The organism is Bradyrhizobium sp. 31Argb (genome assembly GCF_043638955.1).
Taxonomy (GTDB): domain Bacteria; phylum Pseudomonadota; class Alphaproteobacteria; order Rhizobiales; family Xanthobacteraceae; genus Bradyrhizobium.
Genome location: NZ_JBEGDB010000046.1, coordinates 1 through 42,327, shown reverse-complemented (window position 1 = coordinate 42,327; position 42,327 = coordinate 1). Strand labels below are relative to the sequence as shown.

Annotated in this window: 27 protein-coding genes and 1 pseudogene; 4 read left to right on the top strand and 24 right to left on the bottom strand. The window is 61.2% G+C overall.

All coding sequences use genetic code 11. The features are described from left to right. Positions 1–269: 269 nt before the first annotated feature. The 9 genes from AAFX91_RS12145 to AAFX91_RS12105 form a co-directional block, all read right to left on the bottom strand. Entirely contained in the window at positions 270–587 is a 318-nt protein-coding gene (locus AAFX91_RS12145) for an STN domain-containing protein (RefSeq protein ID WP_394566601.1), read from the bottom strand. Then, entirely contained in the window at positions 584–1,825 is a 1,242-nt protein-coding gene (locus tag AAFX91_RS12140) for a cytochrome P450 (protein WP_394566599.1), read from the bottom strand. The genes AAFX91_RS12145 and AAFX91_RS12140 overlap by 4 nt, the downstream gene beginning before the upstream one ends. Positions 1,826–1,888: 63 nt before the next feature. Continuing rightward, positions 1,889–2,422, bottom strand: coding sequence for a BBE domain-containing protein (locus AAFX91_RS12135; protein WP_394566598.1), 534 nt, complete (start codon positions 2,420–2,422; stop codon positions 1,889–1,891). Between the two features lie 116 nt (positions 2,423–2,538). Then, a complete protein-coding gene (locus tag AAFX91_RS12130) occupies positions 2,539–3,276 on the bottom strand; it encodes an FAD-binding oxidoreductase (protein WP_394566597.1) in 738 nt (245 codons plus the stop codon). An 86-nt stretch (positions 3,277–3,362) separates the two neighbouring features. After that, positions 3,363–4,334, bottom strand: coding sequence for a helix-turn-helix transcriptional regulator (locus tag AAFX91_RS12125; protein WP_394566596.1), 972 nt, complete (start codon positions 4,332–4,334; stop codon positions 3,363–3,365). A gap of 208 nt (positions 4,335–4,542) precedes the next feature. Then, entirely contained in the window at positions 4,543–4,947 is a 405-nt protein-coding gene (locus AAFX91_RS12120) for a DUF302 domain-containing protein (protein ID WP_207234535.1), read from the bottom strand. Between the two features lie 68 nt (positions 4,948–5,015). Further along, positions 5,016–5,561, bottom strand: a complete 546-nt coding sequence (locus tag AAFX91_RS12115) for a c-type cytochrome (RefSeq protein ID WP_394566595.1) — start codon at positions 5,559–5,561, stop codon at positions 5,016–5,018. Continuing rightward, on the bottom strand, positions 5,548–6,831 hold the full coding sequence (gene soxC / locus AAFX91_RS12110) for a sulfite dehydrogenase (protein ID WP_394566594.1): 1,284 nt from the start codon (positions 6,829–6,831) through the stop codon (positions 5,548–5,550). The genes AAFX91_RS12115 and soxC overlap by 14 nt, the downstream gene beginning before the upstream one ends. Beyond that, positions 6,828–7,022: a hypothetical protein gene (locus tag AAFX91_RS12105; RefSeq protein ID WP_207234536.1), complete on the bottom strand. Its 195-nt coding sequence runs from the start codon at positions 7,020–7,022 to the stop codon at positions 6,828–6,830. The genes soxC and AAFX91_RS12105 overlap by 4 nt, the downstream gene beginning before the upstream one ends. Positions 7,023–7,530: 508 nt before the next feature. On the opposite strand from AAFX91_RS12105, the gene AAFX91_RS12100 reads away from it, so the two are divergent. Both AAFX91_RS12100 and map read left to right on the top strand, forming a co-directional pair. Continuing rightward, entirely contained in the window at positions 7,531–7,743 is a 213-nt protein-coding gene (locus tag AAFX91_RS12100; protein WP_130580856.1) for a ParD-like family protein, read from the top strand. After that, positions 7,740–8,507 carry a type I methionyl aminopeptidase gene (map, locus tag AAFX91_RS12095; protein WP_394566592.1) on the top strand — a complete coding sequence of 256 codons (768 nt, stop codon included), beginning with the start codon at positions 7,740–7,742 and terminating at the stop codon, positions 8,505–8,507. Before AAFX91_RS12100 ends, map begins: the two co-directional genes overlap by 4 nt. Positions 8,508–8,701: 194 nt before the next feature. Here the strand turns inward: map and AAFX91_RS12090 are convergent, their stop codons facing one another. The 4 genes from AAFX91_RS12090 to AAFX91_RS12075 form a co-directional block, all read right to left on the bottom strand. Further along, on the bottom strand, positions 8,702–21,709 hold the full coding sequence (locus AAFX91_RS12090; RefSeq protein ID WP_394566590.1) for a filamentous haemagglutinin family protein: 13,008 nt from the start codon (positions 21,707–21,709) through the stop codon (positions 8,702–8,704). A gap of 271 nt (positions 21,710–21,980) precedes the next feature. Next, positions 21,981–22,970: a FecR family protein gene (locus AAFX91_RS12085; protein ID WP_394566589.1), complete on the bottom strand. Its 990-nt coding sequence runs from the start codon at positions 22,968–22,970 to the stop codon at positions 21,981–21,983. Positions 22,971–22,979: 9 nt separating this feature from the next. Further along, positions 22,980–23,501 carry an RNA polymerase sigma factor gene (locus tag AAFX91_RS12080; protein WP_282528276.1) on the bottom strand — a complete coding sequence of 174 codons (522 nt, stop codon included), beginning with the start codon at positions 23,499–23,501 and terminating at the stop codon, positions 22,980–22,982. A 20-nt stretch (positions 23,502–23,521) separates the two neighbouring features. After that, the gene (locus AAFX91_RS12075; protein ID WP_130583974.1) at positions 23,522–24,214 is read right to left on the bottom strand and encodes an STN domain-containing protein; all 693 of its coding nucleotides are present in this window, start codon (positions 24,212–24,214) and stop codon (positions 23,522–23,524) included. A gap of 303 nt (positions 24,215–24,517) precedes the next feature. Between AAFX91_RS12075 and AAFX91_RS12070 the strand changes: the two genes are divergently transcribed. Continuing rightward, a complete protein-coding gene (locus AAFX91_RS12070) occupies positions 24,518–24,877 on the top strand; it encodes a hypothetical protein (RefSeq protein WP_394566588.1) in 360 nt (119 codons plus the stop codon). Between the two features lie 741 nt (positions 24,878–25,618). Here AAFX91_RS12070 and AAFX91_RS12065 read toward each other — a convergent pair. The 8 genes and pseudogenes from AAFX91_RS12065 to AAFX91_RS12030 form a co-directional block, all read right to left on the bottom strand. Next, entirely contained in the window at positions 25,619–27,661 is a 2,043-nt protein-coding gene (locus AAFX91_RS12065) for a hydantoinase/oxoprolinase family protein (protein ID WP_394566587.1), read from the bottom strand. 14 nt (positions 27,662–27,675) lie between these two features. After that, positions 27,676–29,334: a hydantoinase B/oxoprolinase family protein gene (locus tag AAFX91_RS12060; protein WP_394566586.1), complete on the bottom strand. Its 1,659-nt coding sequence runs from the start codon at positions 29,332–29,334 to the stop codon at positions 27,676–27,678. A gap of 84 nt (positions 29,335–29,418) precedes the next feature. Beyond that, positions 29,419–30,735: an aspartate aminotransferase family protein gene (locus AAFX91_RS12055; protein WP_130580665.1), complete on the bottom strand. Its 1,317-nt coding sequence runs from the start codon at positions 30,733–30,735 to the stop codon at positions 29,419–29,421. A 21-nt stretch (positions 30,736–30,756) separates the two neighbouring features. Beyond that, positions 30,757–31,464, bottom strand: coding sequence for an ABC transporter ATP-binding protein (locus AAFX91_RS12050; protein WP_394566585.1), 708 nt, complete (start codon positions 31,462–31,464; stop codon positions 30,757–30,759). Next, positions 31,451–32,188, bottom strand: a complete 738-nt coding sequence (locus AAFX91_RS12045) for an ABC transporter ATP-binding protein (protein WP_394566584.1) — start codon at positions 32,186–32,188, stop codon at positions 31,451–31,453. The genes AAFX91_RS12050 and AAFX91_RS12045 overlap by 14 nt, the downstream gene beginning before the upstream one ends. Continuing rightward, entirely contained in the window at positions 32,185–33,165 is a 981-nt protein-coding gene (locus tag AAFX91_RS12040; RefSeq protein WP_394566582.1) for a branched-chain amino acid ABC transporter permease, read from the bottom strand. Before AAFX91_RS12040 ends, AAFX91_RS12045 begins: the two co-directional genes overlap by 4 nt. A gap of 4 nt (positions 33,166–33,169) precedes the next feature. After that, positions 33,170–34,045: a branched-chain amino acid ABC transporter permease gene (locus tag AAFX91_RS12035; protein WP_282528269.1), complete on the bottom strand. Its 876-nt coding sequence runs from the start codon at positions 34,043–34,045 to the stop codon at positions 33,170–33,172. A gap of 66 nt (positions 34,046–34,111) precedes the next feature. After that, a pseudogene (locus tag AAFX91_RS12030) lies at positions 34,112–35,050 on the bottom strand (ABC transporter substrate-binding protein); the annotation flags it as partial. A gap of 169 nt (positions 35,051–35,219) precedes the next feature. Between AAFX91_RS12030 and AAFX91_RS12025 the strand changes: the two are divergent. Then, positions 35,220–35,636, top strand: coding sequence for an IclR family transcriptional regulator C-terminal domain-containing protein (locus AAFX91_RS12025; protein ID WP_283813544.1), 417 nt, complete (start codon positions 35,220–35,222; stop codon positions 35,634–35,636). Between the two features lie 650 nt (positions 35,637–36,286). Here the strand turns inward: AAFX91_RS12025 and AAFX91_RS12020 are convergent. The 3 genes from AAFX91_RS12020 to AAFX91_RS12010 all read right to left on the bottom strand — a co-directional run bounded on the left by AAFX91_RS12020 (position 36,287) and on the right by AAFX91_RS12010 (position 42,231). Continuing rightward, complete coding sequence (locus AAFX91_RS12020; RefSeq protein ID WP_394566580.1) at positions 36,287–39,391, bottom strand: DEAD/DEAH box helicase; 3,105 nt, start codon at positions 39,389–39,391, stop codon at positions 36,287–36,289. Between the two features lie 106 nt (positions 39,392–39,497). Continuing rightward, positions 39,498–40,004 (bottom strand): hypothetical protein, encoded by a 507-nt coding sequence (locus AAFX91_RS12015; RefSeq protein ID WP_245476422.1) that lies wholly within the window; start codon positions 40,002–40,004, stop codon positions 39,498–39,500. 673 nt (positions 40,005–40,677) lie between these two features. Continuing rightward, entirely contained in the window at positions 40,678–42,231 is a 1,554-nt protein-coding gene (locus AAFX91_RS12010; RefSeq protein WP_130580662.1) for a tripartite tricarboxylate transporter permease, read from the bottom strand. Positions 42,232–42,327: the final 96 nt, after the last annotated feature.

Below are 42,327 nucleotides of genomic sequence, written 5' to 3'. Positions count from 1 at the left end.
AGGCTTCCTCCTAAAAGAAAGCCTTGAATCACGTTCAATCTGATTTGAGAATCCCAAGAGTCCACACGGCCTAGCGGGCATTTATTACAATGCGTTGACGGCACGCGCATCGCCACAAGATAGCGCATGACCAATTTGATTCGGCCGCGACTGTGCAAGATATGACGTTACGACAACCTTATTTCGGGGACTAAGATTGGGGAGGCTCTTGACTTTGCGGAAGTAGCGGATCGACGGTCGGCTCATTCGCGACGCGGTTGTCAGGCTAATCAGACAATCAGGTTCGATCTTGCCGCTGTCCGGATCGGCGTCAAGGTGAAGGCGCGTTCACCGGTATAAGTGAGTTCGAGGCCCGTTCCCGAAAGCAGTTGCTGCAAGGCCGCACCCCGCGTGAACATGCCACACCGTGGGCGCGGATATAATCGAAGCAGTGTTTTCGTACCCTCTCTCTGTGCCGCATCCAGTTGCTCGATCGTGCCGCGATAGCCCGTTCCCAGAACCATCGGCCACCAATCCTCAGGCGAGCGCAGGCGATGCCGCTTGGCTTCCGGGACAATGTCGAGGAGCCCTGCGCCGCGCGATGTCATGGCTTCCAGAAGACTCGCATGGCAGCATCGATGCGACGAACTCCCATATGGCCCTTGATCTCCAGTGGCGTATCCAGGTGAAGCTGCGGTATTCGGGCGGCAATCGCGCCCAGGCCTTCCTCCAGTTCGGCGCGTGCGAGCGCCTCGCCGATGCACCGGTGTGCGCCAAATCCAAAGATCGGATGCACGCGCGGCTGGTCGGCGCGACGAATGTCAAATATGTCCGGACGGTGGTAGGTGGATTCGTCGCGCATCGCCGACATCATAGAAAGCGTGACAAGCTGGTCGGCGGGTATAACGGTCCCGTCGACGTCAACATTCTCGCGTGTGACTCTCACCGTCGACGCGCCGGTAGGCTCGAAGCGCATCGCTTCCGTGACCGCGGCCGGAACCAATGAAGGCTCATCACAGACCGCCGCCCACTGCTCGCGATGCTGGAGCAGAAGCGCAAGTTGCGTTGCGAGCGCGACCCTGGTCGTGTCGGTGCCGCCGATGATTAGCGGCATTATCTGGTAGAGTATCTCTTGCGGCGACAATTCGTCTGCTTCGGCGGCCGCAGTCAGGAACGACGACAGGAAATCTTCGCGTGGTCTGCGGCGATGTTGATCAAGAGCCGTTTCCACGTAATCATGCAGCCGCTGCGCGGCTTTCTCGATCTTTCCGATCTCGTCCAGGTACAGTCCGAAACTGAAGATCTTCGTCACCTCATAGACCAGCAGCGTAAATTCCGGAATGTCCTCGCGCGGAAGCCCCAAGAGATCGGCAATGATGCGGGCAGGCAGTTTGGCCGCAAACTCGCCGATGAAGTCCACCTCGCCATCTCTGTACCAGCCGTTGATGAGGTCGTCGGCTGCGCGGCGGATGCTTTGCCGCATCTCGTTGATCGTACGGACGGCGAATGGCCGCGACAATGGTGAGCGCCGCCGCCGATGGACTTCGCCATCGGCTGTGATCATGCTGTATTCGAAGAGATCGAATATCGCACCGCTGCTGATGCCCAACGACTTGGGAAAGCTCGTTCCGCTTGAGCCGACTCGCGGATCCCTGCCCAGGCGCTCGACATCGGAAAAACGCAGGACGAAATATCCGCCGGTCTCGTGCAGCACGACAGGGTGATCCTTGCGGTACTGGCGAAAGACTCCATGTGGATCTGCGTCAAGTTGCTTGAGGGTGAGAACCGGAAGTGTCGCGCCATGAGGGCTCGCCGCGCCTGTCTCCGCAAAGTTCTGCACCGTCATCGCATAGTCTCCGTTGTTCGAGTGCTCGATCGCGAACACCCAGTGTGAGCCCGACAACTCGCTTCAGCGGGGGAGAGGCGTGGCTGAGAAGCAGCCATCCGGGTCGAAACGACGCTTCACGGCCTGAAGTCTCGTGATGTTGTTCCCGTAAGCCTGAGCGATTTGGTCCTGAGCATGCGGTCCCAGGAGGTTGGGATAGCCGCCCGGCAACGACATGGGAGCCAATGTCTGAGAAAAATCGCGTGCCCAGCGTTTGTGGACGGAGCCGTTGTCGCCAGCAGTGGGATCCCAACAGGATATGATCTCAACCATGACATGTTCACGTCGCAGTCCAAAGGCGGTGCTGTCCGGGGGAAATTGCGTGGGCAGGCCACGGAAATGCTGAAGGATGATGGTCGAGAATGGCGACGTTCGACTGGCGCCACCTTCAATCAAGGCAGACATCGCCTCTGGATTGAGTGCCGGTATCCAACGGGTCTCGAGCGCATAGTGCTTGTCATTCGCCACACGCGCATCAAAGCCCTGAATCAAGTCCTGATAGCCCATTGACGCGATCTGCACGTGCATGGGCTTACCGCAGCGCTTCAGGACCTCCATCGCGATTTCGCCGTCGGATATCTCGCCGGTCCACGCTGGCGCCAGGAATAGAGCCGGGCTGCCGTCCGGTAGGGAAATGATTCCGATAACGACGGAGAGATTGTTGCTGGCAGATCCTATTGCCTTGCCATACCGGCCAGCACTGTCTCTGCTTCTCCCCATGGAAACAAAATCATGCCGCCCAGAACCTGGCGAGCGGGGTGCAAGCGAACTTTCATCCACGTGACCACGCCGAAATTGCCTCCGCCGCCTTTAAGAGCCAAAAGCAGATCCGGGTTTTTGTCCCGATCGACGGTGAGGCGCTGCCCGTCGGCAAGAACAAGTTCGGCGCCAGTCAGGCTATCCAACGCCAGACCGTGGCTTGCAATCAGAGGGCCATAACCGCCGACGGTTGTCAGTCCAGTTATTCCCGGCACACCATTCCAGCCCGTCACGGCCATGAGGTTGCGCGCGGCAGCGGCGGCGATAACTTTGGCGGCGGTGGCGCCGCCGGCAACGGTCGCGACTTGATCGTCGATCTGGACGTGGTCCATCAGAGAGAGGTCGATGACGAGCGCGTCCGACCGGACCGAACGCCCGGCAGCGTCGTGTCCACGGCTACGAACCGATACTGGCAAGTTATGGGCACGCGCTGTTCGCACGGCTGCCTGGACGTCTTCCGCGCTTTCGCAGAAGGCAATCGCGACCGGATAGTGATCCACCGCGCCGTTCCACACCTTTCGGGCGTTCTCGTAATATTCGTCCCCGCGCGCGGTGACCCGGCCCTGCATTTGACCCTCGAGATCATGCACCGCCTGCTCGGATTGCCCGATAACGTTCTGCACCATATTTTCGAACTCTCGGTTGTGATACATGCAACATCCGAAAGAATACCGGAGGCGATATCGAAGATCGCAGGATGGATCGTTAGCGCCGCAGCCTTTCGCTCTCGACACAGTATTCAATCTCGCAGGACGATTCCTGGGCGAACTCCGTATTGCCGCTTATAAGCGATGATGAAACTGGACGTCGTAGCGTAGCCCGCGTGGCGGGCCGCGTGCTTAACGCTGGCTCCTGCTTGTTTGAGAGCCCGATCGGCTCGTTGCAGCATGAGTACTGTGCGATAGCCCGATAGTGTTGTGCCATAGACCTGCTTGAAGGCGGATCGGAGCTTGGTTCTGTTCATGGCGGCGACGCGCGCGAGAGCATCTACGTCCAAAATGCGATGCGGCGCCCGGTCGATGATTTGCTTCACCAAGCCCAGCCGGTCAAGAATGCCCGAATCGAAGACACCGCCGCCGGCGCGGAAAGCGTCGCGTCGGGAGAGCCCGCTCAACAGAGCGAAAACCAATTCAAACGTCTTGCCCTCATAATAGAGCGTAGCGAGAGACGGAAACATGGCCCGTCGGGCAGCAACGTCCCTTGCGATCTCGCCAAAATAGCCGGGGACAAGCGTCTCCATCGCGATCTCCCGCCCCCGGATCGTGCGCAGGAGCGATTTCGGCAATGCCGCAGCAGGAAGGCCACGAGCTTTCATCATGGACATCATGTCGACGACGACAGTAACCGCCTTGAGACCTCGCGAAACACTCGTTACAAACTTGAAGCGCTCGTGTTGCGGCACGAAGACCATCGTCATATCTGCGCCTTTCGCGTCGAAACGACTGTCGCCGACGGCGAAGTCCGTCCAGGCTCCGTCCTGATTGAGCACAGCACTACAGACGATAACGTCCTTCCTTGCCAACGTCTCCAGTTCGACGATTTTCGAGTCTGCGCAGTCGACCACGAAGATTGCCATATCCCGTCCGGCCCACGCTACGTTGCCAACGGACTCTCCGTCTGCAACGTTTGACCATGGGACCTCGATCAGATTTCCTCCGCGGACCTCCATGCCCACGCGACGTAAAGCTTCCTCGAAACCGACTTGCGACATCACATTCATCCCGATATCAGCGTCGCCTAACCATGACGCGTGCGGATGATGGCGGAGGCCAAGACCCGACAAAAGTCAAATCCCTGTACGTTTCTTCCTAACTGGTTACGCGTGTAATGATTCTTATTGAGCCGCGCTTGTCCGTGCCGACGCCGCCTGCGCAGACATCCGCAGAATGGCGGCGCCTCACCGTTGGCTCCCGCTGATCTCAAGGAGCCGTTGTCGACTTTGCTGCCATCTCCTTCAGCGCGCCCGACATCGCTTCGATGACAGGCCTGGCGGCTTCGCCGATACCATGCCGACGCGTGATATAGGCGGGATCATTGTAGGAAAGGAAAGTCTTGCCATCCTCGTCCTGCCAGACCAGCGCCTTCAACGGCAGGTCGATGCCGATCGTCTGCACCGATTGCATCAGCGGAGTGCCGGCCTTCGCCGCGCCGAAGATCAGAAGATTTGTCGGCCGCAGCGGCAAGCCGACCGTGGCAGCGCCAGCGGCATGGTCGATATGGCTGAATACCGTCATGCCCCTGGCTCGGACCTCAGTCTCAAACCGGTGCATCGTTTCTTCCGGGCCAAAGCTGCTGTGCAGCGTGATCAATCCATCAGCGGACATTGCATGCTCTCCTGATAACCAAGTCGTTGCGATCAGCACGAAGACGACAGTCCTTAAGAAGCCCATTCTCACTTCTTCCTGAACAGCTTGGCCGGATCGAACTCCGGCTCCGGAACGAAACCATCGCGGTTCGGCATCTTGATCTTTGGTAGGGTGTCGCGATCGAGCTTGCCGTCGGCAGGCAGAATGCCGTTCAAGTGAAGGATATAGGCCGCGACGGCACAGGTATCATCGCTATCAAGCGAACCCGGCGCCTGATAAGGCATCGCTCTGTGAATGTAATCGAAGAGCGTGGTGGCGTAGGGCCAAAAGCTGCCCACGGTCTTCACCGGTGCGTCCGAAGCCAACGTGCCCTGCCCTCCGACGAGGCGGTCCTTGATGCCGCCAACGCCGTTGTCGCCATGGCAAGCCGCGCAGTTGTCGGCGAAGACCTGCTTTCCTCGCGCTGCCGTACCGCTGCCCGGTGGCAGTCCCTTGCCATCCGGCCTGACGTCGATATCCCATTGCGCTATCTCGTCGGGTGTCGCGGGACGGCCGAAATCATATGCAAGTACGGGAGAACCAAGCGCGAGCGCGATCGCGCCAGTGAGGAATGCCTTGCTAGTCGAGGACATTTCGAACCCTCCCGGTCTCGTCGATGCTCCAGGGCTGCTGCGCGCTGTAGTGAAAAAGTGCGTTGGTCCCGATCGCGGCGATGAAGGATTTGCGGTCGGGCTGGACATTGCCCTTATCGTCGGTCGAACGGCTGACAATCTTGGTCGGCTTACCGTCCCAGGTCCAATCCATCTGAAAGCGCGTTTGCGCCTTCGGCAATGCCGGCAGATTTAGCTGCGCTTCCTTCCAGCTCTTGGCGCCATCGGTCGAAATCTCGACCTTGGCGATCTTGCCGTGACCACTCCAGGCGAGCCCGGTGATCCGCTGGTAGCCGGGCTTGATCACCATCGTTCCGGAGGGCGATGTGATCACCGAGTTGGTTTCCATGCGGAGCTGAAATTGGGTGGCTTTGCCGTCGGCCCGAAGCTGCGTGTAGCGCGCCGTTTCCCAACGCGTCATCCAGGGCCGGTCGCCGAATTTCAACCGGCGCAGCCATTTGATGTTCAGGTTGCCCTCGAAGCCCGGCATTATCAGCCGCATCGGAAAGCCGTGCGCGGGCCGCAGCGGCTCGCCGTTCTGCCCATAAGCCACGAACGCCTCGTTCAGGATTTCGTCGGTGAGCGGGATGCTGCGTGCGACTCCCGCGGCGTCGCCGCCCTCGGCGAGCATCCAGTTGGAGCCGCGGTCCTTTTCAACAAGTTCGACCAGGAATTTCAGCGGGACGCCGGTCCATTCGTTGGTGCTGACGAGACCGTGCGTGTTCTGCACGGTGAGGTTCTCGTCAGCCTTCTTCCAGTTCTCCCAGCCATTGCCGGTGCATTCAATGAAAACCACGCGCGACACCTGCGGCATCGCCTTGAGGTCATCGACGTTGAACACCAACGGCTTCCGCACCATGCCATGCACCAGCAGCCGGTGTTTGACCGGATCGAGATCAGGCACACCGGAATGGCTTCGCTCGTAGTGCAGATCCGATGGCGTGATGCTGCCGAAGAGCTTGTCGATCGGCGTCTTCGAATTGATCGCATCGCTCGGATCGACGTTGCGCTTGCCTGGACCGGCTTCGGGAATGCGGGAGATATTGACGTATTTCGATCGCTCGCTGTGCCCGCCGAGGTCGGCGCCAACCTCGCGGGGCGGCACGTCGGCAAGGGAGTCGGCCGCCGCACCGTCCGCAACGATGCTTCCCGCAAGGCCCGTGGAAGCTGCGATGAAATTCCTGCGTGACAGGCCGCTTCGTCCACGGTCGGCGTCCCTCTCTTCGACGGGGATATCGCTCCGATTGGTCATTGTCGATGTCCTCGGTTGTTCGGGATTGATCGATCGCTCACTTGCGCATGGCGCCGGCGATCTGGCCGACGAGCGTGGCCCAGCTCCCCGGTCGAGATATCCCGGACCCCGGTCATCAGCCCGATCTGATGGTCGACCAGAACGAGGGCGGCGTTCTCAGCGGTCAGTGGTTCGTAGGCGCGATTGGTCATTGCGTTCTCCTGGTTTGTCCAATGCGGCTTCCAGAGCGGGGCGAAGCCCGATATGCGGCCTTCGTGCGGTCTGGGAGAATCTGAACAGAGGCCGGTGGACTATTGGATGCCCGCGCGGCGCATTCGCATGGCCGCCCGGATCAACGTGTCGAGTGGGAGCTACGCACTCGACGATCGGCCCAAAAGTCATCGAAATCCGAACCCAGCGTCCCAATGGTTGGACGACGGTGACCTATGCTGGATCTGAACGATTTCTTTCTGTTCGTGCAGGTCTCGCACGTTCGAACCGTGTCGGGTGCTCCTACGCTTTTCTCCGAAATTGTATCCTGGAGCGCGCCAGCGCCGCCGACTGTGCGCCGGCTCGATCGGCATTGGCGCCGGCGCCAACGTCCGGCTGCGACGCTCGGGCATCGCATCCGGCGCGCAACTCGGCCGCCTGCGGACCACTTGCCGCGCCCCAAGCCCGCGTATATAAAACATATACGAATCGTATATTTTGGAGCGCTCAGTGGGTATCGTCAATATCGAGGATGAGCTGCACGAGCAGCTGCGGCGGGCCAGCAAGGCGTCCTATCGGTCGATCAACGCCCAGGCGGCGTTCTGGATCAAGATCGGCATGCTCTGCGAACTGAACCCTGGCCTCACCTTCCAAGAGCTTGTGGCGCGTGAGCTGAAGGAGGCGGGCGTCGACGCCCTTGATCTCGCGGCTGCGACCGCATGACGAAGACGCCTGCCGAGGTTGAGCTACTGGCGGAGTCGGGGCGTCTGCTTGCGTCGGTGTTCGCGCATCTGGATAGGCAGCCCCTCGCCGGATTGAGCACCCTGCAGGTCAACGACCTCGTCGAGGCACTCATCGTCGATCAGTTCGGCGCGCGGCCCGCCAGCAAGGGCCAGTATGGCTACGGCTTCGTGCTGAACAGTTCGAGGAACGAGGTCGTCTGCCACGGCGTGCCGTCGAGGAACGAGGTCTTGCAGGACGGCGATATCGTCAATTTTGACATCACGCTCGAGAAGCAGGGCTATATCGCCGATTCCAGCAAGACCCTCATCGGGAATGTGGCGCCCACGGCAAGGCGGCTCGTTCGCACCACCTATGAGGCCATGTGGAAGGGCATCCGCGCCGTTCGCCCGGGCGCAAAGCTTGGCGACATCGGCTACGCCATCGAGCGGCACGCAAAGCGGAACGGCTATTCGGTCGTGCAAGAATACTGCGGTCATGGCATCGGGCGCGAGATGCACGAAGCACCGCAAGTGCTGCATTTCGGAAAGCCGGGGACCGGCCTGACGCTGCGAGAGGGCATGGTCTTCACGATCGAGCCCATGCTGAACCAAGGGCGCAGGACGGTTCGAACCGAACAGGACGGATGGACCGTTGTCACAGTGGACGGGAAGCTCTCCGCACAGTTCGAGCACACGGTTGCTGTCACTCATGACGGCGTCCGCGTGTTGACGTTGCGTCCGGACGAAGCACGGCCCGCCGCATGATACAAAGCCTCGGTATGTGCTGACGAATACCGAGGTTTGGAGCGAGAGCCCTGGCTCTAAAGCATTTTCGGTTCTGATGGAATCAGAACCGAAGCTTTGGACTCTTGTTATGACGCGTTTTCTTCACGCGAACCGATGTCCACTTCTCGAAAACGCTCTATTTCTATCTCGTGAACTGGGTGATAGCCAGTTGCCTACTGAACCAGTCGCTTCCTCTCGTCTGGGGTGAGTTGGCTGATGGCGTTTTGCTCAAGAGTTCCTGCACCGATCACTTGTACTGGACTCGTAGGATTTTGAGAGTGCCGGTCATCCCGTCGTCGGCTGCGTTCATCTTCCTCGATAGTATCCGGACTAGCCGCCCCACCGCCAAAGCCGAGAAACTCGACGATAATCACCGATGGCTGGCTGTTGCCGCTGACTGGCGCCGGCAATGCGGTCTGCTGCGTGGCTGCCGTCGCATTCGACGCCGAAAGCGCAGCAGAGATGTTCGGCGCCTGCACGGTCGGGATGCCCGATGACGTGCCCTGCACCTGGATATTCGCCGCGTTGAGGATCTGCAGCGCCGCGAGGTTGACGTTGCCGGACACGCGGATGCCTGCCTCGCCGGCGTCGATGGTGCCGATCGGTGCGATCAGGTCGATGTTCCCTGGCGGGATGCCGGCAAGCGGATTGAGTGTGGCGATGCCGGCGCCAGATGAGGGCGCCTGCGGCGACACCGTGACGTTGCCGTAGTCGTCGTAGACGCGCTTGGGCGGCGTATAGAGCACCGTCGTCTTGGAGCCGCGGCCAGCGTTGATGTCGCCCTCCTCCGACCACGCCAGAATGCCGCCGCCGTACGTGGTCATGATGCGCGACAGGCCGAGCAGGATCGAGCCCTTCGAATAGAGCTGGATGTCGCCCTTTCCTTGCGTGATCAGCCCTGACGATGCCGGCGGCACCTGCCCTTCGACGCCAATGATCGTGCGTCCGCCGGGCGTCAACATCTGGATGTCGCCGCCAAAATTGGTGCGCACGCCCGATCCGCCGAACATGGTGATATCGCCGGAACGAAGGATCGGGTTGTTATCCGCGTCCCTCTCCGGGAACAGCGTCGCGATCATCTGTCGGCCGCGGAGGTATGAGCCGTAACGCAGGCTGTCGGGATTGTTGTACTCGCGCCCGCTGGCCGTCAATTCCGCGAAATAGACAATGCGGCTGAATACCGACTGCTCAACCATGGGCAGAGCATTGAAGAAGGTCAGCGCTCCCGCTTGATTACCGGAGTAGCCGTACTGTGTTTGCAGCCAGGCGTAGAGCATGGCGTTGTAGGTGAATTGGTTACGCTGATCCGCACTCTGGCCGAGGAAGTAAGCAAGCGCATCCCCCTGCGTGCCTTTGTAGCCTCGGTCTTTGAGCCAGGTGAAGAGAAGCGGATTGGTTGGATAAGCCGCCCTCTTGTCTGCGGGTAGAGAATTGAAAAATGCCAGCGCCCCCGCCTCGTCTCCTGTGTAACCAGCTTGAGTTTTCACCCAGGCATAAAGATCGCGAGGCGAAGCAATGGTGTCGGCTGTCTGCATCACCTTGCCCGGCTGTTGACCGAGCGGCTCGGCTGGATCGGCCATTCTGGCCGGATCCAGATAGAGTTTGACCAGCGCCGCATAGTCCGGCCCGTCCGGCCCAACGCCAGCTTGCAGGAGGATGCTGGCGCCGGGACGCGTGTCGCCAGGAACGATCGGCCCGATGCTCGTAATCGCGCCCTTGTCGGCCTGATACAAATTGCGCGCCGCCGAGACCTCGAGCGTGCCAGGACCGGCAATATCGAAGTTGGCATAGACGATGTCGCGGCCCGCGGAGACGATCGACACGTCGTTCGGATCGCTGTGCACGATCAGATTGCCGCGCGACGTCGCCCCCTGTAGGGCGCTCGTCAACGCGACGCCGGGCGCAAGGCCGGCACCGACGATATCGCGACCCGCACGCACCATGATCGGAGCCGCCGCGCTGTACCAGGTCGAGCCATCGGCGCTGAATGACAACGTTTCACCCGTGCGCAGCCCGACAACATCGCCCTCGCGTGCGTAGAACCGGATCGGATCGGCGCTCGATGCTCGGCCGATGTCAAACGCAGCAGTGTTCGGACCGAAGAAGAACAGCGACAACGCCACGGGGTTACCGCCTAGGTCGATAACGCCGCCGGACCCATTGGTCACCTTGACGTGTCCCAAGGGGTCCACACCGTCTCCCATGAAGGCCGGATTGAACGGCGTCGGTAACGCCACGCCGGAGCTGGACAGGCTGAACGAATACTGCCCGCCATAGATCGAGTCGCGGGCCAGCATCTCCAACGAACCATGCGGAGACGGAGCAAGAGTGATGAAGGGATATATCTCAGAAGCATCGCCTCGCATGTAGGACAAGGCGTTGACCCCGTAATACATGCTGCCACCCAGGGCCGCCGCCCGGAAGATCGATGGGTAGATGAACGACCCATCTGCTGCGATCTGATCGCTGGTCTGTGCACGGTTTTCTGACGCCGAGGTGCTGGGCGTGAGATTGCCGCCGGCAGAGATCAGGTTGATCGCCGTGTGACCGGTCCAGAGCGAGAACCAGCTCTGTCCGGTATCGTTCGAGCCGCCGGCAGAGAAGGCAGATCGGTTCGGCGACTTGGAGCGCCCCGGATCACCGGCGCCACCAAGGACGAGGTCGCCCAAGGTTTCGAGATAAACCGCCGAATCGCCGGGCACCAGCGTAATGCCGGAGCGTGCATCCGAGGACGTTGCTGTGAACGGGTCGATACCGCGCGGATCGAAGGCGTCATTAAATCCGGACGCACCCGACCGGTAAATGAGCTTGATCCCGCCGATCGATTCCGCCGCTACATGCAAGGCACCGCGCAAATTCACCAGCGCGCCGGGCAGCACTTGAATTTCCTGTCTGTTGGTGAGAGCCAAGTTCGGGTTGAGCGCACCCGCGATCCGCATGTCGACGTCGCCACCGCCGGTCAGCGTCAGTGATCCGTCAGCGCCAACGCGGCCGGTGCTGCCAACAGCAACGACCAGGCCCTGACTTCGATGCCCGCCATCCGTCGCTTGCTCGCCGCGAAGAGCGATCGTGCCGGCACTGCCACCGACACGGATCGCGACATCGCCGCCGCCCAGCGCGCCGATGCCGGTGAAGCCCAGCAGATCGGGATTACCGGGCGCACCTGAGGCGGTGTTGGCCGTATAGGTTCCGAAGTTGATCCACCAGGACGTCGGGATCGTTGCATCGACCGCCGTACTGCCCGTGCCCTGTCGCCACAGCCAGTTGCCGGTAATGACACTCGCCGGACCCGTGCCTTGCGTGATGTCGCCAACGAGATCGCCACCGGCCGCGATCAAGACGTTGCCACCCTGGTCGGGATACCAAGCCTGATAGGTCGAAAGGGGGGCGGCATAGTCGGCGGTTCTGGGGCCGAGAAGCGTACCGTCGGCCAGAAGGCCACGTGCACGGTTATACGTTGGATCGACCGACGTCGCCGTGCCGGCCGTGTAGATGCCGTAGAGCGAGTTCATCCGGATGTCGCCGGCGGCGACAAGATCGAGATCGCCGGTGCCTGTGCGGACGACGCTGAAGGATGGTGCGACAGGTGCTGGAGCCCCTGGTGCCCCATCGTAGCACTGGCCAGGATCCAAGCACGCCCATAGACAATCGTCCGGAACCGGATCGTTCGGCGGCATGCCCCACCAATTGTTGGGATCCCAGAGTTTCTGGGCAGGGCCAGGCCCTGATATGTAGTGGGTATCGCCTAGCGTGATTGCTCCGGTGGAGGCGGGATTGAGTGCACGGCGGTCTGCCGATCCGAGATCCGCGCCCGCGACAAGACTCATCGACCACGCTGTTGCGCCAGCACCTAGCATCGGCGCCACCGCCCAGTTGCGGCCCTGCACGCCGTTCACAACTGGCCGCAACTCGATCGGTTGATCGCCTGCCAATTTGACGTTGGTCATGGATGGAATCAGCGACCCGGTGGCAAGCGACAACGGTCCGCTCGATGTCATGTTTCCCGGCAACGGAATGCCCTTTGGCCAGATCAGCGCTGCAATCTTGGCGTCGCTGCGCAGCACCGTTCCGGCGCCGAGTTGCATGCCGGCGGTGAGCGTCACTGCGTTCGGCAGAACCGTGCCGGCGGCATAAGCCACCGTACCATCGGCGTTGTAGATGGTCGCGCCGACCACACTGCCCGCGGATAAATTGAGAGGACCTGCCAGAGTCGCCCTCACCGGTAGCACCGTGCCGGCCAGGACGTTGTTACCTTGTGGATTCCTCACGAGCGTATCGAACGTGGCCGGCAGATCATAGTTAAGCGTCACACCCTTTCGGAAAGTGGTCCCGGCTTCGAGCGTCACCGCAATGGGAAGCACAAGATCACCACCATACGGCACCACGCCTGGCCCGAGCTGCCAGCCCTTGTCGTCAAACGTGGCCGACGGCGGTGCAAAACCATCATTGATGCTGCCTCGGATATTGAGATCGCCAGCGGCACGGATCGTCAATACGCCGGGCTCGCCGAATCCGCGCAACGCCGGATCGAGCCGGTTCGATTGCGGCCCATAACGATAGCCCGACAGGTCGAGGTCGCCCGCGACCGCGAGATCGCCGTTCGGATTCTCGGTGCTGATCTTGCTGACAACCTCGACACCGGGCCGCAGGTGATAGCTGCCGAGCCCAGAGAGCTTGCTGGCGAGCGCGGTATTGGCGAGCGCCGCATTGATGAAGGCGCTGCTGTCTTGATCGATGTCGTCGAGATAGCCCTGCGTGATCTCCTGCGGCTTGTGGCCGGTCACATCCGGCGCGCTGGCGAGCGGCGCGTCGTCATAAATGCGGAAGGCATTGACCGCGACGGTCTTTGCGCCATGGATTTGGGGCGTGCCGAGCACGTTCACGGCGACATCGTTGGCGCCGTTCACCCCCCTCTCGCCGGACGGAATACCTGAACCACCGAGCCGCGGCGCATTGAGGTTGAGCGTGCCGCGTGCCGCGCCATCGTTCTGGCCGGGACCGTTGCCATGTGTGACTCCGGTGCCCGCGCGGAGGTCAATCGCTGCATTGCTGCTCAATGTCAGCGTGCCCAGGCGCGTCGTCAGATCGACGATGGCGCGGTTCGGACTGTCGATGATCTTGCCGTAACTGTCGACACGCAGGCCGGTGCCGTGCGCATCCAGCGTACCGTTGATGGTGAGGTCGCCCATCGCCGCAAGCCGGATCGATCCGACCTGGAAGCCGCTCGCATTGATCGTGCCATTGACGGTCAGGTTGCCGCCGTCGACAGCGATCTCGACGTCGCCTGCCTGCACCTCGTCCCCGACCGTCAGGCTGCCCTGCTTGATCTGGAACCGCCGCGCACCGACCACGGCGCCAGAGTTAAGGCGTGCGTTCAGCCCCGCGAAATCGGCGAGCGTTTGCGCCCGCACGGTGAGTTCAGCCGCGTCGTACGGCACCATCGTGCCGCCCGCGTCATACTGGCCGCTTGCCGAACCGAGAACAGTGCCGCCGAGATCGACATGACCGGCACCGGCACCAAGCGCCGTCACCGTCATCGTGCCGCCGCGGTTGTACCGCGCCGACAAGTCGATCACCGATCCGGTTGCCTGGCGGATGTTCCCGGCGCTGCTGGTCAGCACCAGGTCGCCACCCCAGCTGTACTTGGTGACGTCGAACATCTCGACCGCGCGCCCCGACAGGTCGATGCGCGCGGCACCGCCAAGCAGGATATCGCCTGTTGCTGTCAGAACGAGCTTGCCCGAGGGCAGGACAACACTGGTATCGACCGTGACGTTGGTCCCCGTCAGCTTGAGCTGAGCGCCAAGCGCATCAACGTGCGGCACGGCTGCACTGCCCGCTCCGGTAACGAGGACATCACCGCCCGCGGTGATGGTGTTGACCGACCCCGCCGCGCCGGTCAGCAACGGCGCCGTGAACGTCAGATCGCCGCCGGTGTATTGATAGCCGGTCGCAGGAACGTAGGCGCCCTGCTGGTGATAGACGCCAAGGGTTCCCTTGCCGTTCGACGTGATGCGCTCGCTGGCGGCGATGTTGACGGTGGCGAAGCCGAGCGCGAGACGGTTGTCCACCACCGTGCTGCTCGGCTGGGAGTTCGGACCGTAGCCAAAGACGACGCGTTTCGCGGCGATGTCGAGCTTGCCGTCGCCGAGGATCGCGGTCATCGCCGCGCCCGGCGCCGCCGCCGAGCCGGTCCAGATGAACTCGCCCGCGCGGATCGTTGCGGTGTCGCCGGCCGCGCCATAGCCATAGATCGTGGGCGTTCCGAGCACCAGACGTCCGACCTTCGAGGCATCGAGGGTCACGGCGCCGAAGATGTTGACGGCATCGCGCGCATTGAGCACCAGGGTCTCGAGCGCCGGCGCTCCGGTCGCCGTATTGCCTGCGAGCAATTGCGCCAGCAGGCCCTGATTGAGCGAAAGACCTGCGGGCAGATGGCCCGATGCCGCCGCGGCTGCGAGACTGGCGTCCTCGCCGAGATTGATCGCCGACAGGCCAAGCACCAGATTGCGCGTGCCGTAGGATACGTTGTTGGCGATATTGAACGCGCCGGACGTCGAAACAGCGATGGTGCCTTCGGAGACAAGTGTCGTTGTCCTGTTGCAGTCCACGGTGACGCAGCCGCCGACCGTGATGTTGACGCGTGAAGCCGAGTTGGTTGCCGATGTCTGCAGCAGATTGACGAAGCCATTGGACAGTGCAACGACGCCACCTTCAGCGATGAAGACGAAGCCGTCGCTCGAATCGTAGCTGGCCCGGCCACGGCCGACCGTACTGATCGACGCGCCCTCCTCGATCGTGATGAACCCCGCTTCCCCATTACTGGCGAGGATCACCTCCGCCGCCGCAATGCGGGCGCCGCTCCGCAAGATGAGGTTATTGCCGTAGCCCCCTAGAATGGTCGCGAAGCGGCCCGCTACGCCGTAAACCGTGGTGATGGTGCCGTTCAGCACCAGACGCGGCGCGTCGAGCTTGCTGAGTTCGTCGGCGTAGACGGATGCGAATCGAATGGCGGGATCGGCGCTCTGGCCTGGAGCCAGGATTTCGCCGAGACGCCGGACATTGACGGTGCCGCCGAAGCCGCCGCTGCCGGACGCCGGGTCCATGCGCAGATCGCCATTGAACCGCAATTGCGAACGGCCGTCCGCAACGGCCGGCCTGCCCATCAGGATGTCCAGCGTCTTGGCATCCACCGTCAGCATCGCGCGCGGAACGCCGAGGCGCGCTGCATCCGCGAGTACAAAAGCGTTATAACCCATCTCGTTGTAGGATGAATGCTTACGCACGGTATCGGCCGGTGTGATCGTCACCAGATTGGGAAGCGACGCGCGAATGGACGTGTTGGCAATGCCAAGCGTGGCAGTCGCCACATAGGAGCCGTTGCCGATTGCTGTGGCGCTCGCAAGATTGGTCTGGTTGCTCGCGCCGATTTCGACACGGAACGCGCCGGGCAGCAGCGCATAACTGGAGGGCATCAGCATGTAGGTGCCGGCCGCCAAACCCGGTACACCCTTGGGAATGGTGATCTGCTGACCCGTGAGCGGCGCGCCATAGCCCGCCTCCTGCACCACCGGCGCATACGCCGCGGCGCGGCTCGGCACGATCGCATAAACCGCGTTGCCCTTGCTACTGTAGCTGTAACCAGGATTGGAATTGATCAACGGCGTCGTCAGGATATCGACTGAACCGCCGCGGCCCGACACAAAGCCCGCGCCGGTCAGTTCGCCGCCACCCGCCAGATCGAGAACCGCACCGGACTCGACATTGAGATGAGTGGTCGAAAGCCGGATACCGCGCTTGAGATCGGTGCCGGTCATGCCCCCGGCGCCGTCGAGCACGATCGTGGACCCGTTATAACGATAATCGAGGCCATCGATGGTCCCACCATAGGGCATCACCAGCCCGGCGCCGCTCACGGACGTGATGCTGCCCGGCAGAAGATTGATCGCATCGGCTTGTGCCGGGTCGCCACGACCCATCGTGCCGAGCTGCAACGCGCCGAACGGCGCGCGCACCACGCCGCCCTGATTGACGGTTTCCGCGCCGAGATAGAGCAACCCGAATGCCGAATACGGCACGTCAGGCACGGTGTCACCGTATCGCCGAATGGTGAGCACGCTACCACTGAGGAAATTATCGATTTCCTGGTAGCCGGCAACGATCTGCGCCCCGACGCCACTTGCCGGATAGATTTGCGCGGCGACCAGCGTGATATCGCCCGTTGTGGCGAGCTCGGTCGTCAGCGCGCTTGACCCGATGCCGCGCCCCGGTAGACCGGCGAGCAGGCGGATGTCGCCGCGGCTTGTGAGATCGACCAGCGCAAAGCTCCGGCGATCCACGGTGTAGATCGATGTCTTGGTGTCGATCAACTTGCGTGCGCCGAAGCCGACGCGGTCGCGAAGATCGATCAGATCCGCGGTGACCGAGAACACGGCGTCGCTAGCCTGTTGCGACGGACCGCTGCCCCAGGTCACGGCCGGCAGGGTGAAGCCATCGCCGGCGAGGCGAGTTGTACCCGCCAGCCGCACATAAGGCGCTGACAGCGACACCTGTGAGTTCGCCCCTGCGCTCTCACCCAGCGCAAACGTACCGGCATAGAGGCGCAGGCTCTGGCTCATCGCGAGCGTGACATTTCCGTCGAAGGACAGCGGCCCGTCGGCCAGCAGCGAAAGATTGCCGAACCCGCCTTCGTGAATACGATCGACGCCGAGCCGCGCGGTGCCGACCACAAGACCGGCCTTGCCTTCCGCCATGGACGCCGCACCCGCGATTGAGCTATCGCCCTGGATATCGGCGATGACGAATTCGCGATGCCGCAGCACATCGCCAGTCGTCGTTAGCGTCGGATAAGCGGGCGTCGCCAGCGCCAGCGCCAGCGTGCCGCCTGCCGCGTTCGCACCGCCCGAAGCTGCTCGCAGAGTGCCGTCGAGATAAAGCCCGATGCTGGACTTGACAACGATCGTGCCGCCGTCGCTGGCGATGTTGAATGGCGTGCTGTTCGCTCCAAGGCCGGGCGCGGGAATATCGAGCACCGCGCCTGTGCCCGAAGCGTCGAGCACCGCGCCGGGCCGGATCACAACGAAAGCATGCGGCGCGGCCGCCTCGCCCTTCGCCTCCCAATCCATCGCACCGCCGATCAGGATCGAGCCGCCATTGGCAACGACACCATAAGTCCGGCCGCTCGCATTCGTCGCCGTCACGGCGCGCGCCGCGACGTCGAGCACGGCGTGATCGCCGATCCAGATCAGGCCGGCTTTGTTCGTGGCAGCGCTGTTCCCCGTTAGACTGATGGTGCCGCTCGGAGCGGTCAGCGTGCCATTGATCGTGAAATCTGTTCCCTGCAGACTGATTGACTGACCGGCATCGACGCTGATCGCAACTCCCTCACGCACGTCGATCGGGCCAGTCGCTGCCATCAACCCCGCTTCACCGATCGTGGAGCGTAAGGTCAAGCTGGCACCGCCGCGCTGGATCAACCGGTTGTTGACAGAATCTTCCGTCCATTCCGGCGGTGTCCATGCGTTTAGCGCATTCGCAGGATCGGCGCCGGTCGCGGTGGTGGAGGCCGTGTCCGTGAAGCGATAGACCGGCATCGTGACGTCAAGCCTGGCGCCGCCGGCAACAACCAGACCATGACGACCGTTCACGTCGTATCTAGAGAAACCGGATTGGAAGAGCGACGTATCGACCGTCATCGTCGGAGCGACCGTCACCGCCGAAGTGAAGACCGTCCCCGCCGCCAAGCGGGTCCCCTGCGCGATCGTGAAATCGACCGGAGACACGGCGCCCGCTGCGATCGTGACGGTCTTCTCAAATATCCGGATGCCGTTCGGGAATACGTCGCCCGGCACGACAAAGGAGGATGGGAGCGATCCTTGCGGAATGCTATTGATGATGGTTCCGGCCGGAATCACCGGCAGTGCCGCGTCCGGCCCGATCCGGTAAACTCCAATATTAGTAAGGATTACATACCCAACGCTTCCGCCCCCGGGACGCGGCGGGATCCAGTCAGCGCCAAGCGTCACGTCGTTGATGCCCAGGTTGCTCGTCCCGAGCATCTCGCCAGGCTTCGCGATGCTGGTCTTGTAGCTGTAATCAACCGGCAGCACATCGCCGGCTTTGACCTGAAAATCCTGCAGCAGGACCAGATCTGCCGGTGCTTTCTCGCCCGCGCCGAGCACACCGTCGGTGGCAAGCAGTTTGCCGCCTGTTCCGATAGCCGTCCCGGATTCGATCTTGAGCGTACCGCCGCCGCTCACGCCGTAGCCGCGGATGTTACCGTTGAGGGTCAGCAGACCGTCCGGTTGAACTTGAGAATTCTCCTGATCCGCAATCAGCGAGACGTCGCCGCCACGGCCGCCTTTAACCTTTGCGTTGGCGAGGATCGCGCCGCCCGACGACACATCAATCAGGCTGTCCGCCTTCAACGTCACGTCATGGGTCGATTGCAGCCGCACCGTGCCGCCATCCAGATAGGCCAGCTTGCGGGTGTCATCCTTGTTCAGCAGCGCGTTAACCCACACGCCGCGCAGATCGAGCGTCACGCCCTCATGCAGGGCGACCGACGATGTGCCGTTCTTGAGCAGCACCACCGCGTTGCCACGGTCTCCGCCCCCCTTGAAATAATTATCCACGGTGAGCGAGCCGCTGCGCGCAGTGATGTCAGCCTTGATATCCACAACGGGGGCAATGAGCCTGATCTGTCCGCCGTCGGCCAACATCAGCGCACGCTCGATCGTGATCGTGTCGCTGGTACCGATGTCGAGACCGCCAAGACCCATTGCGTTGATATGCGATGTGTTGAACCAGACCGTGCCGGTGCGCGCCGAAGGCAGCACATCGGTGTCGGAACGACCCGCGGTGATCGCGGCCGCATCGCCGAACCTGATATCCGAATTGAAGATGCCGTCTCCGGTCACGACACCGTATCGCCCGACCATCAACTGCCCGTTGAGCGCGGCCGTCGTCTGCGTCAGCTTGTATCCATCGGAGGCGCCGTCGGGGCGTTTGTTGGTCTGCCGCTGGCCGGTCACGGTGTCGGCCACGATATCGGCCTCGAAGATGCTGGTCGGCGTCGACAGGATCAGCCGTCCGGCGTCGCGGCCGACGGTGTAGCCGTCTTCCCAGCGCACGCTGGTCCGGCCACGGCCAAACATGCTGCTCCAGGTCTCGGTCAGCCTATCATCGACCTTGCCCTGGATGCTGTGTTTGCGCGAGAAGCCACCGGCAAAGCCTGTGAAGGTCATGTCGGCGGGCGCGTTGTCGACGCTGTAGGTCCGACCGTCGCTGCCAAGCAGATTGGTCGAGCGGATATAGCCGCCGGCATAATCCAGTGAACCGCCGGAGATGTCGAAGGCGGCGCCGCGCTGTGCAATGACCTCCGGTGCGGAGAGCGTAATACTGCCGCCCAGCGCCGACCATTCGCCGATCGTATGCGCCGACGTGCCGAGATAGCCGCCGACCTCGAGCAAACCGCCGGCCGTATAGTAACGGTCGCTGGCATAGCCACCGGTGCCCGCCGGCACCAATGTGAGATCGCGGGCGTCGATCCAGACGTCGTTGTTCTTCAGCAGGCTGGAATCGCGGTTCTGCGGGGAGTCTCTCAGTTCGTTGCCCTGCACGTTGATCTTGATGTTGTTCGACGCCATCGCAAGTGCGACGCCGCGCACGCCGGAAACATCAAGCATCGCACCGTCTTCCGCGAAGATGCGCTTGTTGGCGGAGACCGCAATCTGGCCGCCCTGCGCCGCGGTCACCGAGCCGCCCTTGAAGGTGACAGTGCCGCCGCTGACGATCTCGATGCGCGACTGGTCCTGGCGGTCAGCCAGCAGAGAGAGATTGTCGAACTGGCCGGCGGAACTGACCCCGCGCAGCGCGTTCGCCGCGGTGGAGGCTGCGATCAGCGCGTCGCGCTGGCTGTCCAGCGCGGTCTCGTTGCTATCGAGTTCCGGCAGCACGGTCGTCAGACTGGTGGCACCGAGCGTGACGCTGCCCGCAGCGTCCGAGGCCGCGTTCAGCAGATGAACAGTGCCACGAGTATTGACCGAGGTCGTCGCAATCAGCACGCCGTTCTGCGCCAGCGTGCGGCCCGCCAAGGTGATATCGCCCTGCTGGGCGAAGATCAGCCCGCTGTTGCTGACGACGCCGCTGGCACTGCCGACCGCAATCACCGGTGCGAGTTCGTGGCCACGGGTGGTCGAGGCCTGGTTGGAATTGGTGCCGAAACCCGGACGCAGGATGAAGGCGTCGCCGGCTGCCAGCAACGCCTGGCCCTTCGGCGTCGCAATCGTTCCGGCATTATCGACCTGAGAGCCCATCATCAGCACGAAGCCGCCGCCGGAGGTCACCAACGACGCCGCGTTGGTGGTGATCAGCGCTCCGTTCTCGACGACGATCTTGCCGCCCGCCCCGGTGAAGCTCGGCGCATAGCTCGAACCGCTCCGGGTCGAATAGATGCCGCTGTCCAAGAACTGGCTGTCAGTGATGGCAGCGCTGGACGCAATCAACGAACCTACGTTGATCTGGCTGCCACCGCCGAAGATGATGCCGTTCTGGTTGATCACATAGACCTGGCCATCGGCCTTGATGTTGCCGAGGATCTGGCTCGGTGCGGTGGCACCGGCCACGCGGTTCAGCGCCACCCAAGTGGCATTGCCCTGCTGGTCAAACGTCAATGTGGTGCGCGCGCCGACATTGAACGAGCTCCAGTTCAGGATCGCCCGCGCGGATGTTTGCTGGATGCCGACCTGGGTCTGACCAGCCGCATCGACGCTCTGCGTCGGCGCATTGGCACCGCGCCACAACGCCGAGCCTGGCGCAGCACCCGGCGCCACCTGCAACCCGCCGGCGCCGAGGCCGTTCGGCACCACCACCGGCGCGGTGATCGAGGTCTGCCGGGCCTGGGCTGCCCCGCGTGCCGCCGCCTGCATCGCCTGGATGTCCTGAACGGCCCGCGCCGCACGCGCCAGCGAGTCTTGCGTCTGCTTCGCGGCCCCCGCCGCCTGTTGCGCCGCCAGCGACGCCGCATCCGCTGCGAGGTTCGGCGCAGACCGCACGGCAGAACCGTTCAAGGGGCGCCCGTGAACCGAGAGCGACGCCGTCAGCAGCGTGGATGCACTGACGGTTGTCAGCAAAATACTCTTGAGAGAAACGGACAGGAGTTTCTTGTTGTTCGACGCCACGGTTGCCCCTTGAACGGCTGAAGACTGTCTCGGCGAGAGACGGACCAGTCGAGAAAAGGAGGAGCAATGTGCATCGTCCGCGATCGTTGCTGCCGGCTCACCAGCCTCAACGCCGATCGCGCGTGCATTCACAATGCGCCCACGCCTCGTCTCTTCCTGTTAGTGCCCCTAAGACGGTTTGAGGCAGGGCGAGACTGAACCGTGTCACAAAAAATTCTTGGAGAAAAATTCTTGGAGAATGAAAGGGTGATCGATTTTGCGACCGCGCCTATTAGGTAAGCACGACTACTCCTCCGGGAAGCGACGTGACCTTCGCCCCATAAGCCTCGCGAACGAGATTAATCAGATCATCCACGCGATCGAGCGAAATACGCGCTTCAACCGGCCGCCGACCGAGCGTCTCGTTCATGAGGATGATGCGCCCTTGCCTGTACCGATTGACTTCGTCAATGACCTCCGCCAACGGGGTCTGGCGGAACACCAACTGCCCTTCGCGCCACGCCATCACCACCGCAGGATCGACGGTAAGAACAGGTTCCAGCGCGCCGCGAGCATATATGGTCTGCTCCCCACGATGCAGCGTCATCGACTTTCCTGAATAGTCGATGACCATCGATCCGCGATGACAGGTGACGATCGCCCGCACTCCATCGCATCGCAGGTTGAATTGCGCGCTGGCGGCGTGAAGACTGCCGCCCGCTGCGAGAACTGTAAGCCCCGCCGGAACTGTATCCGGTACAACAATCGCCGCCTCGCCCGAGACCAGTTCAATCTGCCGCTCGCCGATATCGCGAACAATATTGAGGCTGCTGCGCGTGTTCAGCTCTACAGAGACACCGTTGTCCATCGCGATCTGACGACGTTCGCCGACACCTGTACGGTAGTCGGCGGCGAGTTCATAAGGAGATGGCCACAGTTCCAGGGGAGGCCGCAGCCCGAGATAGCCGATACCGGCGACAGAAGCGGCTGCGGCTCCGCCCAGAAACCACCGACGCGAAGCCGTGGCACCACGAGACCTGTCGCGCGCCGAAGCACCGTCGCTCGGCTTGCGACGCCCTGCAGTCCCGAGCCCCTCCCACAGAAGGTTGGCTTCAGCGAAGGCTGCGGCATGCGCCTTGCTGCGGCCACACCAGCTCTTCAGCGCTTCGGCGTCGGCAATCGTGGCGCGCCCCGAAGTCAAGCGCACAAGCCATTCCTGCGCTTCTCGTTCAAGCATGTCCTGTCCGTCGTCAACCGTTATGGTGGGATCTTCCTCGTGCATCCCGCCCTCTCAAGACTCTTTCCGAGCGCCGGGACCGAACCTGCGAATAACTTTTCTTCCCAGACGGGCCGAACAATGTCGCAGCGCTTGAACAAGCTCTTTCTCGACCATCCTGATTGAAATGTTAAATCGCTGCGCGATGTCGTCATGCTTCATCTCGCTGACCCGCGCGAGCAGGAAGATCGCCTTGCGGCGGGGGGACAATTCGTCCAGTGCGGCCTCCAGCGACGCCACTTCATCCCGGGCCTCAGCGATACGTTCGGGATCGAGCACCCCATCCATCATATGGCGCACGATCTCGACTTCCGCAGGAGACAGCCTGCGGCTGTCCGCCTGCTTCTTGTCCGCGGCCACGTTAAGAGCCATGCGAAATAGGTACGATTCCGGCCGTCGTATTGCACCGACATCGCCGATGCTATCGATCCGAAGCCAGGTTTCGTGCAGCACTTCGGTCGCAAGTGCGTCCGAGCCCAACCGGCGGCGAAGGCGTTCCCAGAACTGCCGATACCCCGCCTCAAAGATGGCGCGCATGCGAATACTCGATCCCTCTGTCATTGGCGGGAATGAAGCATGTCCGCACACGTCAAGGTGTACGTCCTCGGCTGCAGCACGATGGTAACAGGTTGCGGCAGGCCCGGCGGAGGTGGCGCGACACTGGCGTTCGCCATGAACTTGGCAATGGATTCGTCGCGGTGTTCGTCTCCACTCGTTCCAAGCGGATGAAGCGCCTGGATGGTCCCGGCGTCGCCTATCCAGATCTGAAACGCAGTGCGATACTGACCCGGCCGCGTCTCATCATTTTGGCAGAGAATGCGTTCGATCATCCCTTGAACGTGGGAGAAGTAGGCATCGTAGTCGGCAGGACGCTGCTTCTGTGACTGCGCCGCCCCGGATTCTTGTTCAGACACCTTCGGGCCGACCGTGAATGCGGTGGCACCGGCATAGCGGATCGAGAGGCCGGTCCCGGCCAGCAGAACACGCAAGGCGTCTGCGGGCAGCAAGCGCCCTTTGATCGCCGAGGATTGCAGCCCCTTGGCCAGTTCGGCATCGATCAAGGCAGCCATTCCGGTTCTATCTGCAAATTCGACCAAGGCATTTGCCAAAGGCTGCGACGGGATGTCGAAATTCTTCAACCCATCAAGCGCGAAGGAGAAGTTGCTTCCCAGAAGCAAAAAGGTGAACAACGCCAGCGGCAGGTAACACTTAAAGCCCCGGTATTGCGCGAAAGCTAGCGCATCCGGCATCTGGATCTACCCCACCCTTCACAACACTGTCACACTTGATCGACCAGACCTTAGGCAGCGACTGTTACAATTGGATGTCAAGACCGGGATGATCCCACTCCGGCGGCCGCAATGCCATGCGCTCTACCGGTTACTGAGAAAACATCTTCGGTGAGAGCTTTTTTGGTTCATCGCTGCCGCAGCTTATGAACTGATGCTTTTTTCCCAAGTTAATAGCTGTCTGCTTTTCCTTTCGAGCTGGAACGCAGTCGTTCCAAAGCTTCTGGCAAGCCGCTCTACGACGCGAGCGACATTCGCGTTCCCGTGCTCCTAGAGCATGATCCGGAAAAGTGGAAACCGGTTTTCCCTCGCGACAAACGCGAAGCGTTTGCGCGGAGATCATGCTCAAACAAAGAGCTAGAGCGGGATGACGATCCGAAGAAAAGTCGTCACGCTCTGGTGCACGCCGAATGGGACCGGGACGTGCCCATCGCGTCGACGCAAGAGTTCTTCCGCTCTCTCAAGTGGGCGCCCTACCGGCGATGGGTGGAAATCGGCGAAGGCACGCACATGGAGCTACTGGAGAAGAACCGCCTGCATGCGTTCGATGCTATCAGCCAGTTCGTCGCCGAGGACCCTGCTCGAGGCGTTTCCACTCATAAGAAGCCAGCTGGAAGCGCGTAAAATGAAACCCTGAACACTTGCGGGTAGTAACATCCGCTGCGAGCAACAATGTGGGAGTAGACGAATAGCAAAAACGCCTTTCGTGTCAATTGCTTACGCCCTTGGTGCGTTCGAAGGCGGTCTCTTTTGTCGCGATATCAATGGGTTGCCAAGATATTCCAAAGCATAAGGTGCGCTTCAAGCCCATAAGTATCTTTGAGAAAGGCCGCCCAAAGAGCGGCTTTGCCGCCGCCTTTTCGAGAGAATCGCCCGTTGGCGGCGTGATCGGTATCGCGGCCGATCTTGCTCTTGAGATCGTTTGAAAAGCTGCCTCCCAGCACGCAGACGTGTTGGAGAAGGTGCTTTATTTTTGGCGAGTAGCGGGACCGGCGGTCGGAAGATCGGACACGGTGTTGCGCCTCGGACGCGAAACTAAAGCACAACTGGACTGTCCGATTGGCAACACCTGAGTTCGCAAGCGACCACACCTCAGTTTTGGATTTCGAAAAGTGAGCACGCGAACTCAGTGACGCTCGCTCGGTTCGCTCGGCCGCCTGGTCAATTCCATCAAGTGCCAGCCAACGTGAGCTAGCGTGGATCAGTCCAGTCCATCATGGTAAAGCTTGAGCTAGCAACCGGCAACAAGATCAAGGTCAATCAACGATAGTCCGCTTTGCGCCATAAGCTGCCTTTCCGCCATGTCGGATTTTTGACCCAGAGCGGAAGTAGCGGACTCGAACGCTGAGCAGACTCGTCATTTAATCACCTGAGCCTAATGTCGAGCCATCCCAGATCGTTGACCTCGATTTGATCGCCCTCGCCAACGACGACGGTCGTCGTCTCAGCCTCCACTATTGCTGGGCCGTCGATTTTGTTGCCCGGTCGAAGCTGATCCGCATCGAATACTTCAACCTCTCGCCACTCGCCGAAAAATGCCTTTCGACTTCCTTTTGGTCTGCAGGGCGCCAAAGTCTTCTGCCCGCGCGCGACCTGTCCGACGCTCGGGACAGCGCCTACGGCAGCGACCCGCGCATTGACGAACACCGCTTCCTGATCCGGCGACGAGTATGTGTATAGCTCTTCGTGGCGACGATGGAATCGCTCCTCTATCCGATCGACGATGTTCTCCGACGTCCAATCAAGACCGTTTAGGGGGACATCAATCTGGAATATCTGCTCGCCATAGCGCATCTCGGCGGAGCGTTCGATTGCCACATCACCCCCAAACCATGACTTCAGACGGCTCGTGGCTTCTCTTTCCAGGTAGGCGAAGATGGCCCTGACCTCCTCGGGCGTAATCCGTTGGCCAGCGCTGTAATGAGTCCTGCTCACCTCGTACCTCAGATCGCTGGTCAACATGCCCCAGGCAGACAGTACCGAAGCCGCCGTCGGCACGATGATACGCTTGATCTCAAGTTCGCGCGCAACTTCTGCCGCATGCAGGCCCGCAGCGCCGCCAAAGCTCAGCAGCGCGAAACGCCGTGGATCGACGCCGCGTCGCAGAGTCATCAGACGGATACCGTCCGCCATACGCAGATTGACCATTCGATAGATTCCAGCCGCTGCATCGTCCCGAGATAGCTCGAGAGCTTTCGCGAGACGGTCGACTGCCGCTTCGGCGGCTGCGCGATCGAGCGGCCGCTTTCCACCCATGAACGCAGATGCGTCGAGATAGCCGAGAATGACATTGGCATCAGTAACAGTCGGTTCGACGCCGCCGTTGCCGTAGCAAGCCGGCCCTGGCACGGACCCTGCGCTCTCTGGCCCGACGCGGACCGTACCACCCACGTCCAGGGTGGCAATCGAGCCTCCACCGGCGGCGATGCTCGCAATGTCGAGGCTCCGTAGCGCAATGCGTTGGTCGGCAAGCCCTCCCTCAGCCGACAGCGACGCGCGCCCGTCCGTAATCAGCGAGATGTCCGTACTGGTTCCCCCCATGTCGAATGGCACGAGATCGGGAATTCCGAGCAGTTCCGCACAGCGTCGGCATCCCGAGATGCCGCCCGCCGGGCCGGACAGAACAGTACCGGCGGCCAGCCGCGCGGCTTCCTCGAGCGGAGCCATCCCGCCGTGCGAAAGAATGATAAAAAGGCTACTGGCCAGGCCCGCGTCTTTTAGCCGGGCTTCCAGATTGGTGAGATAGCGTCGTACCGCCGGCCCGACGTAAGCGTTCACGATCGTTGTCGAGACGCGCTCGTACTCCTTGATCTGCGGCAACACATCGCTCGAGCGAGAGACGTTGACTTCCGGCAGTTCGCGCTTCAGTCGTTCGACGGTCGAAATTTCGTGCGCAGGATTGCGGTAGGCATGCAAGAAGCATACAGCCACCGAGCTTACTCCGGCGGTGCGGATTGCCGAGATCGCCTCGCCGAGCGAGTCTTGATCGAGTGGGACCGACACTTCGCCGTCCGGTCTAACGCGTTCACGCACACCGAAGCGCAGTTCACGCGGTACCAGGGGCGAAGGGGGTGCGATGCGGAGATTATAGCGATCTCCCTTAAGGCCCTCTCGCATCTCGATAACGTCTCGATGGCCTTCCGTAGTGAGAAGCGCCACCTTTGCCCCCTTCCGTTCGAGCAATGCGTTCGTCGCGACCGTTGTCCCGTGCACCAGGCGGTTCGTTTTGGCGAGCATCTCCGCTCGCGGCATCTTTAGTCGACTTGCGAGTTCCTCAAGTCCATTCATGACACCGATAGACTGGTCTGCAGGCGTTGACGGCGATTTCGCGAACACGGTGTTGCCGTCGCGATCAATTGCAACGAGGTCAGTGTACGTACCACCAACATCGATTCCGATCGTAAACATCTTCAGGATACCCGCTAAATCGTTGTAATTTTTGTCGTAACGCCCTGCGCCAAGTCGGCTTCGCGCGCTTTAGCCGACCGTTGCCCAGGTGGGCCCCATCCTCCGCCACCGGAGGAGCGAACCTCGAAGCAGTCGCCGGGAAGGACTTCGATGCCGACCTCCTTGGTCCGCAGCACGCGCGGCGCGCGGCCTTTCGACACGAGGGTGTACTGATGCGGAAGCCCGTCGCTGCCGCCGAGCATCCCGCATGCTCCATGCTTCGTACCCTCGCCTGCCGTGTTCGCTCGCGCAGGTTTCGCCGTTTCCACGACGAGATCCAACGACACGCCGAGGCCACCACGAAACTTGCCGTCTCCGCCGGAGTCCGGGCGAAATTCGTGATGTCGGAAATGGAGCGGAAACCGGGCTTCGTCGACCTCGATGCTGCCGAATTTGATGCCCCCGACCGTATGCCACTCGCCGATCGATGACCAACCATCGCCCGCCGACGACGCGCCGCCGCCGGGTCTCGCCTGAAACAGATGCCAGATGAAATTGCGTCCTGTGCGCGGATTCTCACCTTGGATGGCGATGCGGAACCTGCGGCTCCACCCGGCCATCGCGCGATCGGGACACGATTGGGAAAGCGCTTTGACGATGGCTTCCACGATTTCATTCGACGGATGGCTGGTGCACATCGTAACCGGACGACCAGGATCAGCCCATACGATCGTACCTTGTTTTGCAACGACCTTCAGCGGCCGAAGGGCGCCGGCATTCTTGGGAATATCTGCGTCGATCAGATAGGCAAACGCCATAACGACCGCAGCCTGCATATTGGCGTGCGACGAATTGACGAAACTCGTCGACTGCGGATCCGACCCCGAAAGATCGACCTCGATATCGGACCCCTTCTTAGTCACCTTCGCGGCGATTTTAATGTCGCTTCGGCCATGACCGTCATCGTCAAGATACGCTTCTCCGTAGAACGTACCGTCCTGCCACGTCGACAGGACTGCCCGCGTCTGTTGTTCAGCCGCGTCGAGAATTGTTTCGACGGCCGCTTCGACGACCTCTCCACCAAACTCGTCGAACAGTCGTCTCACCCGGCGTTCGCCAAGGTGCGCCGCCCCAACCATGGCCGCGAGATCGCCGCGGAAATCGCGCGGATTGCGCACGTTAAGTGCCAGCATGTCGAGCAAATCGTCGCGAAGTTTGCCGCCTTCATAGAGACGGATCGGCGGTACGCGCAATCCTTCCTGCCAAATGTCGGTCGCGCCCGGATTGTAGGCACCGTGGGTAGCTCCGCCGATATCGCTTTGGTGTGCGCGCACGATGGTCCAGTACAGCCTTCGCTCTCCATCGAAGACTGGCACGAACGCGGTTAGATCCGGCAAATGGCTGCCACCATGATAGGGATCGTTGAGCAGCAGAACGTCCCCGGGCTTGATGTCCTTGAAGCGCTCCTCGATCGCAAGCGTTGCCCAGGACAGCGCGCCGACATGGACCGGAATATGATCCGCCTGCGCAATCAACCGCCCATTTACGTCGCAGATCCCCAGCGAGAAGTCGCGGCTGGAATTCAGGATCTGGGAGTAAGATGTACGCAGCATCGCCTCGCCCATTTCGTTCACGATCGAACTCAGACGATGCTGGACAACGGAACGGGTGATAGGATCAATCTTCGAGGTCATCGCGGGCCTGCTAGTAGGAAAGAGGGTCTCTATCCGGCGTCAACTGAACGCCGGTCGGAGCATTTCACGGTACAAAGGGCTTGATCAGCCGAACGCGGCGACCTCCCCCAGTGACTCCGCAGCCGCCTTCACGATCGTATCGACGTCAGCATCTGTCATGGGCAACGACAGCGCCATCAGGCCGTAGCTTGCGACGAATATCCCGCGATTGAGCAGCCCGGCGTTGAACACGGCCTGGCGCTTCGCTTCCGTCTCGTTCAAGTAAGCCGATCGATAGTCGCGGACGTTGCGATTAGTGAAGTGGATCTTAAGAAGCGAGCCCAATCCAACTGCGGTGCCGGCGACGCCCGTCTTCCGGAAAGCCGCGTTGATACCCTCGCGAACCGTCGTGCCGATCTTATCGAGTCGTGAATACGCTGCTGCATCGAGCAGCTTCATAGCGGCAAGACCGGCGCGCATAGTTACGGGATTAGCCGAAAAGGTGCCGCCGTGCGGGAGCGCCGGCTTGCCGGAAGATGGATCGAAGACCGACATGAACTCTTTACCGCCCGCGATTGCGCCGACCGGGAACCCGCCGCCGATGATCTTGCCGAGAGTAGTCAGGTCCGGCTCGATACTCCAAAGCCCTTGTGCACCCTCATAGCCGAGACGGAATGAGATGACCTCGTCGAATATGAGCAGCGCACCGACTTCCCGCGTTACCTGGCGGAGCGCTTCCACGTAGGCCTTATCCGCCGGAACCAAACCTGCGCGGTTCGGCATCGGATCGACGAGCACACAAGCGAGCTCGGGGCCATGTTCACGGATCAGGCTCACAGCAGCTTCGACATCGTTGAACGGAATTGTCACGACGTCCGTGAGCACGTTCTCGGGCGTGCCCTTGGCATAGGCTACTGATACGGGCGCGTTGCCACCCCAGGCCGCGGGCGTCGGGTCGAGGCTGACTTCAGCATAGTCATAAGAGCCGTGATAAGCGCCCTCGCACTTCGCGATCTTCGGCCGGCCCGTGTAGGCGCGCGCGGCCTTTAGCGCCATCATCACCGCCTCGGTGCCAGAGTTGCAGAAGCGGACGTGATCGACCGATGGCAGCCTTGCTGCGAGCAATTCGGCGAGATCGACTTCGGACTCAGTCGGCATGCCGAAGGCCGAGCCTAGCGCGAGCTGTTTGGTCGCTGCCTCGATAAGAGCGGGATGAGCGTGACCATGGATCAGAGACGTGAAGTTGTTGATACAGTCGATATATTCGTTGCCATCGATATCCCAGACGCGGCAACCAGCGCCCGAAGCAGCGTAGATCGGAAACGGCTTCATATAGACAGTGGTACGCGTATTGCCACCCGGCAGGCTTTTCAGCGCTCGCTGATAGAGATCTCGCGATTGGGAATGATTGGCGGGATACATGTTGCCTCCTTGATTCTGGCTTCAACGGCCCAGATAAGCTTCGCGCACACGCGCATTTTGCTTGAGTTCTTCTGCTGGCCCTTCGAGCACAATGCGCCCTGTCTCCAGCACATAGGCGCGATCGGCGACCGAGAGCGCGAGCACTGTGTTCTGCTCCACAACCAGGATGGTCAGACCGGTCTCGCCGATGCGGCTGACTTGTTCGTAAACCTCTTCGGCGAGCCGCGGCGCCAAGCCGAGCGATGGTTCGTCGAGCAGCAACAATTTGGGACGAGCCATCAAGGCGCGACCGATCGCGAGCATTTGCTGCTCTCCGCCCGATAATGACCATCCAAGTTGTCGCCGGCGTTCCTTAAGGCGCGGAAATAATCCAAAGACGCGATCGAGATCGGCCGCGATCGACTGCCGCCAGCGGCGCCAACTGACGGTCGCAAGGGTCAGGTTCTCCTCGACCGACAGTCCAGGAAATATTCGTCGGCCCTCGGGCGCCTGCGCAATTCCAGCCGAAACGCGTTCGTCGGTGGACCATCCGGCGATCGAGCGCGCGTCGAATCTTATGTCTCCCGACGAGACCCTGTTGAGTCCGGAGATCGCATGCAACAAGGTCGTCTTGCCGGCGCCATTGGCACCGATAAGTGCGACCGTTTCGCCAGCTTCGACCTGGAGGGTCACGCCCTGCAGCGCTATGATATCGCCGTGCGCGACCACGAGATCGTTACACGACAGCATGGACATATCCTTCGCCCAGATAGGCAGACAGTACGGCCGGGTTTGCCTGAATCTCCGCTGGAGTTCCCTCGGCGATCTTGCAGCCAAAATTGAGAACAAAGATGCGCTCAGCGAGCCGCATGACCATCCCCATGTTGTGTTCTATCAACACCACGGCGAGGCCGTGCGCCGCGCGCAACTCTGTGAGGCGGTCAATTAGTTGATCGACCTCGCCGGAATTCAGGCCGGCCGCTGGCTCGTCCAGCAAGAGAACGTGCGGCCGGCAGGCCAGCGCACGTGAGAGTTCGACCATTCGGCGCCGGCCGTACGAGAGCGATCCGATGGCCTCGTGTGCCTCGTTTGCCAACCCCATTTGCTCGATGATTCCCATCGAGACTTCGCGCAGGACGGACTCGCTAAGGTCGCTACGGATCGCTGCACCGGTCATCACGTTTTCAAGTACGCTAAGGCGCGCGAACACGCGCCCGTGCTGAAACGTACGGCCGAGGCCGGAACGAATACGTTTGTTAGTGGCCATGCGCGTGACCGCCTGACCATCGAGAAGCACCTGCCCCTCATCTGGCATCGCCAAGCCTGTCAGGACGTTCAACAGCGTGGACTTTCCGGCGCCGTTAGGCCCGATGACCGCGACGAACTGGCCCTTTTCGACGGTCAGATCCACGTCCGTCAGCGCAGCGAGGCCGCCATAGCGCTTGTGAATGCTTCGTGCTTCCAAGACATTCATGACGTCGCCTCCGGAGTACGAACAGACGCAAGGATTGGACTTCTCGCTGAACGACGGCTCAGGCGCTGCCCGAGGCCAACGAGCCCCGTAGGAAGAAACACCAGGATGCAAAGCACAAGCAGACCGAAGAAGAACAGGTAAGCGGTACCGAGAAAGCGCAACCATTCTGGCAGAAACGTCAGCAGTACCGCCCCGAGGATAGCACCTACGATGGTGCCTTCCCCGCCGACGATCAGCATGGCTAGGTATGTGATCGAATGCGCGTAAGTGAAATCCTCAGGCGCGACGAAGCGCACGTGGAGGGCAAACAGACATCCGGCAACGGCGGCGCAGATGGCAGAAAGTACGAATGCAGTAATCTTGACGCGCGTCGTATCGATGCCAGTTATCTCGGACGCGATCTCGTCGTCGCGCACTGCCATCATCTCGCGACCGCGGCGGGACCTGTGCAGTACGGCCGCTGCGGCAGCGATTAGCGCGAGGACTGTCAGCGCAAGCCACAAGAATTGATGTTCGCTTGAGAAACTGAGCGACCCTAGCCTTAATTCCGGGATCCGCGCGATACCATTGGTGCCGCCTGTGAGCGCTATCCAATTTGATGTCACGATGTAGAACGAGACGTTGAGGCCGAGCGTCGCCAGCGCGAGATAGTGACCGCGCAATCGAAGCAATGGGTAGCCAATCAGACCAGCAGAGACTGCTGTCGCCGCGATCGAGACGGGGGCCGCGAGCCACGGGGACCATCCGCAAGTGGTGGTCAGGATGGCCAAACCGTAGCCGCCCATGCCGACGAAGGCAGCATGACCGAGCGAGATCAAACCGGCATAGCCAAAGGCAAAGTTGAGCCCGATCACCGCTACCGCGGAGATCAGTGACAAATTCAGCAGGCGAAGATGGTATTCCGGAAGGACGATACCGGAAAGGCCGCCGATCACAATGACCGCCGCAGCGATCTGCACGGGGATACGCATCGCCATCCGATCAGCCTCGATCCTGGATCTTCTCGCCGAAGACGCCCTGCGGACGCACCAGCAAAAAGATGATCATTATGCCGAAGGAGATTAGATCCTTGTACGCGGACGAGACGTAGGATGCGCCGAGGACTTCACTCAAGCCAACGAACAGGCCGCCCACGATGGCCCCCGGCAGACTTCCAAAGCCACCGATGATGGTCGCAGCGAAGGCCTTCAATGCGATCGGATCACCCATGTTGACGTCCGCGAACCACATTGGTCCGAGCATTAGTCCCGCGACGCCCGCGAGTACCGCCGCGAGGATCCACGATAACGCAAGTAAGCGGTTGACTTTGAGACCCATCAACTTGGCGGCCTGCACATCCTGCGCGACGGCTCGCATCCCCACGCCAACCGAAGTGCGATTGAAGAGAAGCCATAATCCGGCGACCATCACTGCGGTCACAGCGACCACGCCTAGGGCGTGCGTGGAAATGATCGCGCCGCCGAGAGAGACCGCGCTGTCTTCGACGGGAGACGGCAGGCGGAACGGCCACGACCCAAACGACAGTAACGCGGCGTTCTGCATCGTGATGCTAACGGCAACGGTCCCGATGATGATCGTCACAACCGAACCACGTCGTAGAGGCAGATAGACCGAGATAAAGAACAAGGCCCCGAACAGCGCCATGATGAGGAGCGCCGCGCAATATGCAAATGGCCAGGGAAGTTGAGCGTTGATGAGCGTCGCAACGCCGGCGAACGTTCCGAACATTACGAATTGACCGGCCGCGAAATTCACCACTCCAGTAGCAGAGTAAACGATCACGAAGCCGATCGCAGCGAGCGCGTACACGCTGCCGATCGCCAGTCCGTTGATTAGAAGCTGAACGAAGTCCGCCATGACGTACCTACACGGTCTCGGCCTGCGGCCGGCTTGCCGAACCGCAGACCATTTCGTTGTAAATGACTAGTTGAGCGTGACAGGCTGCACGAGTTCTAGGGTCTTTGTGCCAGGCTTCGCTTTCACAACAGCAAGATCGCGAACGCCGTTGCCTTTGCTATCGTACGAGTAGACGTGCCCAATGCCCTGCCATCCCTTGACCGAGGACAGCCATCCGCGCAGCGCTTTCGGATCGGTTCCGACCTTACGCATACCGTCGGCCATCAGCATCGCTCCGTCATAGTACGCAAGCCCGTAGGGATCTGGATCAACTCCGAACTTCGACTTGAAGCGCTCCACGTAGTCCTTCATCCGACCACCGACACTGACGTCCATGAAAGCATCGACCACCCCCCAGACACCCTCGAGGTCTGCTGGTGAAAGAAGCTGCGTCGCGGCGGGTACCAGTGCAGCAGAGGACGTAACGAGCGGCATCTTGAAGCCGAGCTGCTTGGCCTGGCGGAGCACCAGCGCGCCATCTTGCGGATAGTTGAAGATCAGAATGGCATCCGCGCCCTTGTTGCGGAGACTAAGGAGCTGCGCGGAGAAGTCCTTGTCGTTCTGACCATAGGCTTCCATGCCGGCGACCGGGATGCCTGCGGCCTCGAAGCGCTTGGCGGCCGTCTGCGCACCGCCCTGGCCGAAGTCGTTCTGGATATAGAGAATTCCGGGCTTCTTCACCTTGATGACGTCGACAGCAGCCTTCACCATTCCTTCGGCCGAAACGCTGTCAGCGGGACGGATGCGAAACATCCATTCATTTCCGTTTTCGGCCACGACGTCGGCACCGCCCGCATACATCGCTGGCACTTGAACTTTGCTTAGCTCGGGCGCGGTTGCGAGATTTTGCGTGGAGTAGCTCGACAGAAAAAAGAACGCGGGCTTGGTCTCCTGGGCCAGCTTTACGAATGCGTTGACCGCGGTTCCGTTGGACGCCTGCGTGTCCTCGAACACGATCTTGATCTGACGACCGTTTAGGCTAACGCGCTTACTTCATGCGAGCGCGGACAATGGCTGGTACGCGTCGCTCGCCGGTCCCCATATTCATGCTTTGACGGAGGCGTCCACCGAGACTTGCTATCTCGCACGCCTCGTTGGGTCGCGCGTACTGGTAGCTGTTTCATATTCGCCCGATGTGAGGTGGCGCGGATATGTTCAGCCGGGAATCGAGATGCCCGTGAATGCCGCAGCGACTGGCAAGGCCATCATGGCATTTCAGAGCAAAGAACTGATCGCTGAAGCTCTCTCAAATGAGCTTCCTAAGCCAACCGTCAATTCACACACCAGCCGAAAGTGGATTGATCAGGAGTTCGCGAAAGTCAGAAGAATGGGCTACGCCACCTGTATTGGGGAAATCGACGAAGGACTTGCGGCGCTTGCTGTCCCCGTCACGCTTTCGGATGGCACAGTTCTTCAATCAGTAGGCATGACTGGGCCGCTCGAGCGAATTATGAACAAGCAGATGGAAGACCGGCTTGGAGCTCTGCGGGAAACTGCAGCCGCACTCTCGAAGGCGCTATCCCGAGGAATGGCTGTAAATAGTCGACGTTGAGACGTCCCTATCGGTTCGCGTCAGTGCCAAGGCGCGCGCCTAGAGCCAGCTGTCGGCTGTTGGGCCTTTGGCGACTTGTGCGTCCGATCGAAAGTCCGTTTCGCGCCAAGAGCGGTCGGTCCTGTAGCCGGACGGCTCCGGCGGCGGTCCACAGCAACGTATCTCAGACAAGTCGCGCCAACGGTCTCAATCATCGTTTGGAGTTGAGCAAAGGCCCGAGCGAGGAGTGCGACACTTTCAAGACCGAAGTCGCTCGTCAGCGCCCCCAATCCCTCCCCTTAGAGCTCTGATCGTCGCTCACAGCTGCCCATCAAAGCCGTTTGGTTGCACTCGGACAGCATGCCCACACTATCGCTGGTGAGTTTTTCTTTGGTCTCCCGGTGCACACGTGCACACGCAGCCCCTTAACTCTCTGAAAATCTTGAGCTCTCGCTCCAATCCATCATAGGCGTCGTGGTGAGGTTATCTAACCGGTTTTGAGCAGTGAGTTGCTACCAATTTGCTACCGAGCCGGCTTGCGCACAATGCAAGGAACTTTGGTAGCAAATAAGAAAAAGCCGCCGGAGGCGGCTTGGTCTTCCGAGCGGTTGGGTAACTATCGTTGCGTTGCTCGCGCTCATCGCCCGCCGCACTCTGCGGCTTTTCAGGCTTCACTCGTCCAGAAGGTCCAGGAACTCTTCCGCCTTGCCAAGCGGCCCGACGCAGCGCTCGCTGGTGTGGACGACCCTATCGCCGTCGCGTTGGAACGATCGCGCTCTCGACTTTCGTAGCCGTCCCGGCAGGAATGTCGCGGCGACTGCCTCCTGACCGACATCCAATCTTACGATGCCGCGTCGCCTGCAGTCGATCCTGAGCCTTGCGGCAGCAAAGAAATCGCGGACTGCCGGCGGCAATTTGCCGAACCGTCGCTGCGTCTCCTCCTCCAAGTCATCCAGTTCGTCCTCACTTCGACACCTGGCTGCACGAGCGTAGATTTCCAGCCTGACCGGCTCCGATTGCACGAAGCTTGGCGGCAACATATCCGCGATCGGAAGATTGAGGTCGGGCACCCACAGGTCGGCGGCACTGTCGTGGGCTTTCTCCGAGGCCAGTTTCAGAAGGTGGCTGTAGAGCACGGGACCGAAAACCTGCACATGGCCCGACTGCCGCTCGGAAAGCAGATCCCCTGCCCCTCTGAGGTCTAGATCTCGAGCACTGATCGCAAAGCCCGCACCTGGCCTATTGAACTCCTCCAGAACAGCCAACCGTTTCTCGGATCGCTCCGAGTTTGAATCCGTCAACAGATACGCAAACGCGCGAATGCCACCGCGTCCCACCCTACCCCTGAGTTGATGGAGTTGCGCGAGACCGAACCGCTCGGGCCAGCAGACCACGATCGTGTTCGCACGTGGGATATCGAGACCGCTTTCCACGATATTGGTCGCCAGCAGAACGTCCGCGCGGCCTTCGACGAAACTCATCATCCGGTCGTCAATTTCGTCGGCAGACAATCTGCCATGGAGACAAACGATGCGAAGATCCGGGGCCATCGCTTGCACGCGCGCCAGCATCGGATCGAGATCCTGGATACGTGGACAAATCAAGAAGCTCTGCCCGTGACGTCTTTGTTCACGCGACAAGGCCGCGACGATGGCAGCGTCCGAAAGCGGAGCGATCTTTGTCAGGACGGGAAGGCGATGAGCGGGCGGAGACGCAATGACACTGAGATCCCTGAAGCCCGCGAGACCCGCCGCGAGCGTCCTCGGTATCGGCGTGGCGCTCATCCAAAGCGTATGGATACCCTTGGCCAGCTCTGAAAGCCTTGCCTTCTCTGCTGCGCCAAAATGCTGCTCCTCGTCGATGACAATCAGACCAAGGTCGGCAAACTTCACGTCCTTCGAGGCGAGAGCCTGCGTTCCGACCACAACCTTCAGCCTTCCGCTCTTTAGCCCTTCCCTCGTCCGCCGTGTCTCCGGCGCTGATGTGGCCCGCGACAGGCTTCCCACCTCAATACCGAACGGAGCAAACCGTTTGCGAAACGTCGCGACATGCTGTCTTGCCAAAACAGTTGTCGGCACCGCGATTGCCACCTGTCTCCCCGACAGTACGACTGCGGCCGCCGCTCGCAAGGCAACCTCGGTCTTACCAAATCCGACGTCGCCGCAGATGACCCGATCCATAGGGTGCCCCGATGCGAGATCATCGAGGACGTCCCGAATGGCTTTCGCCTGGTCGACCGTCGTGAAATAGGGAAAACGAGCGACGAACCTCTCGTAAGCCGGGCCTGGTGGTACGAGTTTGGCTGCCCTCCGCCGGCGACGCTGACCGATATGTCTGGCGAGTTGCTTTCCGGCGATTTGAATTTCCTGCTCCGCCTCGGTGCGCCGAGCCCACCATGTACTCCCGTCGGCTTTGTCCAGCGTCAACTCGCCGGGCTCCGATGCGTAGGGCCAAATCAGGGTCAGGTCGGCGGGCGGAACGAGAACGGCATCATCTCCTGCAAATACGAGCCGGATCGTTTCGTGCGACGATACGCCCCCCATCGCCACCGTCTGCAATCCATCGAGCAACGCCAGTCCTCGCTGCAGATGAACGACCACGGTGCCCGGCTCGGGCACATCTGCCCGGTCGAAGGCGGCATTCCAGGCCCTGGCCATGGGCTGCGGATGATGGGCCCTGCTCCCGAGCACATCGGAAGCCGTCACAACGACCAAGGGCTTCCGGCCAGCCTCGACAAATCCCGCATCGAAGTCGGCCAGAATCGCCGCTTCGCGATTGCGTCCGGCCGTCGCCTCGTTCCAGTTCGAAAAGCGCTCAGCCTTGACCCCACTCATCCGCTCCATGGCGCGCAGATCTTCCTCCTGCGCCGCTACGAAGATGAGGCGCGAACCGGCGCGTCGTGTCTCGTCGACGAACGCTCGCAGAGCCTTTCTGGGTGAAGCGACCTTCGAAAAGTCCGGTGTGGGGATGAAAGCTGCCTTGCGGGACAGCACCTTCATGCGTTTGGTGGCCTGCTTCCATTCGCGCCTGCCAAGGTATTCGCGCTCCCTGTCCGTGCGACTGGCCGCCTCCTCGATCGTGCTCAACCAACTCTCGGCGTGCGCCGGAACCGTCGCATCGGCGATCCACTTGGCCCGGCCACAATAGTCAATCAGTGTCGCGCGCTTTCCGCGTTTGCTTCCGAACGCTAGGCGCTCCGACATCGGATCAATGACGAGCTCCTTCGCTTCGAAAACAACCTCGTGCTCTGTCGGGTTGAAGGACGAAATCCGCCGTATCACCTGGCCCGCATGTTCCACGCGGAATGGACCGAGTGCGCCGGCGGGAAATATCTCGAAAGTCTTCCCGTGGAACAGCGCGCTGCCAGGATACTCCGCCTCATCATCGAGGTCGTATCCGAGAACCTCCAGCCGCGACCGGAGGTCCTGCTCGGAGAATGTAGCGCCCACCTTCAGATGGAGACTTGAACGAGACCAAGTCGCCGGCGGCGGCAGGCGCTCCATCACCGCCTCCGCCGTGGACACCAGCAGGATCGGCTCCTCGGGCCTGGCGAGGCGCCGCAAGACCGAGCTCCGTCTGCCGGCGATTTCGTGTGACGGCTCCAACTGATCGAACGGCAGGGTGTTCAGCCGCGGAAAAACCAGCACCTCGCACGAGTGGTCGAGATCATGAATGACGCCGCCTAGCCGCTCGGCTCTGTTCTCGTTCTCGGCAAGAAAGACAATGCCATGGCTGCCAGACTTTCTCCATTGCGCGAGCAGATGGAGAGCCATCATGCCGAGCGGGGACGCAGAAGAGATCGCAGTCCGCGTAGGGGTCTTTCGTTTCTTTGCGCGACTCTCCGCAGGCGCCTTGCGGAGTTTCCCTCCAATCGATTCGCCCCTACGAACTAAAACCGGCATGACGATTCTTTGAGGATTCGTTCAGGAGGCCAGCAAGCCTGAGACCTTCGAGAATGCCTTCGAGCCGCTGTTCCCGAATCATCGCGGCAAGCATTGAAACGGCGTCCGTTTGATGAACGGTGAAGTCAATGTCAGGCGATCTCTGAGACAAGATATCGATGAGCGTCGGCACATTAGCCTCATGATGGCGCAAAACCGAGACTGCTTCCTCCGCGAGATAGTCAGCGATATCTCCGTTGGGTGGCGGATCAAACTCGAACTCGGCCTCCGCGCGCTCCTCGATCGATCGTCGTATCCGCTCACTTTGCTGCTTTGTCGCCATCGAGAGCAGGAACACCGCATCCGCGAGCTTTTCCCGCGGCATGCTTCTCAACTCGGCAATCCGGGCCTGGATTTCCCCGCCGGAACTCTTGTTGCGCTCGTACCCTTGCTGTACCTGCCGTGCATCACGTGCGCGAGATCTGCTCTTCTGCCTTCGAAACATCATCATGCTCTCCGACAGGCGATATATCGCGGCGAACTGGTTAGATGAAAGCGCAAAATTGCGAACTGCTGGGCGACAAGCCACGCCACTTTCTCGGGTCAGCGGTTCACTCCGCGCTAATGTAGATGTCAAAACACGTCTATTTCGCGATCCGCCTTGGTTTACGCATCGTAGACCTTGACTTGCAGCATCGGAAAGCGCCGCTTCAAATCCTTAGCCCCGCCCTCAACGCCGTCCCTCGTTGCGAATTCAGTCTTCACACGACCATCCACGAGGATGGCATAACCGGTTGTAGGGAGATCTCGGGTTGATTTCCGCATATTCGACCCACGCCATGAAAATGGAGCTTCGCCTGCCTTAGGCTCTTAGCGCATAGGATGAGTCTCGCGGCCTAGACAAGACCAAACAACCGTGACTTCTGTTGGCAGCCATTCTGAGACATATGCGGGCGATGTCCGCTTTGCCCCAAGAGCTGCATTTCCCTGGCGCATTTTGTCCCGAGGCGGAACTGCCCCGTTGATGCGAACAGTCGGCTCCGCGAGCCGTCGAAGACGGTCGCCGATCACGACGAGCCGGGCGAACTGTCGAATCTCCTCCCGTCGCGACAAGCTTCGCCGTCAGCTCAGGGCCGATGCCGGCGGGATCTACCACGCAAGTGCCATGAGCGGCTTTGTGGTCATGTGATCCTCAACTTCTGCTGGCTCCTGTCTTCAGGACCTGGCGCGAGGGCCTTCTCGCGCGGTTTGCGCAGGACGTGCGCGATCTGCAGCGCGAGCGGAAGTAGCAACAGCGTCAGCCCGGCCAAGACAAGGCTCGTCACGAGAGGATTGGCAAAGAACACCCCGAGCGATCCCTTGGACATCAGCATCGACTGCCGGAAGGCATCCTCGGCCTTGTCGCCGATAACGATCGCGAGCACGAGCGGGGCCAGCGGATAGAACATCTTCTTGAAGAGATAGCCGATGACGCCGAAGCCGAGCATCATGACGACATCGAGATAGGAGTTCGACACCGAATAGGCGCCAACGACACAGATGATCACGATCAGGGGCGCAATGATGACGAACGGAATCCGCATCAAGGCCGCAAATATCGGAACGGTGAGCAGCACGAGCGCGACGGCGACAATGTTGCCCACATACATGGAGGCGATCAGGCCCCAGACAAAATCCTTCTGGTCGACGAACAGCATAGGCCCGGGATTGAGGCCCCAGATCATCAAGCCGCCCATCATCACCGCGGCGGTCGCCGAGCCGGGAATGCCGAGCGACAGCATCGGCAAAAGCGCGCTGGTGCCGGCCGCGTGATCGGCGGTCTCCGGGGAGATGATCCCCTCGACTTCGCCCGTGCCGAAATGGCGACCACGCCGTGAGAAGCGTCGGGCGATCCCGTAGCTCATGAAGGACGCCGCGGTCGGGCCGCCCGGCGTGATCCCCATCCAGCATCCGATGGCCGCGCTGCGCAGCAGAGCGATGCCATGCCGCGGCAGGCGGACGACCGCGCGGAAGACTTCTTTCCAGTCAATCCTTGAGGAGACCCCGCGTGCGTGAAACTCCTCTTCGACGGCAACCAGCAGCTCGCCGATGCCGAATAATCCCATAACCGCCACGACGAAACTCACGCCTTTCACCAGCTCATCGATACCCATTGTCAGGCGTACGCTGCCGGAGACGGTATCGATGCCGATCGCAGCAATCGCAAAGCCGATTGCCAGAGCGACCACCGTCTTGATCGGCGCCGCGCCGCCCATGCCAACGAAACTGGCGAAGGCGAGGAAATAGACGGCGAAGTACTCCGGCGGCCCGAAGGCGAGCGCGACCTGCGCGACCCACGATGCGAGGAAGGTGATCAGAATGACCCCGACCAGGGCGCCGAACGCGGCCGAACCGAAGGCGGTGGCAAGCGCTGTCGTCGGCCTGCCGTCGCGCGCCATCGGATAGCCGTCGAAAGTGGTGGCGACCGACGACGGCTCTCCGGGAATGTTGAACAGGATCGAGGTGACGGAGCCGCCGAAGAGCGCGCCCCAATACATGCTCGAAAGCAGGATGATGGCCGAGACCGGCTGCATCCCGAAGGTCAGCGGCAACAGCAGCGACACGCCGTTCGGCGCGCCCAGGCCCGGCAGCACGCCGACGAGAATGCCGAGCAGGACGCCGATCACCATCAGCACCAGATGCGGCACGGTGACCGCGATCGTGAAGCCGTGCAGGAGCTCCTGGAGATTTTCCATTCGCTCTCCCCCTTAGAGCTAGGGCTATCGCATATGGGCGAGGGCGCGGAGAAGGAAGTCGTTGTTCCATCTGGCCTGGAGCATTTTGTGGCTGAT

What these genes read in the sequence shown, in the direction of transcription:
- AAFX91_RS12055 (WP_130580665.1), bottom strand. Translation starts at nt 30,735, where the DNA reads ATGTATCCCGCCAATCATTCCCAATCGCGAGATCTCTATCAGCGAGCG.
- AAFX91_RS12140 (WP_394566599.1), bottom strand. Translation starts at nt 1,825, where the DNA reads ATGACGGTGCAGAACTTTGCGGAGACAGGCGCGGCGAGCCCTCATGGC.
- AAFX91_RS12040 (WP_394566582.1), bottom strand. Translation starts at nt 33,165, where the DNA reads ATGGCGATGCGTATCCCCGTGCAGATCGCTGCGGCGGTCATTGTGATC.
- AAFX91_RS12115 (WP_394566595.1), bottom strand. Translation starts at nt 5,561, where the DNA reads ATGTCCTCGACTAGCAAGGCATTCCTCACTGGCGCGATCGCGCTCGCG.
- AAFX91_RS12080 (WP_282528276.1), bottom strand. Translation starts at nt 23,501, where the DNA reads ATGCGCGCCATCTTTGAGGCGGGGTATCGGCAGTTCTGGGAACGCCTT.
- AAFX91_RS12035 (WP_282528269.1), bottom strand. Translation starts at nt 34,045, where the DNA reads ATGGCGGACTTCGTTCAGCTTCTAATCAACGGACTGGCGATCGGCAGC.
- map (WP_394566592.1), top strand. Translation starts at nt 7,740, where the DNA reads ATGACGAAGACGCCTGCCGAGGTTGAGCTACTGGCGGAGTCGGGGCGT.
- AAFX91_RS12015 (WP_245476422.1), bottom strand. Translation starts at nt 40,004, where the DNA reads ATGATGTTTCGAAGGCAGAAGAGCAGATCTCGCGCACGTGATGCACGG.
- AAFX91_RS12045 (WP_394566584.1), bottom strand. Translation starts at nt 32,188, where the DNA reads ATGAATGTCTTGGAAGCACGAAGCATTCACAAGCGCTATGGCGGCCTC.
- AAFX91_RS12060 (WP_394566586.1), bottom strand. Translation starts at nt 29,334, where the DNA reads ATGACCTCGAAGATTGATCCTATCACCCGTTCCGTTGTCCAGCATCGT.
- AAFX91_RS12065 (WP_394566587.1), bottom strand. Translation starts at nt 27,661, where the DNA reads ATGTTTACGATCGGAATCGATGTTGGTGGTACGTACACTGACCTCGTT.
- AAFX91_RS12050 (WP_394566585.1), bottom strand. Translation starts at nt 31,464, where the DNA reads ATGCTGTCGTGTAACGATCTCGTGGTCGCGCACGGCGATATCATAGCG.
- AAFX91_RS12075 (WP_130583974.1), bottom strand. Translation starts at nt 24,214, where the DNA reads ATGCCGGATGCGCTAGCTTTCGCGCAATACCGGGGCTTTAAGTGTTAC.
- soxC (WP_394566594.1), bottom strand. Translation starts at nt 6,831, where the DNA reads ATGACCAATCGGAGCGATATCCCCGTCGAAGAGAGGGACGCCGACCGT.
- AAFX91_RS12125 (WP_394566596.1), bottom strand. Translation starts at nt 4,334, where the DNA reads ATGTCGCAAGTCGGTTTCGAGGAAGCTTTACGTCGCGTGGGCATGGAG.
- AAFX91_RS12105 (WP_207234536.1), bottom strand. Translation starts at nt 7,022, where the DNA reads ATGACCAATCGCGCCTACGAACCACTGACCGCTGAGAACGCCGCCCTC.
- AAFX91_RS12145 (WP_394566601.1), bottom strand. Translation starts at nt 587, where the DNA reads ATGACATCGCGCGGCGCAGGGCTCCTCGACATTGTCCCGGAAGCCAAG.
- AAFX91_RS12085 (WP_394566589.1), bottom strand. Translation starts at nt 22,970, where the DNA reads ATGCACGAGGAAGATCCCACCATAACGGTTGACGACGGACAGGACATG.
- AAFX91_RS12020 (WP_394566580.1), bottom strand. Translation starts at nt 39,391, where the DNA reads ATGATGGCTCTCCATCTGCTCGCGCAATGGAGAAAGTCTGGCAGCCAT.
- AAFX91_RS12120 (WP_207234535.1), bottom strand. Translation starts at nt 4,947, where the DNA reads ATGTCCGCTGATGGATTGATCACGCTGCACAGCAGCTTTGGCCCGGAA.
- AAFX91_RS12130 (WP_394566597.1), bottom strand. Translation starts at nt 3,276, where the DNA reads ATGTATCACAACCGAGAGTTCGAAAATATGGTGCAGAACGTTATCGGG.
- AAFX91_RS12135 (WP_394566598.1), bottom strand. Translation starts at nt 2,422, where the DNA reads ATGGAGGTCCTGAAGCGCTGCGGTAAGCCCATGCACGTGCAGATCGCG.
- AAFX91_RS12010 (WP_130580662.1), bottom strand. Translation starts at nt 42,231, where the DNA reads ATGGAAAATCTCCAGGAGCTCCTGCACGGCTTCACGATCGCGGTCACC.